Here is a 49,829-nt window from a genome sequence, read left to right as displayed (position 1 = left end):
GACGCCAAAACGCTCTGGTGGAACAATCCGGTCGTTGACGACAGTCGGTCGTGTTTCAATCCCCATCATGTCAGGTACACTAAAGCCATAGATATCGGCATCAATCAAACCAACCTTCTTCCCTGCTCGTGCAAGTGCAACTGCTAAGTTAACGGATACGGTCGATTTCCCGACGCCGCCTTTACCGGAAGCAATCGCGATGAATGTCGTACCGGATTCCGGTTTGAGGATCGATGGTGTCGTTGCCGCTTGAATCCCGTGGTCACCAAGTGCCTCAAAGCGAAGTCCAACCGTTTTGAATCCTTTTTCTTTTAGTTCCTTGACGATTTGCTGTTGGAGCACGAGTTGCTCCCCAGAACCAGATTGAGCTAAAGCGATTTTGAGACTGACATAATCACCTTTAATCCGGACGTCACGAATGCCGTTCGTATCTGCAAGCGGGCGGTCAATCGTCGGATCGACGAGCGTTCCGACTACCTCGCGAATTTCTTGTTCATTCAACATAGTGCCTTCCCCCTGAAAACGTTCGATTTAATCCTTATTAGTATAACAAAAATAAGAGAGCGCTTGCACATTTCGACACCGGAAAGGATGACTTTTCCATGTCCGCCACTCTTTTTCATCCTTTCATGGAATCGAACACCCTACTTAGAACATCCGATTCCATGTGGTTGGACCTACGACACCATCGACGTCGAGTCCTTGACGTGTTTGGTAGGCACGTACCTTTCGAACCGTCTCCGCATCAAAGCGTCGAGTGACCGTTGATTTAACTGCCCGCTGGATCCGTTCGATATCGCGTGGATTCATATTGGCGGCACCTTGATACAGCGGACGCCCTGGATATGGAACGATTGCACTCTCTTTCGTCGTCCCTTTAGAAACTGTCAGTAATTCAAAATGTGGATAGTCCTTAAAACTCGTCCAGTCTCCACCCCAAGAAAAGCCACGTCGTTTCATGGCAGTGACAATCGTCTGAAAAGCTGGATCATTTCGAAACAGTGCTTGTGTACCATCCTTGGAATATTGAAAGAGATCGACGGCAATTCCACGATTATGATTGGATTGTCCCCCGCGTGCATTCGTCACAATCGATCCCGGAGTCGTCCGTCCTTGTGCATACAAACGATTCTGCTCGGCAATGGAACGATACCCTTGCGCGACACCGACATAAATTCCTTGCGTATGCATCTCCCGGATGACTTCACGTGTTCGCCTCGCAACTTCCGGTGAAAGTCCTGAAGCATTCAACTTCCGATTCGCTCGCTCGAGTAACCAACTGATCGATAATGCCATCTATGCTCACTCCCCTTTGTTTCCTGTTCCCGAAAACAAAATCCGCTATACTTATGGAATGCAGAACGATTCTAACTGACATCAAAAGGAGTAGTATATGAAAAAACGTATTATTTGGACGCTCGGCGTCACATGCCTCTTGCATCTTAGCTTTATCCTTTACTTTATGCTCCAGCCCACCGTAGCTACCAAGACGGAGTTACCGGACAATGCCATCCTCTTGAGTGAAGAAATTTCTTTTACAGGAAAGGTTGGTCAAACGACGACACACACACCTATCGCATTCATACAATCTCTATTTCTTTGGAGCATCCCGCTGACGATCGTCATCCTCTACATTCTTCTGACAATATTGCACCGATTACGCATAACCAAATCGACCTAACTTTAACCGCTGTTCTGACACCGTGTCAGGCGAGCGGTTTTTTTATACACAAAAAAACCTCCCACCACAAGGGTGAGAGGGATTCGAAAAGAATTAACGTTTCGAGAACTGTGGTGCACGACGAGCTGCTTTAAGACCGTATTTTTTACGCTCTTTCATACGAGCATCACGAGTCAAGAAGCCTTTCGCTTTAAGTGCGCCGCGGAATTCTGGATCCGCTTGAAGAAGAGCACGTGAGATACCGTGACGGATAGCGCCTGCTTGACCAGTGAAGCCGCCGCCTTTGACCGTTACGATTACATCGTACTTGCCTTCTGTTTCTGTGATTACGAGTGGTTCTTTTGCAGTCATGATCAATGTCTCATAACCGAAGTATTCGCTGATATCGCGACCGTTAACTGTGACTTTACCGTCTCCAGCAACGAGGAAAACGCGCGCTGCCGCGTGTTTCCGGCGACCAGTGCCGTAGTAACGTACATCTGCCATCGTGTAGTTCCTCCTAAATTCGTATTAACCGCGAAGTTCGTAAACTTCTGGTTGTTGTGCTTCGTGCTTGTGTGCAGCTCCAGCGTAGACGTGGAGTTTGTTGAACATTTGACGACCGAGGCTACCTTTTGGAAGCATCCCTTTGATCGCGAGTTCAAGCATGCGCTCAGGTTTGTTAGCAAGCATATCGCGTGCAACAGTCTGCTTTAAGCCGCCTGGATGACCAGAGTGACGGTAGTAGACTTTTTTGTCGAGTTTGTTACCAGTTAAAACGATTTTCTCAACGTTGATGAGGATAACGTTATCCCCACAGTCAACGTGTGGTGTGAACGTAGGCTTGTGCTTACCACGGAGAAGTGATGACACTTCGCTCGCAAGGCGACCGAGTGTTTTACCTTCAGCGTCGATAAGGAGCCATTTGCGTTCTACATCAGTAGCTTTCGCCATGAAAGTTGTGCGCATGTAAAATACCTCCTAAGGAATTAAAAGTTCTGTTTTTGATTTTTCATTTATTCACTAGGTGAATCTATCATAATCTTAGGTGTACGGGGCTAAGATTGTGGTTTCATAATAAATGAAATGCCAATAAACATTGTATGTTTTTTAATGACCAATGTCAATTGCCTTTTTTCACTCCGGATAGAAAACTTCCCATAGATAGAGTCCATGGGGAGGTGCCGTCACGCCCGCGACGTTCCGGTCCTTTGCCAGCAACATTTTTTTAATGTCCTCTGGTGCAAAACGACCGCGTCCGACGTCGAGTAACGTCCCGACCATGATCCGAATTTGATTATAAAGAAACCCACTGCCCTGGAACCGAAAGACAAGTTCGTCACCGACCGTCATCAACTCTGCCTCGTAAATCGTCCGGACACGGTTATCCGTTTCCGTCTTCGCGACACAGAACGAACTAAAGTCATGCGTCCCGACGAGATGAGCCATCCCTTGACGGATTCGCTCGAGATCGAACGGGTACGGAATATGGACCGACAGATTCCGACGAAATGCATTTTCTTCGCGGCGGACGAAATAGCGATATTCCTTCCCTATGACGTCGTAACGTGCTTCGAAGGCCGGTTCGACTTCCTCGCAGCTCCGAACACGGATATCCGCTGGTAAGAGCGTATTGAGTGCCTTAACGACGTTCTCTGGAGGAATCGAGAGTTCTGTGTCAAAATGAATGACTTGCCCGTAAGCATGGACTCTCGCATCGGTCCGTCCCGATCCAATGATTTTAACCGGATGTTTGTGCATCCGCGCAAGCGTCGTTTCGATCACTTCTTGAATCGTCAATCCATTAGGTTGAACTTGATACCCGGCGTAGCCGGTTCCGTCATATTGAATCGTACATTTTAAACGACGCATCAGCCAATACCTCGCAATCCTACTAAACTGATCGTAATGAGGACGAGTAAAATTATTAGACCGGTATCGCGCATCGTCCACTTGGATTCACGTAAACGGGTCCGCCCCTCTCCTCCACGATATCCCCGCGCTTCCATCGCTGTCGCGAGATCCTCTGCTCGTTTAAAGGCAGAGATGAATAAGGGAATCAATAAAGGAATGATCGCCCGCACCCGTTCCTTGATTGGTCCAGCAGCCAAATCAACGCCACGTGCTTGCTGTGCCTTCATGATCTTCTCTGTCTCTTCTGCTAAGGTCGGCAGGAATCGAAGCGAGATCGATAACATAAGCGCAATCTCATGCGTTGGAACACGAACGACCTTGAACGGCTTCAATAACAATTCAATCGCATCCGTCAGTTCGATTGGCGACGTCGTCAGCGTGACGAGTGTCGTGATCGAGACCAGATAGAAGAAACGCAACGAGACGATGATCGCGAGTCGCAGTCCTTCTTCATAGATCCGTAACCAGCCAAGTTCGAAAATCACAGCACCTTCACGTGTAAAGAAGAGCTGGATGACGAACGTAAAGACGATCAGAAACAGAATGGGTCGTAGACCCTTTAGAACATACCGAAGCGGCAACTGACTACTCATGAGTGCGAGAAACGTAAAGACGAGTAAAAAAATGTTCGTTGCTGCATTGTTCGCAAGAAAGACGAGTGGAATGAAGCAAAAGGCAAAAATGATCTTTGCGAGCGCTGACGAGCGGTGTAAATACGACTGACCAGGAATATGTTGTCCAACGATCATTCGCTCACCCCTTTCGTCATCAACCAATCGATCAATTCTGTCTCCGTCCTAATTTCCGGACGCTCCAGCCCACGCTGATCCGCCACTTGCCAAGCAAGCGACAACACGTGTGGGAGATCGAGATGAAACTGCTCAAGTAACGTCTCTTCTCGGAATAAGTCGAGCGGTAGCCCGTCAAACGCCACTTGGGCGTCTTCCATGACGATGACACGTTCGGCATACTCAAGCACCTGATCCATATCGTGCGTGATTAAGAGTAACGTCAGCCCTGTCTCCGCATGAAGTCGAGCAAATAGACTCAGCATATGCTTGCGCCCTTGCGGATCGAGTCCTGCCGTCGGCTCATCGACGATCAACACGTCTGGTTGACTAGCGAGTACGCCAGCAATTGCTACACGCCTCATTTGCCCACCAGACAGGTCAAACGGCGAACGACTCCAAAAGACTTCATCGAGTCCAACAGTCCGTAACGCTTCTTTTGCTAATTGCTCAGCAGTCGCGGCGTCATGACCAAAATTCATCGGACCGAACATAACATCTTTTAAAACCGTCTCTTCGAACAATTGATATTCTGGATATTGAAAAACAAGCCCGACGCGACGTCTTAATGGCTTGAGGTCCTGTTTTTTCTTTGGTTCGACGATGATATCGTCCACTTGTACCTTCCCCGCTGTCGGCTTGAGCAGACCATTGATATGCTGCACGAGCGTCGATTTCCCGGATCCAGTATGCCCTACAAACGCAACAAGCGCCCCTGACGGAATCTCAAGATTCACATCACGTAGCGCGACTCGTTCGAACGGACTATTGAGTTGATACGTATAATTTAATTCCTGGATTAAGATTGGCATAAACGGTTCACCAATTCTCTTTCATCTAGTATCGTCTCCTCGAGTGAGAGACCTTGCGCCCGTAAGCGTTCTTGTACCCGAACAACGAATGGAACATCGAGTCCGATGTCTTCTAAGAACGATGTATGACGAAAGACTTCCTGAGGGGATCCTTCTAATACGATTTTCCCGGCATCCATTACGATGACACGACTAGCCCGTAATACTTCGTCTAATTCGTGTGTAATCGCGATGACCGCCATTGGGTGGGTCGCATGGAGTTCCTGAACGGTCGACATGACCTCTTGCCGTGCTAATGGATCAAGCATTGATGTGGCTTCATCAAGCACGAGAACATCAGGGCGCATCGCAAGCGCCGAAGCGATTGCGACACGCTGCTTCTGTCCGCCGGATAGTTGATGGGGTTCCCGATCAACAAAATCCGTAAGGCCAACGCGCGCTAGACTGTCGTCGATACGACGAACCATTTCCTCGCGTGGTACCCCCCAGTTTTCTAAGGCGAATGCCACGTCGTCGCGCACGGTCGTGCCAACGAATTGATTATCTGGATTTTGGAAGACGATTCCGATTGCTCGGCGCATCTCCCACAGTTGCTCCGGATTCGCACTTGAAAAGCGCTCAGCAACCGTAACGGTTCCTGTCTCTGGTAACAATAATCCATTAAACAATTTCGTCAGCGTTGATTTTCCAGAGCCGTTGTGACCAACGATGGCGACCCATTCACCAGAACGAAGCGTCAGAGAGACTTCTTGTAAGGCTGCTTGTTCCTGTTCCGGATACCGATAGGTGACCTGTTCCAGTTCAATCAGCTTGTTCATCGTCTCTCCTCCTTCATCAAATCAATACTTTCATTTTGTAGCAAAAGGGCAGAAGCGGGATACGCACTGCCCTTTTATGGCGAATCATTTAATGAGGATTAAACGAGTTCGATGATGACCATTTCTGCGCCGTCACCACGACGTGGTCCCATTTTCATGATACGTGTGTAACCACCTTGACGCTCAGCAAAACGTGGAGCCACATCAGCGAATAATTTTTGGATCGCGTCTTGTGCTTTGCCCTCTGCGTTTTGACCAGCAGCTTCACGGCGAACGAACGATGCAACTTGACGACGAGCGTGGAGATCACCGCGTTTACCTAAAGTGATGAGTTTCTCTACGACTGGACGAAGTTCCTTCGCTTTTTGTTCTGTAGTTTGGATACGCTCATTGATGATGAGATCAGTCGCAAGGTCACGCAAAAGTGCCTTACGTTGTGAGCTTGTACGGCCTAATTTCGAGTATGCCATGGATGGATTCCCTCCTTCGTGCAATTAATAGTATTAGTCTTCTTTGCGCAAGCCTAGTCCGAGTTCGTCGAGTTTCGCTTGAACTTCCTCGAGTGATTTACGTCCGAGGTTACGGACTTTCATCATCTCGTCTTCGCTCTTGTTCGCGAGTTCTTGAACCGTGTTGATACCAGCGCGTTTCAAACAGTTGTACGAACGAACTGAAAGATCGAGTTCTTCGATCGTCATTTCGAGTACTTTTTCTTTTTGATCTTCTTCCTTTTCGACCATGATTTCAGCATGGAGCGCTTCGTCCGTAAGACCAACAAAGATGTTTAAGTGTTCTGTCATGATTTTTGCACCGAGTGACACTGCTTCTTCAGGGCGGATTGAACCGTCCGTCCAAACATCAAGCGTCAACTTATCGAAGCTCGCATCTTGACCAACACGTGTTTTTTCAACTTGATAATTTACACGTTGAATTGGCGTGTAAATCGAGTCGATTGGGATTACACCGATTGGCATATCGTCCCGTTTGTTATCTTCAGCCTGAACATACCCACGACCACGGCGTGCTGTTAGACGCATATGAAGTGATGCACCTTCTGCAAGCGTTGCGATGTGAAGTTCTGGGTTGAGGATTTCGACGTCGCTGTCATGCGTAATGTTCGCAGCAGTGACAACACCAGCGCCTTGAATATCGATCTCAAGCGTTTTCTCTTCTTCCGAATACACTTTGAGGGCGAGTTTCTTAAGGTTCAAGATGATTTGGGTAACGTCTTCTACAACGCCATCAATCGTCGAGAACTCATGAAGAACGCCATCGATTTGGACTGCAGTGACTGCAGCACCCGGAAGTGAAGACAATAGGATACGACGCAATGAGTTACCAAGCGTTGTACCGAATCCACGCTCAAGCGGCTCAACTACGAATTTACCAAACGTAGCGTTCTCGCTTAACTCGATCGTTTCAATCTTCGGTTTTTCGATTTCGATCATCTGAACCCCTCCTTGAATATCGTCATGTTGGCCATCGCATTCAATCGCCAACCGCCTTGTGTACGTTTCTACTGCCTTGCTTGGTCAAACGATCAACAAAAGTCTACTCGAATCCCCGCTCTGCAGTACAAGACGGGTTACACGCGACGACGTTTTGGAGGGCGGCAACCGTTGTGTGGTACTGGAGTGACGTCACGGATTGCAGTGACTTCGAGACCGATCGCTTGAAGAGCACGGATAGCTGCTTCACGACCTGCACCAGGACCTTTAACGTTAACTTCTACAGTACGCATACCGTTATCCATTGCTGTTTTAGCAGCTGTTTCAGATGCCATTTGTGCAGCGAAAGGAGTCGATTTACGTGAGCCTTTGAAGCCCATGTTACCTGCAGTTGCCCAAGAGATTGCATTCCCTTGCACATCAGTGATCGTAACGATTGTGTTGTTGAATGTTGAACGGATATGCACGATACCAGACTCAATATTCTTTTTGACTTTACGTTTACTACGAACGTTCTGTTTACGTTTTGCCATTTTAGTTTACCCTCCCTTACTTCTTCTTGTTCGCTACTGTACGGCGTGGGCCTTTACGAGTACGCGAGTTGTTTTTAGTGTTTTGACCACGAACTGGAAGACCACGACGGTGACGAACACCACGGTAGCAACCGATTTCGATCAAACGTTTGATGTTGAGTGAGATTTCACGACGAAGGTCACCCTCAACTTTGATTTTGTCTAAACCATCACGAAGTTGGTTCAATTGTTCCTCAGTCAAGTCGCGAGTACGAGTATCTTCAGAGATACCAGTTTCTTTTAAGACTTTTTGAGCAGTCGTTTTACCAACACCATAGATGTAAGTGAGTGAGATGACGATGCGTTTCTCACGTGGAATATCTACACCAGCAATACGTGCCATGTGTGCACCTCCTTGTTTAATTACCCTTGTTTTTGTTTATGCTTAGGGTTTTCGCAAATAACCATTACTTTGCCTTTACGGCGGATAACTTTACATTTTTCACAGATCGGTTTAACCGAAGGTCTTACTTTCATTGTGAATACCTCCTCCTGAAAAAATCGGAGTTTTTATTTGAAACGGTATGTGATCCGTCCGCGAGTCAAGTCGTATGGTGACAACTCAACCGTTACTTTATCTCCTGGCAAGATTCGAATGAAGTGCATCCGAATTTTTCCTGAGACGTGCGCGAGGACCGTGTGGCCGTTTTCTAACTCCACCTTAAACATCGCGTTTGGAAGCGGCTCGATAACCGTACCTTCCACTTCGATTACATCTTGTTTCGCCATCAATTATACCCCTTTCTCTATAAAGTTGATTGGGAGCCCAGACGATTTGTAGCGCTAGGGGCTTTCTACAAGAGCCATTGAGAGATCATCGGTCACAAACACGAGTGGATACTGGCTTATAGAAAGGTGACACCAATAACGCGCACAGCTCACTCTGCATCGACCGTTAAGATCTCGTAGCCGTCGTCTGTGATGGCGATGGTGTGCTCAAAGTGGGCGCACATGCTACCGTCCACCGTCACTACCGTCCAATTGTCGGATAGTGTGCGAACATAGCGTTTCCCGACATTGACCATTGGCTCAATTGCCAGTGTCATGCCGGTTTTCAGGCGCGGCCCTTTCCCCGGTGGTCCATAATGTGGAATTTGCGGATCTTCATGCAAATTTTGTCCCACGCCGTGGCCCACATATTCGCGGACTACAGAAAAATTCGCTGCTTCAACATGTGACTGAATCGCATGCGAAATATCTGTCAGGTGCACGCCAGCTTTGGCGCGCTCCAATCCTTTATACAGAGATTCTTCAGTTACGTCAAGTAACCGCTTCGTCTCTTCAGAGATTGTACCTACCGGATATGTCCAGGCTGAATCTCCGTGATACCCATTGTACTCTGCTCCGATGTCAATCGAGATGATGTCACCGTCCTGAAGTACACGATCTCCCGGAATACCATGGACAAGCTCTTCGTTCACGGAAGCACAGATGCTACCCGTGAAACCATTATACCCTTTAAACGATGGTGTTGCCCCTTGACTTCGAATATAGCGTTCAGCGATCGCGTCGAGTTGCCCCGTCGTGATACCAGGACGAATGTGAGCTTGGAGCTCCTTATGCGTCCGGGCGACGATTTGTCCTGCTTTACGCATGATGTCGATTTCACGCGGCGCTTTCGTGATGATCATTACTGATCACCAAGGAGTGCCTGAACATCGGAATATACATCGTTGATTGGACGATCACCGTCCAAATTACGAAGATACCCTTTTTCTGCGTAAAAGTCAATCAAAGGTTGCGCTTGTGCGACGTTGACTTCCAAGCGACGACGTACTGTCTCCTCTTGGTCATCTTCACGTTGTACAAGTGCTGATCCGTCGATATCACAGATTCCCTCCACTTTTGGTGGGTTATAGAGAACATGATACGTTGCTCCACAAGTTGGGCAAATCCGGCGACCCGTCAAACGAGGGACAAGTTTCTCCGGATCCACACCGATGTGGATGACGTGATCAATTTGTTTGCCCAGATCTTCAAGTAATGCTTCAAGAGCATCGGCTTGTTTCACTGTGCGTGGGAAACCGTCAAGGAGAAAACCATTTGCACAGTCTTCTTTGGCGAGACGCTCACGTACGATGCCGATTGTGACTTCGTCCGGAACGAGTTCCCCTTTATCCATGTATGATTTCGCTTCTTGCCCGAGTGGCGTCGAATCTTTGATCGCCGCGCGGAACATGTCGCCTGTCGAGATGTGGGGGATCGCATAATCTTCGATAATTTTCGCAGCTTGCGTTCCTTTACCAGCACCCGGCAAACCCATCAATACTAGATTCATGTCGGTAGCCTCCACTTCTATAGCTCTATAGACACAACAGAAAGGAAAGGGATGGTCCCCTTCCTCCCGCCTTATCGGATAAAGCCTTTGTAGTGTCGTTTAACCAATTGGCTTTCAATCTGTTTCATCGTTTCTAGTCCTACACCGATGACGATCAGCAAGCTCGTTCCACCAATCTGCACCGAGTTCGGTAAGCCAGCAAACTTAATGAAGAATGTCGGCGTCACCGCGATGACAGCGAGGAAGAGTGAACCGAAGAATGTCAGACGGTATAGAATCTTCGTGATGTACTGCTCCGTTTGCTTACCAGGACGAATACCAGGAATGTATCCGCCTTGTTTTTGAAGGTTCTCTGCCATTTGTTCTGGGTTAACCTGAACGAATGTGTAGAAGTACGAGAACGCGATGATCAGTGCCACATAAATCGACATACCGATTGGACTCGTATAGTCGAAAATGTCACGGATCTTCGTTGCCGTTTCCGGACTTGCAAAGAAACTCGCAATCGTTGGTGGCGTCACCATGAACGACACCGCGAAGATGACTGGAATAACACCGGCAGCGTTCAATTTGATCGGCAAGTGTGCCGATTGACCGCCAACTGGTGTCCGGTTCACCGTACGCTTAGCGTACTGAATCGGAATCTTACGTGCAGCTTGCTGGACATAGATGACTCCGACGATGACCGCGATCATGATTAAAAGTAAAAGTACGATATAAAGCACGTTTACAAACAAAGCATCCCCTGCATTTTGGAGCTTCGTTTCGTAAATCTGGCGGAATGCATTCGGGAAGCCCGCGACGATCCCAGCGAAGATGATCATTGATATCCCGTTACCAATGCCCTTCTCCGTGATGAGTTCACCGATGAACATCAAGAATGCTGTTCCCGCTGTCAATACGAGTGCAATCATAACGTATGTCCAGGTGCCGAACTGTTCGTCGACAAGACCTGGGTAGATACGGTTAAATCCAAGCGCGATTCCAAACGCTTGGACTAAGCCGAGTACGATCGTTCCATAGCGCGTTACCGTTGCTAACTTCTTACGGCCCGCCTCTCCTTGTTTTGCCCATTCGGCAAACTTTGGAACAACGTCCATCTGTAAGAGTTGGACAACGATCGAGGCCGTGATATACGGCATGATTCCCATCGCAAAGAGTGAGAAATTCTGCAAAGCATTCCCACCGAACGAGTTCAAGAAACCAAGAATACCATTCTGGTCGATCTTGAACACTTCCGTGTTTACCATTGGCACTGGGATATGTGCTCCGATCCGGAACACGATGACCATTGCCAAGGTAAAGAGAATGCGCCGACGAATGTCAGCTACGCGCCACATATTGGAGATCGCTTGAAACATTAGATCACCTCAACCGTACCGCCGGCAGCTTCGATCGCTTGCTTCGCAGCTTCGGAGAACTTATGAGCTTTAACTGTTAGTTTCTTTTCGATCTTACCGTTAGAAAGGATCTTAACGCCGTCTTTCATGCCTTTGACTGTACGAGTCTCGACAAGAAGTTCTGGAGTGATTTCAGTTCCTTCTTCAAAACGGTTGAGTGTGTCAAGGTTAATGACCGCGAACTCTTTACGAGTTGGGTTGTTGAAGCCGCGTTTTGGTAAACGACGGTAAAGTGGGTTTTGTCCACCTTCGAAACCTGGACGAACACCACCGCCTGAACGAGCTTTTTGACCTTTGTGACCACGGCCAGAAGTCTTACCGTTACCAGAAGACATACCGCGACCTACACGGTTGCGTTCTGAACGTGAACCAGCAGCTGGTTTCAATTCATGGAGTTTCATAGTGGGGCACCTCCTCATAAAATTATATCGAACTATTACTCTTGAATTTCTTTTACTGTCACTAAGTGTGACACGTGGTTAATCATCCCACGCATAGCAGCGTTGTCAGGTACGACAACAGTCTGGTGCATCTTACGGAGACCAAGCGTACGAGTAGTAACGCGTTGGTTCTCCGGACGACCGATCATGCTGCGTGTGAGGGTAACTGCGAGTTTCGCCATCTGTTTTCCCTCCCTTTCTTAACCGCGAAGTTCTTCGACGGTTTTACCGCGGAGTTTCGCAACTTCTTCAGCACGTTTGAGTGATGTGAGACCTTGAACAGTCGCACGAACCATGTTGATTGGAGTGCTTGATCCAAGTGATTTTGAAAGAATGTCGTTGATTCCCGCTAATTCGAGAACCGCACGAACTGGACCACCAGCGATGACTCCAGTACCTTCAGAAGCAGGCTTCAAGAAGACGTGACCTGCACCGAATACACCGTTGACTTCGTGTGGAATTGTTGTGTTAACGATTGGGACGTTAACCATGTTTTTCTTAGCATCTTCGATTGCTTTACGGATCGCTTCAGGCACTTCCTGAGCTTTACCCGTACCGAAACCTACGTGACCATTCTTGTCACCAACGACGACGAGTGCAGCAAAACGGAAGCGACGGCCACCTTTTACTACTTTCGCGACGCGGTTTACGGTAACAACGCGTTCTTCGAGTTGATCCATGTTAATTTCTAACTGGCGCATGTAGAGGTTCCCTCCTTTTCTATTAGAATTTGAGACCAGCTTCACGAGCTGCTTCAGCTACAGCTTTGATACGTCCATGATAGAGATATCCTCCACGGTCGAAAACGACTGTTTCGATACCCTTTTCAAGAGCGCGCTCAGCTGCAAGCTTACCAACTGCTGTTGCAGCGTCAGTCGTGTTGCCTTTTTCAAGGTCGAGTGATGATGCAGATGCGAGTGTTGCATGTGTTGCATCGTCAATGACTTGTACGTAAATGTTCTTGTTCGAACGGAATACGTTCATACGTGGACGTGTTGCTGTCCCGATGATTGTACGACGGACACGACCATGACGTTTTTTACGCGTAGCGTTTTTATCTGCCTTTGAGATCATTTATGCCACTCCTTTCCGGTCAATTCGCATTCGCGAATTACTTACCTGTTTTACCTTCTTTACGACGAACGACTTCATCACTGTAACGAATACCTTTACCTTTGTACGGCTCAGGCTGACGGTACGAACGGATCAATGCAGCGACGTGACCAACACGTTCTTTGCTGATTCCGCGAACGATGAGTTGCGTATTCGTAGGAACTTCGACTTCGATGCCTTGTTCCGGAGTGTACTCGATTGGGTGTGAGTAACCGAGGTTGAGTACGATTTTGTTACCTTGCTTTTGTGCACGGTAACCAACACCTTGGATATCGAGTGTCTTAGCGAAACCGTTGTTTACACCTTCGACCATGTTCGCGATAAGCGCACGAGTCGTTCCGTGGATCGTACGGCTTGCTTTCTCGTCGTTCGGACGAGTGACAGTCAATTCATTACCTTCTACGTTGATCGCCATAGCTGGGCTGAACTCGCGTGTGAGTTCCCCTTTAGGACCTTTTACCGTAACCGTGTTGTTTTCAACTGTTACTGTAACGCCTGCTGGGATGACGACTGGCTTTTTACCAATACGTGACATTTAAGACACCTCCGTTCTTTTTATGCGTGTATTACCAGATGTATGCGATCACTTCGCCGCCGACTTTTTGTTGGCGAGCTTCTTTGTCAGTCATTACACCTTTAGATGTTGAAACGATAGCGATTCCGAGACCACCGAGTACTTTCGGGATTTCATCAGCTTTCGCGTAAACGCGAAGACCTGGTTTCGAGATACGTTTGAGTCCAGTGATAACGCGCTCGTTGCTTGCGCCGTATTTAAGGAATACGCGGAGCGTACCTTGTTTGCTGTCCTCGAGATATTCAACATCGCGGATGAAACCTTCACGTTTGAGGATTTCAGCGACTTCACGTTTGATTGTAGAAGCTGGCATTTCCAACTTCTCATGGCGAACCATGTTTGCATTACGAATGCGTGTAAGCATATCTGCAATCGGATCTGTCATAACCATGCGATGTACCTCCTTTCACAACTTTAATGAATTACCAGCTTGCTTTTTTAACACCAGGGATTTGACCTTTATGAGCAAGATCACGGAACTTAATACGGCTGATACCGAATTTACCAATGTAACCGTGTGGACGGCCAGTGATACTACAACGGTTGTGTAAACGAACCGCTGAAGAGTTACGTGGGAGTTTGCTCAAGCCGATGTAGTCGCCTTGTGCTTTCAATTCTGCGCGTTTTTCTGCGAAGCGCTCAACGAGTGCTTGACGTTTTACTTCACGTGCGATCATTGATTTCTTAGCCATGTTGTCGACCTCCCTTATTTTTGGAATGGCATGCCGAGTGATGTGAGAAGCTCACGTGACTCTTCATCCGTGTTAGCAGTAGTTACGATAACGATGTCCATACCACGGACTTTCGATACGCGATCGTAGTCGATCTCTGGGAAGATCAATTGTTCCTTCACGCCTAGCGTGTAGTTACCACGGCCATCGAAAGATTTTTTCGATACGCCACGGAAGTCACGTACACGTGGAAGTGACACGTTGATCAACTTGTCGAGGAATTCGTACATGCGCTCGCCACGAAGTGTAACCTTCGCACCGATTGGCATACCTTCACGAAGTTTGAAACCAGCGATTGATTTCTTAGCTTTCGTGATGAGTGGCTTCTGACCAGTGAGGAGCTGAAGCTCTTCGACTGCCATGTCAAGTGCCTTAGAGTTCGTAACAGCGTCACCAACACCCATGTTGATTACGATTTTATCGACTTTCGGCGCTTGCATTACAGAACTGTAGTTGAATTTCTCCATCATTACTTTGACGATTTCGTCTTGGTATTTAGCTTTTAAACGGTTCATCAGAAAGTGGACCTCCTTTCTTTAAATCTTCTTATTTATCTAAAGCTTCGCCCGATTTTTTAGCGATACGTACTTTCTTGCCGTCAACCACAGTGAAACCAACGCGTGTTGGGTTACCTGTCTTAGGGTCGATGAGCATAACGTTCGATACGTGAATCGGTGCTTCTTTCTCGACAATTCCGCCTTGCGGGTTGAGTTGAGAAGGTTTTGAGTGTTTTTTGATCATGTTAACGCCTTCGACGATTACGCGATCTTTTTTAGGCATAGCTGTAAGGACAACGCCTTGTTTGCCTTTGTCTTTACCAGTCATAACCTGAACTTTATCACCTTTTTTGACATGCATCGTTAGAGCACCTCCTTGTAGGAATTCTTTGGAATTAAAGTACTTCCGGTGCCAACGAGACGATCTTCATGAAGTCTTTTTCACGAAGTTCGCGTGCGACTGGTCCGAAGATACGTGTGCCACGTGGGCTTTTGTCATCTTTGATGATGACTGCTGCGTTTTCGTCAAAACGGATGTACGAACCGTCTTTACGACGAACGCCACGTTTAGTACGAACGACTACTGCGCGTACAACTTCACCTTTTTTGACAACGCCACCTGGTGTTGCTTGTTTTACTGTACAAACAATAACGTCACCGATGTTAGCAGTTTTACGACCAGAACCACCGAGGACTTTGATCGTCAAGACTTCACGAGCTCCTGAGTTGTCTGCTACTTTTAAGCGAGATTCTTGTTGAATCATACGATTGTACCTCCCTCCGGATGTTTATTCACCCGAACTAATTAGAGTTTAGATGATTACTGCTTCTTCAATGACTTCTACGAGACGGAAACGTTTGTCCTTAGATAATGGACGTGTTTCTTGAATGCGTACAACATCACCGATTTTAGCTGTGTTGTTTTCATCATGCGCTTTGTACTTTTTAGAGTAGTTTACGCGTTTGCCGTAAAGCTTGTGCTTTACTTTTGTTTCAACTGTAACTACGATCGTTTTGTCCATTTTGTCAGAAACGACGCGTCCAGTTAACACTTTGCGGTTGTTAGTGCGTTCCATTGAGTGTTCCTCCTCTCAGAATCCGAGTGAATTATGCGTTGTTGATGCCGAGTTCGCGTTCACGAAGAACGGTTTTCGCGCGTGCAATCGACTTGCGCACTTCACGGATACGAGCAGGGTTCTCAAGCTGACCAGTCGCGAGTTGGAAACGAAGGTTGAACAACTCTTCTTTCCACGAACCGACTTTACCGTTAAGCTCTTCAGTTGTTTGCTGACGGAGATCAGTTGCTTTCATTCGTATCACCACCATTTTCTTCACGTTTTACGAACTTACATTTTACTGGAAGTTTGTGTGATGCAAGACGGAGAGCTTCGCGTGCGATCTCTTCCGATACTCCTGCGATTTCGAACATTACTTTACCCGGTTTGACGACTGCTACCCAGCCCTCCGGAGCACCTTTACCTGAACCCATTCGGACTTCAAGAGGTTTTTTAGTGTATGGCTTGTGTGGGAAGATCTTGATCCACACTTTACCACCACGTTTCATATAACGAGTCATCGCGATACGCGCTGATTCGATTTGACGGCTAGTGATCCAGCTAGCTTCTTGAGCTTGGATACCGAACTCGCCGAAGTGTACTGTAGTACCACGTTTCGCTTTACCACGCATGTTGCCGCGGTGAACACGACGATATTTTACACGTTTTGGTAACAACATGTTGTGTTGCCTCCTTCCCTAGACGGATGTGGATTATTCTTCGTTTGCTGCTGCTTTTTTCGTAGGAAGCACTTCACCGTGGTGGAGCCATACTTTTACGCCAATTTTGCCGTAAGTTGTATCAGCTTCTGCAGTACCGTAATCGATGTCTGCACGGAGTGTATGAAGTGGAACTGTTCCTTCCGAATACTTCTCAGAACGAGCGATATCAGCGCCACCAAGACGACCAGAAACTTCAGTCTTGATTCCTTTGATACCAGAACGCATTGAGCGTTGGATTGATTGCTTCATAGCACGACGGAACGATACGCGACCTTCAAGTTGGCGAGCGATGTTCTCAGCGACGAGCTTAGCAACTGCATCCGGGTTTTTCACTTCAACGACGTTAACGTGAACGCGTTTGCCTTTTGCAAGGTTAGTGATGTCTTTACGAAGTGTTTCGATTTCAGAACCGCCTTTACCGATAACCATACCAGGCTTAGCAGTGTGAAGTGAGATGTTCAAGCGGTTAGCTGCGCGCTCGATTTCTACTTTAGAGACACTAGCGTCTTTAAGACGTTTTTCGATATATTCACGAACTACGTAGTCTTCATGAAGGAGATCAGCATAGTCTTTATCTGCGAACCAACGTGATTCCCAGTCTTTGATGATACCTACGCGAAGACCAGTTGGGTTAATCTTCTGACCCACGGTAATCCCTCCTTATTTTTCAGATACCACGATGTGAACGTGGCTCGTACGTTTGTTGATGCGGCTTGCGCGACCCATTGCACGTGGGCGGAAACGTTTGAGCGTTGGACCTTCGTTTACGTAAGCCTCAGTGACTACGAGGTTTTCGATGTTCATGTCGAAGTTGTGCTCAGCGTTCGCGATTGCCGATTTCAATACTTTCTCAACGATTGGCGTTGCTGCCTTGTTCGTGTAAGCAAGAATCGAAAGTGCTTCGCCGATTTGCTTCCCGCGGATTAAGTCTACTACGAGACGTGCCTTACGAGGAGCAATGCGAACCATATTAGCCGATGCTTTTGATTGCATAATGAGTACCTCCCCTCAGATTAACGTTTCGTTTTCTTATCGTTTCCAGCATGTCCTTTGTAAGAACGTGTTGGAGCGAATTCACCAAGTTTGTGACCGACCATATCTTCTGTCACGTAAACCGGTACGTGTTTACGACCATCGTAGACAGCGATCGTGTGACCGATGAACTCTGGGAAGATTGTCGAGCGGCGTGACCAAGTTTTGATGACATGTTTGTCACCAGCTTCGTTGGCTTTATCAACCTTAGCGAGCAGATGGTGATCTGCGAATGGACCTTTTTTCAAGCTGCGACCCATAGTTGTACCTCCCTTTGGCATGATTCAGGAACGGTTCCTACGAACCGTCCAGAAATCATGTAATTATTTTTTAGAACGACGGACGATATATTTATCGCTCGCTTTGTTTTTCTTACGAGTTTTGTATCCGAGTGCCGGTTTACCCCAAGGAGTAAGTGGGCCCGAACGACCGATTGGAGCACGTCCTTCACCACCACCGTGTGGGTGATCGACTGGGTTCATAACAGAACCACGAACTGTAGGACGTTTTCCGAGCCAGCGTGAACGACCAGCTTTACCGATATTGACGAGCTCGTGCTCTTCATTACCGACAGCGCCGACTGTTGCACGGCAAGTAGCAAGGATCATACGAGTTTCGCCTGATTGAAGACGAACGATCGCGTATTTACCATCTTTACCGAGAAGCTGAGCAGAAGTACCAGCTGCGCGAACGAGCTGACCACCTTTACCTGGCTTAAGTTCGATGTTGTGGATCAACGTACCGACTGGGATGTTTGAAAGTGGAAGAGCATTACCGACTTTAATGTCAGCTTCTGGTCCAGCCATGACTTGCATGTCTACTTTCAAGCCTTTCGGTGCGAGGATGTAGCGTTTTTCACCATCGATGTAGTGGATCAATGCGATGTTAGCAGAGCGGTTTGGATCGTACTCAATTGTAGCGACACGACCAGCGATGCCATCCTTGTTCCGTTTGAAGTCGATGATACGATATTTACGTTTGTGTCCGCCACCTTGGTGACGTACTGTCAAGCGACCTTGGTTGTTACGTCCGCCCTTTTTCGAAAGCTTTTCAGTTAACGATTTTTCAGGACGTGAAGCCGTAATCTCAGCAAAGTCAAGTGCAGTCATATTACGACGACCGTTAGTGGTCGGTTTAAACTTTTTAATTCCCATCGAGAGTTCCCTCCTTTTCTACAGAGTTCCGATTAACCGAGGTAATCGAGTTCTTTGCTATCTGCAGTAAGCGTGACGACCGCTTTTTTGCGGCGTGCTGTGTAACCAGCGTGACGACCTACGCGTTTTGCTTTTGGTTTTGAGATCAATGTGTTGACTTTGTCAACTTTCACTCCGAAGATCGCTTCGACTGCATCTTTGATTTGAGTCTTAGATGCCTTCACGTCTACTTCGAATGTGTACTTTTTCTCAGCCATTTGGTTTACTGAACGTTCAGTAATGACAGGACGTTTGATAATGTCGTGTGTGTGTGCCATTATGCAAGCACCTCCTCTACTCTCGCAACAGCGTCCTTCGTAATGATGACTTTGTCATGAGCGACAAGATCAAGGACGTTTACACCTGCAGCGTCAACGACTGTGACACCTGGGATGTTGCGTGTTGAAAGAACGACTGACTCGTTGTAATCAGCAGTAACGACGAGAACTTTACGTTCGATTGAAAGAGCAGCGAATACTGCGATCATGTCCTTAGTTTTAGGAGCATCGATTGTCAATCCTTCAAGAACGATGAACTCGTTGTTAGCGACTTTCGAAGAAAGTGCTGAACGAAGTGCGAGACGACGAACCTTTTTAGGAAGTTTATAAGCGTACGAACGTGGTGTTGGACCGAAGACTGTTCCACCGCCAACCCATTGTGGCGAACGGATCGAACCTTGGCGTGCACGACCAGTACCTTTTTGTTTCCATGGTTTACGGCCGCCACCGCGAACTTCCGAGCGACCTTTTGTATCATGTGTACCTTGGCGACGTGAAGCTTGTTGCATGACGATTGCATCGTATACGACTGCTTCATTTGGCTCGATTCCGAAAACGGCATCTGCGAGCTCGATGTCTCCAACTTGTGTACCTGTTTGGTTAAGCAAAGCTACTTTAGGCATTCGTTATTCCTCCTTTCCTTGCAAACGGATTAGTTGCCTTTAACCGCAGTTTTGATGACAACTTGGCTCTTACGTGCGCCTGGGATAGCACCCTTGACGAGGAGTAAGCCGCGTTCTGCATCAACTTTTACGATTTCAAGGTTTTGAACAGTGATTTGCTCTCCACCCATGCGTCCAGGGAGCAATTTCCCTTTGAATACACGGTTAGGAGCAACAGGACCCATTGAACCTGGGCGACGGTGGTAACGCGAACCGTGAGCCATTGGACCACGTGATTGGTTGTGACGCTTGATTGCACCAGCGAAACCTTTACCTTTCGACGTACCTGTTACATCAACCATTTCGCCTGCAGCGAAAGTATCTGCTTTAATCTCTTGACCGATTTCGAAATCTGCTACTGATGTACGGATTTCTTTAATGAAGCGCTTAGGTGTCGCGTTTGCTTTCGCAGCGTGACCTTTTTGCGGTTTGTTTTGACGACCTTCTTTGATATCACCAAAGCCGAGTTGAACTGCTTCGTAACCGTCAACTTCCGTTGTTTTCAATTGAAGAACAACGTTACCTTCGACTGAAACGACAGTAACAGGGACGACTTCGCCTGACTCGTTGAAGATTTGTGTCATACCGAGTTTAGTTCCTAAGATTCCTTTAGCCATGAGATACACCTCCTAATATTGAATGATTTTGATCTTCTGGCTAGTATCAACTATCTATAGAAGAAAAATTAAAGTTTGATTTCGATGTCAACGCCCGATGGAAGTTCGAGACGCATAAGCGCATCAACAGTTTTCGGTGTTGGGTTAACGATGTCGATCAAACGTTTGTGTGTACGCATTTCGAACTGCTCACGAGCATCTTTGTACTTGTGAACGGCACGAAGTACTGTGTAGACCGCTTTCTCCGTTGGGAGTGGGATCGGACCAGATACAGTAGCACCTGAACGTTTTGCTGTGTCGACAATTTTCTCAGCCGATTGATCAAGCACGCGGTGATCGTATGCTTTCAAACGGATCCGAATTTTTTCATTTGCCATGTTATTTCCCTCCTTTTCGCCTATTTTGTAAATAGACATTCTCCGCGGAAATTTCCACACTAGCCATGGCAATGCCGCCTGGTGTGTCATAACCTCCCGCTTCATCGCGTTGTGTTTGTGACCAACATATTCTATCATACTGAATCACCAGCAAGATTGCAAGCACTAATAAAATAGAATATGTATTCAAGTCTCTCACCACTCGCACAAACACTTTCCTCAGTATATAAGATGTCAGACCATGTTGCAAGACTGTTTTCAAAGAAATGAAAAAAGGTCTTCCGCCACGGGAGACGGAAGACCTTTTTGTCTTAAAAATTACTCAACGATTTCTGTAACTGATCCAGCGCCTACTGTACGGCCACCTTCACGGATTGAGAAACGAGTTTCTTTTTCAAGAGCGATTGGCGCGATGAGTTCAACAGTCAATTCGATGTTGTCCCCAGGCATTACCATTTCAGTTCCTTCTGGAAGTTGGCACATACCAGTTACGTCAGTTGTACGGAAGTAGAACTGTGGACGGTAGTTACCGAAGAATGGCGTGTGACGGCCACCCTCTTCTTTAGAGAGAACGTAAACTTGCGCTTTGAACTTTTTGTGTGGTGTGATTGTGTTTGGTTTCGCGAGAACTTGTCCACGCTCGATGTCGTCACGTGATACACCACGGAGAAGAGCACCGATGTTGTCGCCAGCTTCAGCATAGTCAAGAAGCTTACGGAACATCTCTACACCAGTACATACTGATTTTTTAGTTTCTTCGTGAAGACCAACGATTTCGATCTCGTCGTTGACTTTAAGAACTCCACGCTCAACGCGGCCAGTAGCAACTGTACCACGACCAGTGATTGAGAAGACATCCTCAACTGGCATCATGAAGTCTTTTTCAGTGTCACGAGTTGGTTCTGGGATGTACTCATCGACAGCTGACATGAGTTCCATGATTTTTTCTTCCCATTTAGCTTCGCCGTTAAGCGCGCCAAGAGCAGAACCTTGGATAACTGGGAGGTCATCACCTGGGAAGTCATACTCAGAAAGAAGCTCACGGATTTCCATTTCGACGAGCTCAAGAAGCTCTTCGTCGTCAACCATGTCAACTTTGTTCATGAATACTACGATGAAAGGAACACCTACTTGACGTGAAAGCAAGATGTGCTCACGTGTTTGTGGCATTGGACCATCAGTTGCAGAAACAACGAGGATCGCGCCGTCCATTTGTGCAGCACCAGTGATCATGTTTTTAACATAGTCAGCGTGACCTGGGCAGTCAACGTGTGCATAGTGGCGTTTTTCTGTTTCGTACTCGATGTGAGCTGTTGCGATTGTGATACCGCGCTCGCGCTCTTCTGGAGCACCATCGATTTGGTCAAACTTAGTTGCAGCTTTACCTTGTGATTTTGCAAGTACAGCTGAGATAGCTGCTGTTAAAGTTGTTTTACCGTGGTCGACGTGGCCGATTGTACCAACGTTAACGTGCGGTTTAGAACGGTCGAATTTTTCCTTACCCATTCTGAATTCCTCCTCTATGTGTCTAATAATTTTTTATAACTAGGAAGGTGAGTCGTAAGATAACGTACACCTTCCTTAGCTTACACTAATCATAAAAGCGTGACAACCTGTGAAGGATTAGCCGTTTGCTTTTTTGATGATTTCTTCTGCAACTGATTTCGGTACTTCTTCGTAGTGATCGAAGTGCATCGAGTACGTTCCGCGACCTTGTGTGCGTGAACGAAGACCAGTAGCGTATCCGAACATTTCAGAAAGTGGAATCATTGAACGGACAACTTGAGCGTTACCGCGTGCTTCCATACCTTCTACGCGACCACGGCGTGATGTAACATCACCCATGATGTCTCCCATGTATTCGTCTGGGATGACGATTTCAACTTTCATCATTGGCTCAAGGATAACAGCGCCGCTCTTATCTTTAAGTTGTTTGACTGCCATTGAAGCCGCAACTTTAAATGCCATCTCGTTTGAGTCGACATCGTGGTACGATCCGAAGACGAGTGAAGCTTTTACGTCAACGACCGGGTAACCAGCAAGGATACCGTTTTGAAGTGCTTCTTCGATTCCGTGCTCAACCGCTGGGATGTATTCACGTGGAACAACACCACCGACGATTTTGTTGTTGAACTCGAAGCCAGCGCCTTCTTCGTTCGGCTCGAATTCTACGACGACGTGACCATATTGACCACGACCACCAGATTGACGAGCGAACTTCGAATCGATCTTCGCCGCTTGGCGGATCGTTTCACGGTAAGCTACTTGTGGAGCACCAACGTTTGCTTCGACTTTGAACTCGCGACGCATACGGTCAACGATGATGTCGAGGTGAAGCTCACCCATACCTGAGATGATCGTTTGACCAGTCTCTGGGTTTGTTTCAGTGCGGAACGTTGGATCCTCTTCAGCAAGCTTAGCGAGGGCTTGACCCATTTTATCTTGGTCAGCTTTCGTTTTTGGTTCGATAGCGACCGAGATAACTGGTTCTGGGAATGTCATTGATTCGAGAACGACGTTGTCTTTCTCTGCACAAAGCGTATCTCCAGTAGTCGTATCTTTCAAACCTACAGCTGCAGCGATGTCACCCGCGTATACCATCGGGATTTCTTCACGGCTGTTTGCGTGCATTTGAAGGATACGTCCAAGACGCTCACGTTTGCCTTTTGTTGAGTTTTTAACGTACGATCCTGCCGAAGCTGTACCAGAGTACACACGGAAGAACGTCAATTTACCGACGTAAGGGTCAGTCATAACTTTGAATGCGAGTGCAGAGAATGGTGCTTCGTCCGAAGACTCACGCACGATTTCTTCATCCGTATCCATGTTGATACCTGAGATCGCTTTTACGTCGATTGGTGATGGGAGGTAATCGAGAACTGCGTCAAGCATAAGCTGAACACCTTTGTTCTTGAATGCCGAACCTACGAGTACAGGATAGAAGTCAACTGTCAGAGTTGCTTTACGGATAGCCGCTTTCAACTCGTCGATTGTGATTTCTTCACCCTCGAGGTATTTCATCATCAATTCTTCTTCGTAATCCGCAACTGCTTCGATCAATGATCCACGGAGTTCTTCAGCTTGATCAGCGAGATCAGCTGGGAAACCGTCAGTCACTTCGATGTCAGTTCCGAGATCGTTACCGTACATGTATGTTTTCTGTTCGACGAGGTCGATGATTCCTTTGAATTCATCTTCCGCACCAATTGGAATTTGGATCGCATGTGCGTTTGCTTGAAGGCGCTCGCGAAGCGTTCCGACCGAGTACAAGAAGTCTGCACCGATTTTATCCATTTTGTTAACGAAAACGATACGTGGTACGCCGTAAGTTGTAGCTTGGCGCCATACTGTCTCAGTTTGTGGCTCAACACCAGACTGAGCGTCAAGTACTGCTACCGCACCATCAAGTACGCGAAGTGAACGTTCAACTTCAACTGTGAAGTCTACGTGTCCAGGTGTATCGATGATGTTTACGCGGTTACCTTTCCATTGAGCAGTTGTTGCTGCCGATGTAATCGTGATCCCACGCTCTTGCTCTTGCTCCATCCAGTCCATTTGTGAAGCACCTTCGTGCGTTTCACCAATCTTGTGGATACGACCCGTGTAGTACAGGATACGCTCAGTCGTTGTTGTTTTACCAGCATCGATGTGAGCCATGATCCCGATGTTACGAGTGTTCTTAAGGGAGAATTCTCTTGCCATCTTTAAACATTCTCCTTTCGCATTTTAGTTTAGTGGTCGTGTGTTACCACACGTCATGACTATACCCGAAAGCCACCCCATAATTCCATTAAAAATGGCATGCATGAGGTGGTGATTTTCGGAATTACCAGCGGTAGTGAGCAAACGCTTTGTTCGCTTCCGCCATTTTGTGCATATCTTCGCGCTTCTTAACAGAAGCACCAGTGTTGTTTGCAGCGTCCATGATTTCGTTAGCAAGACGCGCATCCATTGTTTTTTCGTTACGGAGACGTGAGTAGTTCACGAGGTAACGAAGTGCGAGTGTCGTACGACGCTCTGGGCGAACTTCGACAGGAACTTGATAGTTAGCTCCACCTACACGGCGTGCTTTAACTTCAAGAACTGGCATGATGTTGTTCATCGCTTCTTCAAAAACTTCCATTGCATCGCGACCTGAACGTTCAGCGATAGTTTCGAAAGCTTTGTATAAGATTTGTTGAGCAGTACCTTTTTTACCATCTAACATAAGACGGTTGATAAGGCGGGTAACGAGTTTAGAGTTGTAGATCGGATCAGCCATTACATCACGACGTTCTGCTTGACCTTTACGTGGCATTCCGAGTCCCTCCTTTCATATAGTGAGGTGATATCTTAAGATATCTAGATTATTTTTTAACTTTAGGACGTTTAGTACCGTATTTCGAACGACCTTGCATACGGCCGTCAACACCAGCTGTATCAAGCGCACCACGAACGATGTGGTAACGTACCCCTGGTAAGTCTTTTACGCGGCCGCCGCGGATAAGAACAACACTGTGCTCTTGAAGGTTGTGGCCGATACCTGGGATGTAAGCTGTTACTTCCATTGTGTTCGTCAAACGTACACGTGCGTATTTACGAAGAGCCGAGTTCGGTTTCTTCGGAGTCATTGTACCTACACGAGTACAAACACCACGTTTTTGTGGTGAGCTGATGTCAGTACGAGCTTTAATGAAGCTGTTGTACCCTTTGTTCAGCGCTGGCGAATCTGATTTCACAACTTTTGATTGACGTCCTTTACGGACTAATTGGTTGATAGTAGGCATCTTTGAGATCCTCCCTTCCTGAATTCATGACAAATTTCAAAACCACCGAGCCGGGTGGTTCATCGAAAGTCATAATGAAGCGTTTTGCGTGGCTCAGGCATTCCATCGCCACACAAAACGCATTATCAAACTTTCTTAATGGCAACAGCGGTTGCTGCGACATCGATTCCACAAGCTTTTCCAAGCTCTTGCTTAGAAGGAACATTCACGACTGGAACGTTTGCTTGTTTCGCCGCATCGAGCAATGCTTGTTTTACGTGTTCATCTGCGTCATCCGCAATGATCACTTCCGACGCCTTGCCAGATCGCAATGCTTTGAGCGTTTGCTTTTGACCGACAAACTTCAAATCTGCGCCGACTACTTTTTTGTAAGACATGAAGATATCCTCCAAAATAACACAGCCGGTTGGCAACACTATATCATAGTAGCACCGCCATACCGACGTGTCAAGGCGTTTTATTCTACCGGAGAATCGGCTTCTACAGGTGCTTCGCCAGCTACTTCGAGATCGATCTGACGGTAACGTGACATCCCAGTACCAGCTGGAACTAACTTACCGATGATGACGTTCTCTTTCAAGCCGCGAAGGTAGTCGCTCTTCCCTTTAATCGCTGCATCCGTGAGGACACGAGTCGTTTCTTGGAACGACGCAGCCGATAGGAATGAATCTGTTTCAAGCGACGCTTTCGTGATACCGAGAAGAACTGGTTTCGCCGAAGCGAGAGCTTTCCCGTTACGGAGCGCTTCTTTACAAGCTTCCTTGAACGTGCTGATATCGACAAGCGAACCTGGTAAGAGTGAAGTCTCACCAGACTCGATGACACGTACGCGACGGATCATTTGGCGAACCATGACCTCGACGTGTTTGTCACCGATCTCAACCCCTTGCATCCGGTATACTTTTTGAACTTCTTGGAGCAAGTAGTTCTGAACGCCGGATACACCTTTAACGTTCAAGAGTTCTTTCGGATCGATCGAACCTTCCGTGAAGACTTGACCGGCTTTGACCTCGTCCCCGAGCTGAACACGTAGACGCGAACCGAATGGGATCGTGTATGTGCGTGTTTCGCTGAGTCCTTGGACCGTCAATTCACGTTTGTCGCGCGATTCCGTGAAGTCGATGACTTGACCATCGATTTCCGAGATGACCGCTTGACCTTTCGGGTTACGCGCTTCGAACAACTCTTGGATACGCGGAAGACCTTGTGTGATATCATCCCCGGCAACCCCACCTGTGTGGAAGGTACGCATTGTAAGCTGCGTTCCTGGCTCACCGATTGATTGTGCCGCAATGATACCGACAGCTTCGCCGACTTCGACGTCGTTGCCTGTTGCCAAGTTGCGTCCGTAACATTTCTTACAAACACCATGGCTTGTATTACATGTGAAGGCAGTACGGATCTCAACGTTATCGACACCAGCGTCAGTGATGACACGAGCGATGTCTTCATCGATGAGTTCGTTCGTCGAAACGAGGACTTCTCCTGTTTCTGGGTGAACGACGTTTTCGAATGCAGTACGGCCGACGAGGCGGTCGTAGAGGCTTTCGATCTCTTCCGTTCCTTCACGGAGTGCAGTGACACGGATACCACGATCCGTTCCACAATCATCTTCACGGATGATGACGTCTTGAGCGACGTCAACGAGACGACGAGTCAGGTAACCTGAGTCAGCCGTTTTCAAGGCTGTATCGGCAAGACCTTTACGCGCACCGTGTGTCGAGATGAAGTATTCCTGTACCGTTAGACCCTCACGGAACGATGATTTGATCGGGAGCTCGATGATCCGTCCACTTGGAGCGGCCATGAGTCCACGCATACCAGCGAGCTGCGTGAAGTTCGACGCGTTACCACGGGCACCGGAGTCACTCATCATGAAGATCGGGTTGAGACGGTTGAGGGATTTCATCAGACGAGACTGAATTTCATCCTTCGCATCATTCCACGATTTAACGACGCGCTCATAGCGCTCGTCTTCTGTGATGAGACCACGACGGTACGATTTCATGACGCGGTCGACATTGTCCTGCGCTTCAACAAGAATCTCTTGTTTGTCCGGAAGAACGATGATGTCCGCGATCCCTACCGTGATACCGGCACGAGTCGAGTGTTTGAATCCGAGGTTTTTCATGCGGTCGAGCATGCGGCTTGTTTCTGTCGTCTCAAACCGTTTGAAGACTTCCGCGATGACATTTCCAAGGAATCCTTTTTTGAACGGATCGATGATCGGACGGTTCTTCAGTTCTGCCGCGACATCTGTTCCTTTTTCAAGGAAGTATGTGTCTGGCGTCGCTTCTTGAAGGTTCGTCATCGTTGGTTCGTTCAAGTAAGGGAACGTCGTTGGGAGGATCTCGTTGAAGATCAACTTACCGACTGTTGTAATCAATAATTTCTCGTTTTGCTCTTCCGTGAATGTCGGGTTCTTGAGAACGCCGGCTGGAATTGCAACACGTGTATGGAAGTGCGCATAACCGTTTTGGTAAGCGATGAGCGCTTCGTTCACTGTCGAGAAGATTTTACCTTCGCCGATTGCGTTTTCGCGTTCGAGCGTGAGGTAGTAGTTACCGAGGACCATATCCTGCGATGGTGTAACAACAGGTTTACCGTCTTTCGGGTTCAAGATGTTTTGTGCAGCGAGCATGAGAAGACGTGCTTCTGCTTGTGCTTCTGCCGAAAGTGGTACGTGAACCGCCATTTGGTCACCATCGAAATCGGCGTTATATGCCGTACATACGAGTGGGTGAAGGCGAATCGCGCGTCCTTCGACGAGCGTTGGTTCGAACGCCTGGATACCGAGACGGTGAAGTGTCGGTGCACGGTTCAAGAGAACCGGATGCTCACGGATGACTTCTTCGAGGACATCCCAGATTTCAGGTTGAACGCGCTCGATTTTCCGTTTCGCACTCTTGATGTTCGGTGCGATGCCACGAGAGACGAGTTCTTTCATGACGAACGGTTTGAAGAGTTCAAGGGCCATTTCTTTTGGAAGACCACATTGATACATCTTCAAGTTTGGACCAACGACGATAACCGAACGACCAGAGTAGTCGACACGTTTACCGAGCAAGTTTTGACGGAAACGTCCTTGTTTCCCTTTCAACATGTGTGAAAGTGATTTAAGTGGACGGTTACCTGGTCCAGTGACTGGACGACCACGACGACCGTTATCGATCAAGGCATCGACTGCTTCTTGAAGCATCCGTTTTTCATTCTGAACGATGATATTCGGAGCACCAAGGTCAAGAAGACGCTTGAGACGGTTGTTACGGTTGATGACGCGGCGGTACAAGTCGTTCAAGTCAGACGTTGCGAAACGTCCGCCATCGAGTTGAACCATCGGACGAAGTTCCGGTGGGATGACTGGAAGCACTTCGAGAACCATCCATTCTGGATTGTTGCCCGAGTTACGGAAAGCATCGAGGACTTCAAGGCGTTTGATCGCACGAGTACGACGTTGTCCTTGAATCATACGAAGTTCTTCACGTAATGCAGCGACTTCTTTATCGAGTTCCACGTCGCGGAGCAATTTACGAACTGCTTCCGCACCCATTTCAGCAGTGAACGAACGACCGAACTTCTCGCGATATGCACGGTATTCTTTTTCTGAAAGGAGTTGTTTCTTCTCAAGTGTCGATTCGCCTGGATCTGTGACGACGTACGATGCGAAGTAGATGATCTCTTCTAACGCACGCGGTGACATGTCAAGGACGAGTCCCATACGGCTAGGAATTCCTTTGAAGTACCAGATGTGCGAAACCGGTGCTGCGAGCTCGATGTGACCCATGCGCTCACGACGGACTTTCGACTTCGTGACTTCAACGCCACAGCGGTCACAAATGATTCCTTTATAGCGGATCCGTTTGTATTTACCACAGTAACATTCCCAGTCTTTCGTTGGACCAAAGATACGTTCACAGAACAAACCGTCTTTCTCCGGTTTGAGTGTACGATAGTTGATCGTCTCCGGCTTTTTCACTTCCCCGAAAGACCATGAACGGATCTTTTCGGGGGAAGCGAGGCCGATTTGCATATATTCAAATCTATTAACATCTACCAAGGGGTGGACCTCCCTTTCGCTTATTCCTCTTCAGTAACAACTGGTGCGACAGGCGCTTGAACTTCTTCGAGTGCTGGAGTCGCGTTCGGGATATTGTCCTCGTCTTCGTCACGCATTTCGATCTCTTCATCATCAGCAGACATCATCTTAACGTCCATACCGAGGGATTGAAGCTCTTTAATGAGGACTCGGAACGATTCCGGTACGCCCGGTTGTGGTACATTCTCACCTTTGACGATTGCTTCGTACGCTTTGACACGACCGATCGTATCATCCGACTTGATTGTAAGGATTTCTTGGAGCGTGTAGGCTGCGCCGTATGCTTCAAGTGCCCATACTTCCATCTCACCGAAACGCTGACCACCGAACTGGGCTTTACCACCGAGCGGTTGTTGTGTAACGAGTGAGTATGGTCCTGTCGAACGTGCGTGAAGTTTATCATCGACCATGTGAGCAAGTTTAATCATATACATGACACCGACAGAGATACGGTTATCGAACGCTTCACCCGAACGACCATCATAAAGGACAGTCTTCGCGTCGCGATCCATACCTGCTTCTTCAATCGTTGCCCAAACATCTTCCTCACGCGCACCATCAAATACTGGTGATGCGACTTTAATGCCGAGTTGACGTGCTGCCATCCCAAGGTGAAGCTCGAGCAACTGCCCGATGTTCATCCGTGATGGAACCCCAAGTGGGTTCAACATGATGTCAATTGGCGTACCGTCTGGCATGTACGGCATGTCTTCTTCTGGGAGGATACGCGAGATAACACCTTTGTTACCGTGACGCCCCGCCATTTTGTCACCCTCGTGAATCTTACGCTTCTGAACGATGTAAGCACGGATCAACTGGTTGACACCAGGTGAGAGCTCGTCCCCATTATCGCGGTCGAAGATTTTGACGTCGAGGATGATTCCATCACCACCGTGTGGAACACGGAGAGATGTATCACGGACTTCACGTGCTTTTTCACCGAAGATCGCATGAAGAAGACGTTCTTCCGCTGTCAATTCCGTTACACCCTTCGGCGTAACTTTACCGACGAGGATATCGCCGTCCTTGACTTCCGCACCGACACGGATGATTCCGCGATCGTCGAGGTTTTTCAAGGCATCATCACCGACGTTCGGAATATCACGTGTGATTTCTTCCGGTCCGAGTTTCGTATCACGCGACTCACATTCGTATTCTTCGATGTGGATCGATGTGTAGACGTCGTCTTTAACAAGACGTTCACTCATGATGACAGCATCCTCATAGTTGTAACCATCCCACGTCATGAAACCGACGAGTACGTTGCGACCAAGCGCAAGTTCCCCACCGTCCATCGATGGACCATCTGCAAGGATCTCGCCTTTATCGACTGGGTCGCCTGCTTTGATGATTGGTTTTTGGTTATAACACGTTCCTTGGTTAGAACGGATGAATTTTTGAATCTTGTAACGGTCGAGTTCACCTTCGACGATGTTGCCATCGACTTCCGTCGTACGACGGACAAGGATTTCACGCGCCGTAACGCGCTCAGCGATCCCTGCGTGCTTCGCAACAACAGCGGCTCCTGAGTCTTTTGCAGACACGTACTCCATACCTGTACCGACAATCGGAGATTCCGGGTTCAGTAGTGGGACGGCCTGACGTTGCATGTTCGCTCCCATGAGGGCACGGTTCGAGTCATCGTTCTCAAGGAACGGGATACAAGCCGTTGCGGCAGATACGACCTGCTTCGGCGAAACGTCCATATAATCGACACGTGCTGGTTCGACAGACAAGTTTTGTCCACGGAAACGTGAAAGGACGTGTGAATCTTGGAACGTCTTCTCTTCCGTCAACAACATGTTTGCCTGTGCGACGACGTAGAGATCCTCTTCGTCTGCAGTCATGTAGTGGATGTCATTCGTGACGACGCCCGTTTCCGGATCGACACGACGATATGGTGCTTCGATGAAGCCGTACTCATTGACCTTCGCGTACGAAGACAACGAGTTGATCAAACCGATGTTTGGTCCCTCAGGCGTTTCGATCGGACACATACGGGAATAGTGCGAGTAGTGTACGTCACGAACTTCGAAACCAGCGCGCTCACGTGTCAAACCACCAGGTCCGAGTGCTGAAAGACGACGTTTGTGCGTCAATTCCGCAAGCGGGTTCGTTTGGTCCATGAACTGAGACAACTGCGAGCTACCGAAGAACTCTTTAATCGATGCGATAACTGGACGAATGTTGATCAATGCCTGTGGCGTGATCGCATTCTGATCCTGAATCGACATCCGTTCCTTAACGACACGTTCCATCCGCGAGAGACCGATCCGGAATTGGTTCTGGAGCAGCTCACCGACTGAACGGAGACGACGGTTACCGAGGTGGTCGATATCGTCTGTCGTACCGACTTCATGCAACAAGTTGAAGAAGTAGTTGATGGCAGCAATCATGTCAGCAGGCGTGATGTGCTTGATGTCACGATCGATGTTACCGTTACCGATGATATTGATGATGCGTTCACCTTCAGCATCGTCCGGTGCGAACACCTTGATTGACTGTAAGTTGAAAGCCTCACCCTGCGTTACGCCGCCTGTTGGCGTCGCTTCGATGTAACCAACGGATCCTTCAAGGAATGGAAGGACTTTATCGAGCATACGACGATCAAGGACCGTTCCTGCTTCCGCGATGACTTCACCTGTCTCTGGGTCAACGAGCGTTTCCGCAAGTTTCTGACCGAAAAGACGGTTCTTAAGATGAAGCTTTTTATTGATTTTATAACGACCAACGTTTGCCAAATCATAACGTTTCGGGTCAAAGAAGCGCGACACGAGTAACGCTTTTGCGTTTTCGACTGTCGGTGGCTCTCCCGGACGTAGACGCTCATAAATCTCGATGAGGGCTTTTTCCGTTGATTCCGTATTATCTTTTTCAAGTGAATTCCGGAGGTACTCATCATCACCGAGAAGATCGATGATTTCCTGATCCGTACCGAAACCAAGAGCACGTAAAAGAACCGTTACTGGAATCTTACGCGTGCGATCAATGCGAACATAAACGATGTCTTTCGCGTCTGTCTCGAGCTCGAGCCATGCACCACGGTTTGGGATGACTGTCGCGGAGAATCCACGCTTACCGTTCTTATCTAACTTATTGTTGTAATAAACACTTGGCGAACGAACAAGCTGCGAAACGATTACGCGCTCCGCTCCATTGATGATGAATGTTCCCGACTCCGTCATAAGCGGGAAGTCACCCATGAAGACTTCTTGTTCTTTCAATTCACCCGTCTCTTTATTTTGAAGACGGACTTTAACGCGTAGTGGTGCCGAATAGGTCACGTCGCGCTCTTTCGATTCATCGATCGAATACTTCGGCTCTCCGAGCGAGTAGTCGATGAATTCTAATACAAGATTCCCTGTGAAATCGGAAATCGGCGAAATGTCATGAAACATTTCACGAAGACCTTCCCGCAGGAACCACTCATACGAATTCGTTTGAATCTCGATTAAGTTTGGAAGTTCCAATACTTCGCTGATACGTGCATAGCTTCTTCTCTGACGGTGACGACCGTACTGAACAAGTTGACCAGTCAACTGATTCACCTCTCAGACCCACTTCTTCTTATAGAGAAGGACGGGTGTAATATCGAACATTGAAGCCATTTTTTGATTGATAAGCGCAAAAAAGCGACGTCTTGTCTACTCAATCATCTGTAGTCGAGAACGCCAGCTGCTTTCAAACATCTTATCCAAAAATCACTCCAATGGCATTTTATAATACTATCATAGACACAACATGAGGTCAACGACAAATCCTTCGATTTGTCAAGACCGAATTGATTTAAATATCGAGTACCCTTTATCTCGGGTAACTGTCTCACACATACCGAATACGTCTTCCATCAATTTCTTCGCTGATGGTCCACCTTGTTTCTTTTGAATGACGACCCAAAGTTCACCGCCAACGACGAGATGATCATATGCTTCCCGGAGAATACGATGAACGACCGTTTTTCCTGCCCGAATCGGTGGATTCGTCACGATCGCTGCGAATGTCGATTCGCCTACCCCATCATACCCGTCACTCACACCGGTCGTCACGGAAACACCGTTCGCGCGCGCATTGTCTGCCGCTAGTTCGAGCGCCCGTTCATTGACATCGATCAAGTGTGCCGGACGACCTGTCGACTTCGAGAGCGCGATGCCCATCGGTCCGTATCCGCAGCCGACATCTAAAATGTCTCCAGCTACAGCCGGTTCCGTGAATGCCTCAATCAAAAGACGTGAACCAAAATCGATTCCGTTCTTTGAAAAGACACCGTGATCCGATGTAAAGCGGAGCGTTTGACCACGCAAGACGTATTCCCACGTCTTCGGATCTCGCTTCGATGAAGGGTCATTCGTATAATAATGATCCGCCATGTTTCCTTCCCCTCTCATGTAAAAGATGAAAACAAAAGAAGCTCGCAATGCGAGCTTCTTTTGTTTCTACGGAAGAAGAAAATTACTTAACTTCTACAGTAGCGCCAGCTTCTTCAAGCTTAGCTTTCATTGCTTCAGCGTCTTCTTTCGAAACGCCTTCTTTAACTGGTGCTGGAGTTCCGTCTACGAGAGCTTTCGCTTCTTTAAGACCGAGGCCTGTCAATTCGCGAACTGCTTTGATGACGTTGATTTTACCAGATCCAGCGTTAGTAAGGATAACGTCGAATTCAGTTTGCTCTTCAGCTGCTGCGCCTGCGCCAGCACCTGCAACTGCTACTGGAGCTGCTGCTGATACGCCGAATTCTTCTTCGATTGTTTTTACGAGTTCGTTAAGTTCAAGAACAGTCATGCCCTTGAGGTCTTCGATAAATTGCTCTTTGTTGAAAGCCATTATGGTTTTCCTCCTTTGATTTAGCCCACGTTGGGGTGTGAAAATTGTGTTGGTTGCCTATCCCGCTAAGCAGAAATTAAGCAGATTGTTCTTCTTTTTGCTCTGCGATTGCGTTCGTTGCCACCGCGAGTCCACGGATTGGCGCTTGAAGCACGCTGAGGAGCATCGAAAGGAGACCTTCGCGTGATGGAAGTTCCGCAAGGGCTTTGACATCTTCTACTGAAGTGACTTTGCCTTCGATGATACCACCTTTAAGTTCGAGAGCCTTGTGTGTTTTAGCGAAGTCGTTCAAGATCTTAGCTGGCGCGATAACGTCTTCATTACTGAAGGCGATCGCACTAGGACCTGTGAAGACTTCCTCAAGACCTTCGAGGTTGCTTTGAACTGCCGCGCGGCGGAGGAGACCGTTTTTGTAAACTTTGAATTCAACGCCCGCTTCGCGGAGTTGTTTACGAAGTTCAGTGACTTCTTCTACTGTGAGACCACGGTAGTCGACGACAACTGTTCCTGCGCTCGCTTGGAGTTTCTCAGCGATCTCAGATACGAGATCCGCTTTGACAGCGATAACTTTTTCGTTTGCCATTTCTGTTGCACCTCCTGGTAGATGAAATGTACCGGCGCGAGGGGCTGCTCGATTTCAAATAAAAAGCCTCCGTCTGCAAAGCAGAGGAGGCGTAATCGTCAAAAAGGATACCTGAACAAACAGGCTCTCTGAGCAAGAACACCTCGGAAGGATTTATGCCCATGTGAGCACCTTCTGTCTACGGTATGTCGAAATATATCAACGTTTTATACTGTAACAGCGTTCTTAGAACGTTGTCAAGTTCGTTTTAGACGAAATTATTTCGCGAAGTCAGCTGAAGATACTTTTACACCAGGACCCATTGTAGAAGCGATCGCGATGTTCTTAAGGTATACACCTTTAGCAGTAGCAGGCTTAACTTTTACGAGAGTTTCGATAACTGTGTTGATGTTCTCAACGAGTTTCTCGTTATCGAATGATTTTTTACCGACAGGAACGTGGATGTTACCTGATTTGTCGACACGGTACTCAACTTTACCAGCTTTGATATCGTTGATTGCTTTTGTGACGTCAAATGTAACTGTACCTGTTTTCGGGTTTGGCATGAGACCTTTTGGTCCGAGAACGCGACCAAGTTTACCAACTTCACCCATCATGTCTGGTGTCGCAACGATAACATCGAAGTCGAACCATCCTTGTTGGATTTTGTTGATGTACTCAGCATCACCAGCGTAATCTGCTCCAGCAGCTTCCGCTTCTTTAAGTTTCTCACCTTTCGCGAAGACGAGGACTTTTTGTGTTTTACCAGTACCGTGTGGCAATACGACTGCTCCACGGATTTGTTGGTCTGCTTTCTTCGGATCTACTCCGAGACGAACAGCCAATTCGATAGTCTCATCGAATTTCGCAGTTGCAGATTTTTTAGTCAAATCTACAGCTTCTGCGAGTTCGTATGAAACCGTACGATCGATAAGCTTAGCAGCTTCTTTGTACTTCTTACCCATTTTAGGTTCCTCCTTTGTGGTTGTGCGGAAAATCCTCCCACATAATGAAAGGGTAGCAGGCTTCAAGAAACTATCCGCCTGCGACCCTCATCGTTGTTCATGGTAATCAAAAAGACATTAGTCTTCGATTACGATACCCATAGAACGTGCAGTACCTTCAACCATCAACATTGCTGTTTCAACAGATGATGCGTTAAGGTCTGGCATTTTTGTTTCAGCGATTTCACGAACTTTGTCACGTTTGACTGTCGCTACTTTCTTACGGTTCGGTTCACCTGAACCACTCTCAATTCCAGCTGCTTTCTTCAAGAGAACTGCTGCTGGTGGAGTCTTAGTGATGAATGTGAATGAACGATCTTCAAAAACCGTGATGACTACAGGGATAATCAAGCCGGCTTGGTCTTGTGTACGAGCGTTGAACTCTTTACAGAAGCCCATGATGTTCACACCTGCTTGACCGAGTGCCGGTCCAACTGGTGGAGCTGGGTTTGCTTTGCCCGCAGGAATTTGAAGTTTTACGAGTTTCATAACCTTCTTCGCCACGAGACACACCTCCTTAATTCTTTAATGTGGTTTAATTGGACGTTGCGCGTCCTCCCACTCATTCTATTCGACGAGTTATTTATCGAAATAAGCACAACATCAAACACGAAAAATTGTATCATTAAAATAAAACATTCGCAATAGGAAACTTAATCGATTTTATCGACCTGTGCGAAATCAAGCTCGACCTTCGTTTCGCGACCGAACATATCAACCGATACTTTCATTTTCTCAGCATCTGTATCAAGCTCTTCGATCGTACCTTCGAGATTCTCGAAAGCTCCTTCTTTGATGCGGACGATTTGTCCGAGTGAGAAGTCGTAACGGCTCTTCAGATCGACGAGACCCATTGATCCAAGGATGTTTTCTGCTTCTTCCGGAAGGAGTGGTGTCGGTTTTGAACCGCCGCCGACTGATCCGAGGAAGCCCGTGACGTTCGGAGTATTCCGGACGACATACCAAGAATCATCCGTCATGACCATCTCAACGAGGACATACCCCGGGAAGATCTTGACTTCACGTTCCTTGATTTTCGTTTCTCCCTTTTTGTTCGTTACTTCTTCTTGTACCGTTTCAATTGGAACGAGTACACGGAAGATTTTTTCGTCCATGTTCATGGATTCAATCCGACGTTCAAGGTTTGCCTTGACGTTGTTTTCAAATCCGGAATACGTTTGGACGACAAACCATTGTTTCTCCATGGTAGGCCACCTCTTCTTTTTACTTAATCAACCAGCTCATCAATGCGCTAAGCCCTGAATCGACGCCGAAGATGAAGACACCCATGAAGATCACCATACCGATGACCGTCAATGTGTATTTCGTCAGCTCTTTCCGTTTTGGCCAGCTCGTCTTTTTCAATTCATTCCATACGTCACGCAAAAATTTCATCGTACTTTCCCTCCAGGATGTAATAAATCGGGACAGATGAAGCCTTATTTCGCTTCTTTATGAATCGTATGCGCGTTACAACGACGGCAGAATTTCTTCAATTCCAAGCGGACAGTGACGTCCTCTTTTTTCATCGTCGTATAGTCGCGGGCACCGCAATTATCACAAGCAAGGCCTACTTTCTTCGCCATCTCAAAGTCCTCCTTCTTTGCCACTCTTCTCTTCCGTTGTGTTACGTTCCTTCCGAAAAAGAGCGTAAAAAAAAACGCCTATGAGCGGCGTCTCGCTAGTAAGGCGCTATTTATACAGTAGCATAGGAAGGGATCACGGTCAATCTACCTCTCTGTTAGACCGTCATCTTTCGTGCTTCGAGGTAACGCTCAAGCTTCCGCTTGACGCGTTGCAGCGCATTGTCGATCGACTTGACGTGGCGATCGAGATCGTCAGAGATTTCCTGATACGTTCGTCCGTCAAGATAGAGCGCAAGTACTTTCCGTTCGAGGTCACTTAAAATCTCATCCATCTTTGATTCGATGTCTGCGTATTCTTCCCGGTTGATGATCAAGATTTGCGGATCAGAAGGTGCAGTCGACGTGATGATATCGAGCAACGTCCGCTCCGATTCATCGTCATAGATTGGTTTATCGAGCGAGATGTACGAGTTCAACGGGATATGTTTCTGACGTGTCGCCGTCTTGATCGCGGTGATCATCTGTCGCGTGATGCATAATTCGGCAAATCCTTTAAACGAGGCGAGCTTATCCGTTCGGTAATCGCGTACAGCCTTATAGAGACCAATCATTCCTTCTTGGATGATGTCTTCCCGGTCTGCCCCAATCAAAAAGTAAGAACGGGCTTTAGCACGTACGAAATTTCGATACCGCTCGATCAGAAATTCGAGCGCATCGCTGTTATCGAACTCTTTCGCTTGTTCTACAAGCGCTTCATCGGTCATGCACTCAAACTGGTCGAACGAAACCAAACTCATCCTGTATCCCTCCAAGCATCATTGACGAATAGTTCAATTGTTTTTAATTATACAATAATTACCTGTCGTACGACAATGAAAATTGGCATGACCTCTTTTGTTGTATCTAAAATGTATCTTTTCTCAAAAAAACACCGTTCTTCCGAAGTAGGAAAAACGGTGGTCCGCTCATGCGAATGGTTCATATCATATATCTGAATTCTTTCGTCGACGAATTGCTTCGAGACGGGCAATGACGTCTTCCGGTAAATCAATCTTCGAGCGCGGTTGTGCCGTCGTCTTCGCAGACGTCGTCTGTTGTTTGATGATTGCAACAGCTGCTTTCCACTCACGCCTTAGTTCTTGTGCGGATATGCGAAGCGCACCGAGTGTAAAGATGACCCACTGCTCCGTATAGTCATTCGTCGCTACCGTCAGCTTGACCCGAATGTCTTGTAGCCAATCAGCAGCCGCCTTTTCAATCCATTCATCCGCGGTTTCGTTCTCCCGTGTATAGACGATGTCAATCCCACTTTTTTGCATCCGGGATTCACGCCCTGGTTGAAGGTAGGCATCAAAGACGATTGTGACACTGAGACCGGTGACGGCTTGGTACTCTGCCATCGCGTGAATCAATCGTTCCCGTGCTAGTTCAAAATCTTGCTCCCGCAACGTCCGAAATTCTGGCCATGCGCCAATGATATTATAGCCATCTACGATGAGGCGATCATACTTCATCGCGAATACGGCTTTCTAGTCCGGTAGACTTCATATAGTAATAACGAAGCAGCAACCGATGCGTTGAGTGACGTGACATGCCCGGCCATCGGGAGGTGGACGAGGAAGTCACATTTCTCACGGACGAGCCGGCTCATTCCTTTTCCTTCACTTCCAATAACGATTCCAAGCGGCATCGTACCGTCGAGTGTCCGGTAGTCATCACTTTCGCGCGCATCCGTTCCGACGAACCAGATGCCTTGTTTCTTTAAATCTTCCATCGTTCGCGCCAGGTTCGTCACACGAACGACTGGGATATGTTCGATTGCACCTGTTGATGCCTTCGCGACGACTTGTGTCAATCCGACCGAACGACGTTTCGGAATGATGATGCCGTGTGCTCCGACAGCATCTGCCGTCCGCAGGATCGATCCAAGGTTATGCGGATCCTCCAGTTCATCGAGCATAATCAAGAGCGGTGTTTCATCCTTTTGACGTGCGAGCTCAAAGATATCCTCCAGCTCGGCGTACTCATACGCAGCAACCGCTGCGACGACACCTTGATGGTTTTCCGTTCCGGCTAAACCAGTTAACCGCGAACGAGGTACAAGCTGGATTTGAATGCCTGCTTCTTGCGCCATCGCATGGATGACGGCGAGTGGTCCTTTTTGTTGCCCTTCCTGTAAGAACAACTTGTTCATTTCGCGCCCACTCCGTAATGCCTCAAGGACAGGGTTACGACCTGACAAGAAATCTTGCCCTTCTTCGAGCGGTTCGATTACGACCGGTTGTCCCTTAACGGGAGCAACCTTCTTTTTCTCTTGCGCTGGACGTTGCGCTTTTGGCTTCGGCTTAGCGCCAGTAGCCTTAGGACTCGTCTGTTTTTTCGGCTTCGAGTAATTCGAACGCTTGTCCGATGAGTTCTTCAAGACGATCTCCTCCTTCTGAAAGATAAATATAACCAAGTAATGCTTCAAATGCTGTCGCGTAACGATACGTATGAACGTCGGTGCTTTTCGGGACAGAACCAGATTTTGCATTTTTCCCACGGCGGACGACCGCTGCTTCTTCTTCTGTCAATGCATCCGTGTTCAACCAGTGTGTCACGACTGTCGCTTGTGCTTGCGCTCGAACGTACCGGACGGCTGCTTTGTGTAGTTCGCCCGGTTTCACATATCCTTGTTCAAGCAATCGCTCCCGCACACGAATTTCATAGACGACGTCGCCCATGTACGCTAACGCGAGTGCGTTGAGTTGTTTGTAGTTCTTCATCCGCGCTTCCACCGCATCCCTTGTGCTGTATCTTCAAGTAGGATACCTTGATCACGCAATTGATCGCGAATCGCGTCCGCTCGCGCGAAGTCCCGATTTTGACGTGCTGTGTTCCGCTCTTCAATCAACTGTTCGACTTCCTCATCGAGTAGACCTTTGTCGACTGTTAATGTGACACCGAGAACACCTGATAATTCCGAGAACAGTGCGAGGAACTGTTCGAGGACTTGTTTTGACACATGTGCTTCTCCGAGATATAAGTTCGCTTCTTTCGACAAATCAAACAAATCTGTCACTGCGTTCGCTGTATTAAAATCATCATCCATCGATGTAATGAAGTGTTCTTTGATTGCCGCTAAACGATTCAACCACTTCTCGTCACCTGTTCCAAGATCAGCCGTCATTTCAAGGCGATGTTCGATATTTGCAACCGATTCGCGAATCCGTGCGAGACCGTTTGCCGCTTGATCAATCAATTCACGACTGTAGTTGATTGGGTGACGATACTGAACCGATAACATGAAGAAACGTAAGACCATCGGATCGACCGCTTGAATCGCTTCATGGACTGTCAGGAAGTTACCGAGTGACTTCGACATCTTCTCGTTTTCAATGTTCAAGAAACCATTATGCATCCAGTAGTTCGCGAACTTCTGTGAGTTGCATGCTTCGGACTGAGCAATCTCATTCTCGTGGTGTGGGAATTTCAAGTCTTGTCCACCGGCATGGATATCGATCGTCTCACCGAGGTATTTCTTTGCCATTGCCGAGCACTCGATGTGCCAGCCTGGTCGTCCTTCGCCCCATGGGCTCGTCCATGCCGGTTCGCCTGGTTTTGCTGCTTTCCAGAGCACGAAATCAAGCGGGTCTTCTTTTTTCTCTCCCACTTCGATCCGCGCACCTGCACGTAATTCATCGATTGACTGTTGGCTTAATTGTCCGTAGTCATCGAAGCTACGTGTCCGGAAGTAGACATCTCCGCTTGATGCATAGGCATTGCCTTTTGCAACGAGCACTTCGATGAAGGCGATGATATCGTCCATCGTTTCCGTAACGAGTGGATGAATATCCGCTTTTTGGACATTCAAAGCTCCCGTATCCGCGTGATATGCCTCGATGAAACGTTTCGTTAACGCATGGTAGTCTTCTCCGAGCTCGTTTGCCGTCCGAATGATCTTATCATCGACATCAGTAAAGTTCGAGACGTATTTGACTTCATATCCGCGGTACGTAAAGTAGCGACGAACCGTATCGAAGACGATCGCTGGACGCGCATTTCCGATATGGATGTAGTTATAAACGGTCGGGCCACAGACATACATCTTGACCTTTCCTTCTTCTAATGGCTTAAATGGTTCCTTTTTTCCGGTCATGCTGTTGTACAGTTGAATCATGACGTCGTCCTCCTTTGATCCGTTCGATTTCTTGTTTTAATACTTCCAGTTCCATTTCGATTCGCTCTTGGCACTCGCTGACGGGATCCGGGAAACGATGATCGAGTGGTGCTTCGACCTTCATGCCGTCCTGGATGACGACGCGTCCCGGAATACCGACGACCGTCGCATTCGGAGGAACAGGTTTTAGGACGACGGAACTCGCTCCAATTTTAGAGTATGCCCCGATCGTAATGTCTCCGAGGACACGAGCACCTGCTGAAACAAGAACTCCGTCTTCAATCGTCGGATGACGCTTTCCTGTTTCTTTCCCCGTTCCGCCGAGTGTCACGCCTTGAAACAACGTGACATCATCTCCGATGATCGTTGTCTCACCAATGACGACACCCATCCCGTGATCGATAAAGAATCGGCGTCCGATTGTCGCTCCCGGATGAATCTCGATGCCTGTCAAAAAGCGACTGAATTGCGAAATCAGTCGACCGAGTAAGCGAAACTTCGCTTTCCAAAGCCAATGGGCAAGACGATGCATCCAAATCGCATGTAAGCCCGGGTATGTCAAAATGACTTCTAACGTGCTACGGGCAGCTGGGTCTTGCTCAAACACATTGCGGATATCTTCTCGCATCCGTGTCATATTTGTTCTCCTCTCCATAAGAAAAAGCGCCTCCATGCATTGCTGCACAGAGACGCTAACGAAGCGCGGTCCCACTCTGTTTGGACGATCTACTCGTCCCTCTCGACGTCCGTTAACGCCGGAGATACGTCTGCGCCTACTCTCACTGATTTCGGGCAGCACTCAGAGGGGCATTTCATGATTCGCTTCTTCAAGCCCTCGCACCATTCGAGCTTGTCTCTGGAGAAGAAGACGCATCGTTACTTTCCTCGTCTACGCTTTCGTTATTCTGCTTCAAGCCGTGCAAGCACACGGTCTTTTCCTAGTAATTGAATCGTGTTCGGGAGTTCTGGACCATGCGTCTGTCCTGTCGTCGCGACACGAATTGGCATGAACAAGTTTTTCCCTTTTTGACCAGTTGCTTTTTGCGTCGCTTTGATCGATGCTTTAATCGCTTCTGGTGTCCACTCTTCTAAAGCACGTAACTGGTTCGCGAATTCTGCAAGTACAGTCGGAACCGTCTCGCCACTCAAGACAGTGTTTGCCTCTTCATCATACACCACTTCATCTTCAAAGAACATCTCTGAAAGCTTGACGATTTCCGCACCATGTGTCATCTGTTCGCGGTATAACGCAACGAGATCACGTGCCCAAGCGAGCTCTTCTTCTGAAGGTGACGCTTCGACGCGACCTGCTTCTTGTAGGAACGGAAGACTTGCTTCGAATACTTCTTCGAACGATTGATGTTTCATGTACTGGCTGTTGATCCAAGCTAGTTTGTTTTGGTCGAAGACAGCTGGACTCTTCGAAAGACGATCCGCGTCAAAGATCTTGATGAGCTCTTCTTTCGTGAAGATCTCTTGTTCGCCGACTGGTGACCAGCCGAGAAGCGTGATGAAGTTAAGCAATGCTTCCGGTAGATAACCGAGCTCTTTATATTGCTCGATATACTGAATGATCGAGTGATCGCGTTTTGAGAGTTTTTTGTGTGATTCGTTGACGATCAATGTCATGTGACCGAACGTCGGATATTCCCAACCGAACGCGTCATAGATCATCATCTGTTTCGGTGTGTTCGAAATATGATCGTCACCACGAAGAACATGGCTGATTGCCATCAAGTGATCGTCGATGACAACAGCAAAGTTATACGTCGGAATGCCGTCTTTTTTGACGATGACCCAGTCACCGAAATCTTTTGACTCGAATGAGACGTCGTCTTTGACGATATCATTCCATGTATACGTGACATCTTCTGGTACACGAATCCGAATCGATGGCGTGCGACCTTCTGCGCGGAACGCTTCTTCTTGTTCTGCTGTCAGGTTACGATGTGCACCTGAATAACGTGGTGCTTCTCCGCGTGCAATTTGTGCTTCGCGTTCTGCTTCAAGCTCTTCCGATGTCATGTAGCAACGGTAAGCGAGTCCTTTTTCAAGTAACTCATCCGTATACTTTTGATAGATATCGAGACGCTCCATTTGTGAATATGGACCGTACTCGCCACCGCGACCTGGACCTTCGTCCCAGTCGACACCGAGCCACTCGAGATTCTTCATTTGACTCTCTACACCGCCTGCGATGTTCCGCTTTTGGTCCGTATCCTCGATTCGTAATACCATCTTACCGCCTAAATGGCGTGCAAACAGATAGTTAAATAGTGCAGTCCGGGCATTCCCGATATGCAAGTGTCCTGTTGGACTTGGGGCATAACGTACTCGTACTTCTGCCATTGCCAATCACTCCTTCGACTAAAATTCGCTTATCTAGTATACCTTATTCTTCGATTCGTTTCAGTAGAATCACTGCTTGACAAGCGATTCCCTCTTCTCGTCCCGTAAAACCTAACCATTCCGTCGTCGTTGCCTTGACATTGATCTGTTCAATGTCCGCTTCGAGTAATTCCGCGATCCGCGCACGCATCGTGTCGATGTATGGACGAAGCTTCGGTGCCTGGGCGATGACTGTAGCATCTAGGTTGCCGAGCTCATACCCTTGTTGTTTAACGAGCGCATAGACATGCTGCAGTAATTTTGCTGAATCCGCATCCTTGAATTCTGGATCCGTATCCGGAAAATGTTTTCCGATATCGCCTGCTGCGATTGCACCGAGTGCTGCATCGGCAATCGTATGTAACAAGACGTCAGCATCCGAATGACCAAGTAATCCTTTCGTATGCGGAATCTCGATACCGCCTAAAATCAACTTCCGATCCTCTGCAAAGGCATGTACATCAAAACCTTGTCCAATTCGAATCATGATCATTTCCCTCGTTTCATTAGAATCGCTTCACCGAACCATAAGTCGTCCGGTGTCGTCATCTTAATATTTTCATAGTGACCGTGGACGATCGTTACTTTTCCTCCGTCCCATTCTATCAAACTTGCATCATCGGTTCCTAGATATTTTGTTGCCGCCTTTTCATGAACCGTACGAATCGTCGCAAGATCAAACGCTTGTGGTGTCTGGGCTGCCATCAGTTGCTCACGTGGGACCGTTTCACTGATGTGGTTCGCTTCGATCCGTTTGACTGTATCTTTAATCGGTACAGCGAGAATCGCTGCTTGATCCAAAGTCGCCGCTTGTACGACAGCATGAATTGCATCCTGCGAAATGAACGGTCGGGCGCCATCATGGATCAAAACGATCCCTTCCCCTTCAAGTGCCTCAAGACCACGGAGAACACTTTCTTGTCTCTCCGCTCCACCCGCGACAAGTTTAATCGATGTCGTATACGACGCGGTAATGCTTGTAAACCAGTCCTGCTCTAGTGGATTAATCGCAAGGACGATCTCCGTACACGCCGGATCTGCCTCGAAGACATCTAGTGTCCAAGCAATGATTGGACGGTCTCTTAGTTCGAGCATCAATTTATTACGATCAGCTCCCATCCGCTTACCAGCACCGGCAGCGGGGATGACGACACGATACGTGACTGTAGACATCACTTTCCCTCTTTTCTTCCAAACTGATCATCGTACTGCACTTCGTCACACCGAAAACGGACTCGATCGTGAAATCGAATCCGTTACGGGGTCTATCCGAATGCCTCTCGATGTCTCTCTAGGCATAGTGTCTCATTTTTCTTGTGGTTTCGCAAAAATCATTCGTCCTGCTGACGTCTGCAAGACGCTCGTAACAACAACACCAATCGTTTTTGAAATCAAGTGTTTGCCACCTTCGACGACGACCATTGTTCCGTCTTCGAGATACGCGATGCCTTGCTTCTGTTCTTTCCCTTCCTTTATCACAAGGACGGTCATCTCTTCACCTGGAATGACGACTTGTTTGACGGCATTCGCCAGATCATTGATGTTAAGAACAGGAACATGTCGGACTTCACAGACTTTGTTCAAGTTATAGTCGTTCGTGACGACGATCCCTTTGACGAGTTCCGCCAGTTTAATCAGTTTGATGTCGACTTCCGGTACATCCTCGAAATCTCCATCATAAATTTCGACCTCAACACCGGGAATCTCTTGTAACTCTTTTAAGACATCGAGTCCACGACGTCCACGATTTCGTTTCAACGTGTCCGAAGAATCTGCGATGTACTGCAACTCCCCAATGACGAATTGCGGAACGATCAGCTTTCCTTCGACGAAGCCGGTTTTCGTGATATCCGTGATCCGACCGTCGATGATGACACTCGTATCGAGAACCTTACTGTTTGATTTAGCTGGGACGATCACTTCTGGTGTCGCCTTTTTCTCACTTTGGTTGCTACGTAAGAAGATTTTTGTCAATTCATGACGTTTACGATAGCCGACCGTAAAGCCGAGATATCCGAATAACGCGGTCACGAAAATCGTTAAGACATTACTTAAGACAGGGATACCTACCAAATCAATCAATGTACTGACGAGGAATGCCAGTACCAACCCAATCAAAAGACCAAATGTTCCAAAAAAGAGATCTGCTACTGGGGCTTTGACGAGTCGTTCTTCTAAAAATCGGAGAAGTCGAATTACCGAATCCGTAATGAATAATCCAATTAATAAGAATATGAGTGCACCAATCGTTCCAGTTACGTATTCGCTCATCAACCATGCTGGGAATGTCGTATTCGTTGCCGTTTCAATTAATTGGAAGAATCGAGGTAGCAACAAAATCCCGAGGGCAAGTCCGAGTAATGCAAAAAATACCCGAATGACGATTTTCAATCTTCTCACCTCCTTTGCTTATTTTAAGTTCATTGTAACATGTACTGATTTGAACTACCTACGCCGGAAGGAGGGGAAACTGTTTACATATCCATTACAGCTCCCCCACTTTTTGCGTCATTCCAGCTTAAAACGGGATTGTTTCACGTAACGCTTCGTCGACACTCTCGACACCAACGACTGTAATACCGTCTGGATACGTCCAACCACCTAAGTTATTTTTCGGAATAATGGCCCGTGTGAAACCAAGTTTAGCGGCTTCAGCTACGCGTTGTTCAATCCGCGAAACACGGCGAACTTCACCTGTCAATCCGACCTCACCAATCACGACATCGGTCGGACGTGTTGGCTTATCACGGAAACTTGAAGCAATTGCGACACAGACTGCTAAATCAATCGCTGGTTCATCGAGCTTTACACCACCCGCTGCTTTAAGGTAAGCATCTTGTGTCTGTAAAAGAAGACCCGATCGTTTCTCAAGGACAGCCATTAATAAAGCAACCTTATTTTGATCAATTCCGGTCGCCATCCGTCTTGGATTCCCAAATGATGTCGGCGAAATCAACGCCTGCAGTTCGACAAGGACGGTCCGTGTCCCTTCCATCGACGCAACGATCGTCGAACCGGATACACCGGATGTCCGCTCCTCGAGGAAAATTTCTGATGGGTTGAGGACCTCTTCGAGCCCCGACTCCCGCATCTCAAAAATCCCGATCTCATTCGTCGAACCAAATCGGTTCTTAACGGCACGCAAAATCCGAAACGTGTGATGACGTTCGCCTTCAAAGTACAATACAGCATCGACCATGTGTTCAAGCAAACGAGGGCCGGCAATTGAACCTTGTTTTGTGACGTGACCAACGATGAAGATCGCGATACCACGACTCTTTGCAATTTTCATGAGCATTGCCGTACATTCGCGTACCTGTGTTACGCTTCCTGGCGCTGACTGGATTTCATCAATATAGACGGTTTGAATCGAGTCGATGATTAAAAAACGTGGCTGTTCTTCATCAACGACGCGCTCAATCATATTCATGTCCGTCTCACTGAGGACAAATAAATCTTGCGTCGGTAAACCGAGTCGTTCCGCGCGCAGTTTTGTTTGTTTGAGCGATTCTTCCCCTGAGATGTAAAGCACTTTTTCGCCGCGTTGGGCAAGACGAGCACTCGTCTGTAGTAAAATCGTTGATTTCCCGATCCCCGGGTCTCCTCCAACGAGAACCATCGAACCGGGAACGATACCTCCACCAAGGACACGGTCGAATTCACCACTTCCGGTAAAGACGCGACTCTCTTCTTGCGAGACGATGTTCGCGAGACGTTCTGGTTTTAATTGCTTTGTCGTCGTATGAACGAAAGCGGCACCGCGTCGTCCTTTTTTCTCTTCGACGACTTCTTCGACCATCGTATTCCATTCCCCACATCCGGAACACCGTCCCATCCATTTCGGTGATTCGGTTCCACAGCTTTGACAGACAAACTTTGTTTTTAACTTAGCCAATCGATTCATCCTTTCTGTTTCAAAAAAAGGACCAGCTTCGCTCAGAAAGTGCGAAAGCTGGCCCTGTGCTCAGTGCTTATTCCGTTGCGGCAGAACTTACGTGATTCCGACGAACAATAAATTCGTTCTCTTCGACATCAAGCGCAACATGTTCTCCTTTTTGGATATCGCCTGCGAGCAATGCTTCTGACAACCGGTCTTCCGCTTCCCGTTGAAGGGCACGACGGATTGGACGTGCACCGTACTCTGGATCGTATCCGATATCGGCGATCTTCGAAAGGGCAGCTGGTGTCAATTCGAAATGAATTTCCTGCTCAGCCAAACGTTTTTCAAGGGTTTTCGCCATCAACTTCACGATCTCTTCGATGTGTTGTTTCTCGAGTGAATGGAAGACGATCGTTTCATCAATCCGGTTCAAGAACTCTGGACGGAACGCCCGTTTGAGTTCTTCCATGACTTTATCTTTCATGTCTTTGTATTCGCGATCCGTATCTTCCGAAACAGCGAATCCGACATATTTATTACGTTTAAGGGCACTTGCACCGACGTTCGATGTCATGACGATGATCGTATTTCGGAAATCGACCGTCCGACCTTTCGAGTCCGTCAAGCGTCCATCATCAAGTACTTGTAAGAGAATGTTGAAGACTTCTGGGTGCGCCTTCTCGATTTCATCAAGTAAGATGACCGAGTATGGTTTCCGGCGAACTTTTTCTGTCAGTTGACCGCCTTCTTCGTAACCGACATACCCTGGAGGTGAACCGACGAGACGACTCGTTGCATGTTTCTCCATATACTCTGACATGTCGATCCGGATGATCGCATCCTCATCTCCGAACATTGCTTCCGCAACTGCACGTGCGAGCTCTGTTTTACCAACCCCTGTAGGGCCGAGGAAGATGAACGAACCAATCGGACGTTTTGGATCTTTGAGTCCAGCACGTGCGCGACGGATCGCTTTTGAGATCGATTTAACGGCTTCATTTTGACCGATGACACGATCGTGAAGGATTTCTTCGAGGCGAAGAAGACGATCCGTCTCTTCTTCCGCGATCTTCGTGACCGGTACACCTGTCCAGTTAGCAACGACTTGGGCGATATCATCTTTTGTGACTTCAAGTTTTTCGTTGCCCTGTTTATTCTGCCATTCCTCTTTCAAACGCTCAAGCTCATCACGTAATTTTTGCTCCGTATCACGAAGGCTTGCTGCTTTTTCGAACTCTTGACTCTGGACAGCTTCGTCCTTGTCTTTACGGATACCTTCAAGTTTTGCTTCGACTTCTTTTAAGTTCGGTGGCGCTGTATACGAGCGTAAACGAACTTTTGATGCCGCTTCATCGATCAAATCGATCGCTTTATCCGGAAGGAACCGATCCGAAATGTATCGATCTGACAATGTAACGGCTTCTTGGATTGCTTCGTCTGTGATCGTTACACGGTGGTGAGCCTCATAACGATCGCGGAGACCGAATAGGATTTGTGTTGCTTCATCTGTCGTTGGCTCTGCGACTTGGATCGGTTGGAAACGACGTTCGAGTGCCGCATCTTTTTCGATGTACTTCCGGTACTCATCA

65 protein-coding genes and 2 other annotated features (2 of these 67 cut by a window edge) are annotated in these 49,829 nt (G+C 47.7%); all 65 genes read right to left on the bottom strand.

All coding sequences use genetic code 11. From position 1 onward, the window contains the following. On the bottom strand, positions 1-504 hold the start of the coding sequence (locus K6T22_RS00860; RefSeq protein WP_023466657.1) for an Mrp/NBP35 family ATP-binding protein. 528 nt of this gene lie to the left of the window's left edge; the window shows 504 of its 1,032 coding nt (coding positions 1-504); the start codon lies at positions 502-504; its stop codon lies beyond the left edge, outside the window. Positions 505-648: 144 nt separating this feature from the next. Next, positions 649-1,296, bottom strand: coding sequence for a M15 family metallopeptidase (locus K6T22_RS00855; RefSeq protein WP_238238406.1), 648 nt, complete (start codon positions 1,294-1,296; stop codon positions 649-651). A 478-nt stretch (positions 1,297-1,774) separates the two neighbouring features. Further along, positions 1,775-2,167 (bottom strand): 30S ribosomal protein S9, encoded by a 393-nt coding sequence (gene rpsI, locus K6T22_RS00850; protein ID WP_023466655.1) that lies wholly within the window; start codon positions 2,165-2,167, stop codon positions 1,775-1,777. A 24-nt stretch (positions 2,168-2,191) separates the two neighbouring features. Then, entirely contained in the window at positions 2,192-2,629 is a 438-nt protein-coding gene (gene rplM, locus K6T22_RS00845; RefSeq protein WP_023466654.1) for a 50S ribosomal protein L13, read from the bottom strand. A 168-nt stretch (positions 2,630-2,797) separates the two neighbouring features. Next, positions 2,798-3,532: a tRNA pseudouridine(38-40) synthase TruA gene (gene truA, locus K6T22_RS00840; RefSeq protein ID WP_238238405.1), complete on the bottom strand. Its 735-nt coding sequence runs from the start codon at positions 3,530-3,532 to the stop codon at positions 2,798-2,800. Then, positions 3,532-4,323 carry an energy-coupling factor transporter transmembrane component T family protein gene (locus tag K6T22_RS00835; RefSeq protein WP_238238404.1) on the bottom strand — a complete coding sequence of 264 codons (792 nt, stop codon included), beginning with the start codon at positions 4,321-4,323 and terminating at the stop codon, positions 3,532-3,534. Before K6T22_RS00835 ends, truA begins: the two co-directional genes overlap by 1 nt. Beyond that, positions 4,320-5,174 (bottom strand): energy-coupling factor transporter ATPase, encoded by an 855-nt coding sequence (locus K6T22_RS00830; protein ID WP_238238402.1) that lies wholly within the window; start codon positions 5,172-5,174, stop codon positions 4,320-4,322. The genes K6T22_RS00835 and K6T22_RS00830 overlap by 4 nt, the downstream gene beginning before the upstream one ends. Beyond that, on the bottom strand, positions 5,162-5,992 hold the full coding sequence (locus K6T22_RS00825; RefSeq protein ID WP_238238401.1) for an energy-coupling factor ABC transporter ATP-binding protein: 831 nt from the start codon (positions 5,990-5,992) through the stop codon (positions 5,162-5,164). Before K6T22_RS00825 ends, K6T22_RS00830 begins: the two co-directional genes overlap by 13 nt. Positions 5,993-6,090: 98 nt before the next feature. Next, entirely contained in the window at positions 6,091-6,462 is a 372-nt protein-coding gene (gene rplQ, locus K6T22_RS00820; protein ID WP_023466649.1) for a 50S ribosomal protein L17, read from the bottom strand. Positions 6,463-6,495: 33 nt separating this feature from the next. Beyond that, positions 6,496-7,440, bottom strand: coding sequence for a DNA-directed RNA polymerase subunit alpha (locus K6T22_RS00815; protein WP_023466648.1), 945 nt, complete (start codon positions 7,438-7,440; stop codon positions 6,496-6,498). 137 nt (positions 7,441-7,577) lie between these two features. After that, on the bottom strand, positions 7,578-7,973 hold the full coding sequence (gene rpsK, locus K6T22_RS00810) for a 30S ribosomal protein S11 (protein WP_053451737.1): 396 nt from the start codon (positions 7,971-7,973) through the stop codon (positions 7,578-7,580). Positions 7,974-7,989: 16 nt separating this feature from the next. Beyond that, positions 7,990-8,355 carry a 30S ribosomal protein S13 gene (gene rpsM, locus K6T22_RS00805; RefSeq protein ID WP_023466646.1) on the bottom strand — a complete coding sequence of 122 codons (366 nt, stop codon included), beginning with the start codon at positions 8,353-8,355 and terminating at the stop codon, positions 7,990-7,992. Between the two features lie 20 nt (positions 8,356-8,375). After that, the gene (rpmJ, locus tag K6T22_RS00800) at positions 8,376-8,489 is read right to left on the bottom strand and encodes a 50S ribosomal protein L36 (RefSeq protein WP_003156543.1); all 114 of its coding nucleotides are present in this window, start codon (positions 8,487-8,489) and stop codon (positions 8,376-8,378) included. Between the two features lie 33 nt (positions 8,490-8,522). Then, a complete protein-coding gene (infA, locus tag K6T22_RS00795) occupies positions 8,523-8,741 on the bottom strand; it encodes a translation initiation factor IF-1 (RefSeq protein WP_012369032.1) in 219 nt (72 codons plus the stop codon). Between the two features lie 149 nt (positions 8,742-8,890). Then, positions 8,891-9,643 (bottom strand): type I methionyl aminopeptidase, encoded by a 753-nt coding sequence (map, locus tag K6T22_RS00790; RefSeq protein ID WP_023466644.1) that lies wholly within the window; start codon positions 9,641-9,643, stop codon positions 8,891-8,893. Next, positions 9,643-10,290: an adenylate kinase gene (locus K6T22_RS00785; protein ID WP_023466643.1), complete on the bottom strand. Its 648-nt coding sequence runs from the start codon at positions 10,288-10,290 to the stop codon at positions 9,643-9,645. Before K6T22_RS00785 ends, map begins: the two co-directional genes overlap by 1 nt. A 71-nt stretch (positions 10,291-10,361) precedes the next feature. Next, the gene (gene secY / locus K6T22_RS00780; protein ID WP_238238400.1) at positions 10,362-11,651 is read right to left on the bottom strand and encodes a preprotein translocase subunit SecY; all 1,290 of its coding nucleotides are present in this window, start codon (positions 11,649-11,651) and stop codon (positions 10,362-10,364) included. Then, positions 11,651-12,091 carry a 50S ribosomal protein L15 gene (rplO, locus tag K6T22_RS00775; protein ID WP_047390602.1) on the bottom strand — a complete coding sequence of 147 codons (441 nt, stop codon included), beginning with the start codon at positions 12,089-12,091 and terminating at the stop codon, positions 11,651-11,653. Before rplO ends, secY begins: the two co-directional genes overlap by 1 nt. A gap of 35 nt (positions 12,092-12,126) precedes the next feature. Further along, positions 12,127-12,312, bottom strand: a complete 186-nt coding sequence (rpmD, locus tag K6T22_RS00770) for a 50S ribosomal protein L30 (protein ID WP_023466640.1) — start codon at positions 12,310-12,312, stop codon at positions 12,127-12,129. Between the two features lie 18 nt (positions 12,313-12,330). Beyond that, entirely contained in the window at positions 12,331-12,831 is a 501-nt protein-coding gene (gene rpsE / locus K6T22_RS00765; RefSeq protein WP_050677141.1) for a 30S ribosomal protein S5, read from the bottom strand. Positions 12,832-12,853: 22 nt separating this feature from the next. Beyond that, complete coding sequence (rplR, locus tag K6T22_RS00760) at positions 12,854-13,204, bottom strand: 50S ribosomal protein L18 (protein ID WP_029343092.1); 351 nt, start codon at positions 13,202-13,204, stop codon at positions 12,854-12,856. Positions 13,205-13,241: 37 nt separating this feature from the next. After that, a complete protein-coding gene (gene rplF / locus K6T22_RS00755; protein ID WP_029343091.1) occupies positions 13,242-13,778 on the bottom strand; it encodes a 50S ribosomal protein L6 in 537 nt (178 codons plus the stop codon). A gap of 31 nt (positions 13,779-13,809) precedes the next feature. Continuing rightward, positions 13,810-14,208, bottom strand: a complete 399-nt coding sequence (rpsH, locus tag K6T22_RS00750) for a 30S ribosomal protein S8 (RefSeq protein WP_012369023.1) — start codon at positions 14,206-14,208, stop codon at positions 13,810-13,812. A 31-nt stretch (positions 14,209-14,239) separates the two neighbouring features. Further along, a complete protein-coding gene (gene rpsN / locus K6T22_RS00745) occupies positions 14,240-14,509 on the bottom strand; it encodes a 30S ribosomal protein S14 (protein WP_035413163.1) in 270 nt (89 codons plus the stop codon). 14 nt (positions 14,510-14,523) lie between these two features. Then, positions 14,524-15,063, bottom strand: a complete 540-nt coding sequence (gene rplE, locus K6T22_RS00740) for a 50S ribosomal protein L5 (RefSeq protein ID WP_053451739.1) — start codon at positions 15,061-15,063, stop codon at positions 14,524-14,526. A gap of 31 nt (positions 15,064-15,094) precedes the next feature. Next, a complete protein-coding gene (gene rplX, locus K6T22_RS00735; protein WP_012369020.1) occupies positions 15,095-15,406 on the bottom strand; it encodes a 50S ribosomal protein L24 in 312 nt (103 codons plus the stop codon). Positions 15,407-15,440: 34 nt separating this feature from the next. Next, entirely contained in the window at positions 15,441-15,809 is a 369-nt protein-coding gene (gene rplN, locus K6T22_RS00730; protein ID WP_012369019.1) for a 50S ribosomal protein L14, read from the bottom strand. A 48-nt stretch (positions 15,810-15,857) separates the two neighbouring features. Then, positions 15,858-16,121: a 30S ribosomal protein S17 gene (rpsQ, locus tag K6T22_RS00725; RefSeq protein WP_023466634.1), complete on the bottom strand. Its 264-nt coding sequence runs from the start codon at positions 16,119-16,121 to the stop codon at positions 15,858-15,860. 31 nt (positions 16,122-16,152) lie between these two features. Then, positions 16,153-16,356 (bottom strand): 50S ribosomal protein L29, encoded by a 204-nt coding sequence (gene rpmC, locus K6T22_RS00720; protein WP_012369017.1) that lies wholly within the window; start codon positions 16,354-16,356, stop codon positions 16,153-16,155. After that, entirely contained in the window at positions 16,343-16,780 is a 438-nt protein-coding gene (rplP, locus tag K6T22_RS00715) for a 50S ribosomal protein L16 (protein WP_012369016.1), read from the bottom strand. The genes rpmC and rplP overlap by 14 nt, the downstream gene beginning before the upstream one ends. 33 nt (positions 16,781-16,813) lie before the next feature. Further along, entirely contained in the window at positions 16,814-17,470 is a 657-nt protein-coding gene (gene rpsC, locus K6T22_RS00710; protein ID WP_023466633.1) for a 30S ribosomal protein S3, read from the bottom strand. Positions 17,471-17,482: 12 nt separating this feature from the next. Continuing rightward, a complete protein-coding gene (gene rplV, locus K6T22_RS00705; RefSeq protein ID WP_012369014.1) occupies positions 17,483-17,815 on the bottom strand; it encodes a 50S ribosomal protein L22 in 333 nt (110 codons plus the stop codon). Between the two features lie 20 nt (positions 17,816-17,835). Next, a complete protein-coding gene (gene rpsS, locus K6T22_RS00700) occupies positions 17,836-18,114 on the bottom strand; it encodes a 30S ribosomal protein S19 (RefSeq protein ID WP_012369013.1) in 279 nt (92 codons plus the stop codon). Between the two features lie 63 nt (positions 18,115-18,177). Then, positions 18,178-19,008, bottom strand: coding sequence for a 50S ribosomal protein L2 (gene rplB, locus K6T22_RS00695; protein WP_023466632.1), 831 nt, complete (start codon positions 19,006-19,008; stop codon positions 18,178-18,180). A 32-nt stretch (positions 19,009-19,040) separates the two neighbouring features. Next, a complete protein-coding gene (gene rplW / locus K6T22_RS00690; RefSeq protein ID WP_023466631.1) occupies positions 19,041-19,325 on the bottom strand; it encodes a 50S ribosomal protein L23 in 285 nt (94 codons plus the stop codon). After that, positions 19,325-19,948, bottom strand: coding sequence for a 50S ribosomal protein L4 (gene rplD / locus K6T22_RS00685; RefSeq protein ID WP_023466630.1), 624 nt, complete (start codon positions 19,946-19,948; stop codon positions 19,325-19,327). The genes rplW and rplD overlap by 1 nt, the downstream gene beginning before the upstream one ends. Before the next feature lie 29 nt (positions 19,949-19,977). Next, positions 19,978-20,604 (bottom strand): 50S ribosomal protein L3, encoded by a 627-nt coding sequence (gene rplC / locus K6T22_RS00680; protein ID WP_023466629.1) that lies wholly within the window; start codon positions 20,602-20,604, stop codon positions 19,978-19,980. A gap of 68 nt (positions 20,605-20,672) precedes the next feature. Continuing rightward, the gene (gene rpsJ / locus K6T22_RS00675; RefSeq protein ID WP_029343090.1) at positions 20,673-20,981 is read right to left on the bottom strand and encodes a 30S ribosomal protein S10; all 309 of its coding nucleotides are present in this window, start codon (positions 20,979-20,981) and stop codon (positions 20,673-20,675) included. A 318-nt stretch (positions 20,982-21,299) separates the two neighbouring features. Continuing rightward, positions 21,300-22,487 carry an elongation factor Tu gene (tuf, locus tag K6T22_RS00670; protein ID WP_238238399.1) on the bottom strand — a complete coding sequence of 396 codons (1,188 nt, stop codon included), beginning with the start codon at positions 22,485-22,487 and terminating at the stop codon, positions 21,300-21,302. A 117-nt stretch (positions 22,488-22,604) separates the two neighbouring features. Then, positions 22,605-24,683, bottom strand: coding sequence for an elongation factor G (fusA, locus tag K6T22_RS00665; protein WP_238238398.1), 2,079 nt, complete (start codon positions 24,681-24,683; stop codon positions 22,605-22,607). A 124-nt stretch (positions 24,684-24,807) separates the two neighbouring features. Continuing rightward, entirely contained in the window at positions 24,808-25,278 is a 471-nt protein-coding gene (gene rpsG / locus K6T22_RS00660; RefSeq protein WP_023466623.1) for a 30S ribosomal protein S7, read from the bottom strand. Between the two features lie 49 nt (positions 25,279-25,327). Continuing rightward, the gene (gene rpsL, locus K6T22_RS00655) at positions 25,328-25,747 is read right to left on the bottom strand and encodes a 30S ribosomal protein S12 (RefSeq protein ID WP_023466621.1); all 420 of its coding nucleotides are present in this window, start codon (positions 25,745-25,747) and stop codon (positions 25,328-25,330) included. A gap of 125 nt (positions 25,748-25,872) precedes the next feature. Beyond that, on the bottom strand, positions 25,873-26,124 hold the full coding sequence (locus K6T22_RS00650) for a ribosomal L7Ae/L30e/S12e/Gadd45 family protein (RefSeq protein WP_023466620.1): 252 nt from the start codon (positions 26,122-26,124) through the stop codon (positions 25,873-25,875). A gap of 80 nt (positions 26,125-26,204) precedes the next feature. Continuing rightward, on the bottom strand, positions 26,205-29,804 hold the full coding sequence (rpoC, locus tag K6T22_RS00645) for a DNA-directed RNA polymerase subunit beta' (RefSeq protein ID WP_238238397.1): 3,600 nt from the start codon (positions 29,802-29,804) through the stop codon (positions 26,205-26,207). Between the two features lie 20 nt (positions 29,805-29,824). Then, on the bottom strand, positions 29,825-33,382 hold the full coding sequence (gene rpoB / locus K6T22_RS00640; RefSeq protein ID WP_053451758.1) for a DNA-directed RNA polymerase subunit beta: 3,558 nt from the start codon (positions 33,380-33,382) through the stop codon (positions 29,825-29,827). 231 nt (positions 33,383-33,613) lie between these two features. Then, positions 33,614-34,210, bottom strand: a complete 597-nt coding sequence (locus tag K6T22_RS00635; RefSeq protein ID WP_023466614.1) for a class I SAM-dependent methyltransferase — start codon at positions 34,208-34,210, stop codon at positions 33,614-33,616. 82 nt (positions 34,211-34,292) lie between these two features. Further along, positions 34,293-34,661: a 50S ribosomal protein L7/L12 gene (rplL, locus tag K6T22_RS00630; RefSeq protein WP_023466613.1), complete on the bottom strand. Its 369-nt coding sequence runs from the start codon at positions 34,659-34,661 to the stop codon at positions 34,293-34,295. A gap of 76 nt (positions 34,662-34,737) precedes the next feature. Then, positions 34,738-35,244 carry a 50S ribosomal protein L10 gene (gene rplJ / locus K6T22_RS00625; protein ID WP_053451745.1) on the bottom strand — a complete coding sequence of 169 codons (507 nt, stop codon included), beginning with the start codon at positions 35,242-35,244 and terminating at the stop codon, positions 34,738-34,740. A 50-nt stretch (positions 35,245-35,294) separates the two neighbouring features. Beyond that, positions 35,295-35,446, bottom strand: a sequence feature (ribosomal protein L10 leader region). A gap of 55 nt (positions 35,447-35,501) precedes the next feature. After that, positions 35,502-36,188, bottom strand: coding sequence for a 50S ribosomal protein L1 (rplA, locus tag K6T22_RS00620; RefSeq protein WP_023466610.1), 687 nt, complete (start codon positions 36,186-36,188; stop codon positions 35,502-35,504). A 117-nt stretch (positions 36,189-36,305) separates the two neighbouring features. Further along, a complete protein-coding gene (rplK, locus tag K6T22_RS00615) occupies positions 36,306-36,731 on the bottom strand; it encodes a 50S ribosomal protein L11 (RefSeq protein WP_023466609.1) in 426 nt (141 codons plus the stop codon). A 149-nt stretch (positions 36,732-36,880) separates the two neighbouring features. Further along, a complete protein-coding gene (gene nusG / locus K6T22_RS00610; protein ID WP_023466607.1) occupies positions 36,881-37,432 on the bottom strand; it encodes a transcription termination/antitermination protein NusG in 552 nt (183 codons plus the stop codon). A 19-nt stretch (positions 37,433-37,451) separates the two neighbouring features. Then, positions 37,452-37,622 carry a preprotein translocase subunit SecE gene (gene secE / locus K6T22_RS00605; RefSeq protein ID WP_023466605.1) on the bottom strand — a complete coding sequence of 57 codons (171 nt, stop codon included), beginning with the start codon at positions 37,620-37,622 and terminating at the stop codon, positions 37,452-37,454. Positions 37,623-37,666: 44 nt separating this feature from the next. Then, positions 37,667-37,813: a 50S ribosomal protein L33 gene (gene rpmG / locus K6T22_RS00600; protein WP_023466603.1), complete on the bottom strand. Its 147-nt coding sequence runs from the start codon at positions 37,811-37,813 to the stop codon at positions 37,667-37,669. 155 nt (positions 37,814-37,968) lie between these two features. After that, the gene (gene sigH / locus K6T22_RS00595) at positions 37,969-38,610 is read right to left on the bottom strand and encodes an RNA polymerase sporulation sigma factor SigH (RefSeq protein ID WP_029343084.1); all 642 of its coding nucleotides are present in this window, start codon (positions 38,608-38,610) and stop codon (positions 37,969-37,971) included. Positions 38,611-38,796: 186 nt separating this feature from the next. Beyond that, positions 38,797-39,327, bottom strand: a complete 531-nt coding sequence (locus K6T22_RS00590) for an NYN domain-containing protein (RefSeq protein WP_238238396.1) — start codon at positions 39,325-39,327, stop codon at positions 38,797-38,799. Beyond that, positions 39,324-40,007, bottom strand: coding sequence for a 23S rRNA (guanosine(2251)-2'-O)-methyltransferase RlmB (rlmB, locus tag K6T22_RS00585; protein WP_410503217.1), 684 nt, complete (start codon positions 40,005-40,007; stop codon positions 39,324-39,326). The genes K6T22_RS00590 and rlmB overlap by 4 nt, the downstream gene beginning before the upstream one ends. Before the next feature lie 166 nt (positions 40,008-40,173). Further along, entirely contained in the window at positions 40,174-40,578 is a 405-nt protein-coding gene (locus K6T22_RS00580; RefSeq protein ID WP_023466600.1) for a Mini-ribonuclease 3, read from the bottom strand. Beyond that, positions 40,575-41,972 carry a cysteine--tRNA ligase gene (gene cysS, locus K6T22_RS00575; protein ID WP_238238395.1) on the bottom strand — a complete coding sequence of 466 codons (1,398 nt, stop codon included), beginning with the start codon at positions 41,970-41,972 and terminating at the stop codon, positions 40,575-40,577. The genes K6T22_RS00580 and cysS overlap by 4 nt, the downstream gene beginning before the upstream one ends. After that, positions 41,926-42,627, bottom strand: coding sequence for a serine O-acetyltransferase (gene cysE / locus K6T22_RS00570; protein ID WP_283205694.1), 702 nt, complete (start codon positions 42,625-42,627; stop codon positions 41,926-41,928). Before cysE ends, cysS begins: the two co-directional genes overlap by 47 nt. A gap of 27 nt (positions 42,628-42,654) precedes the next feature. Beyond that, positions 42,655-42,873 (bottom strand) — a binding site (T-box leader). Further along, on the bottom strand, positions 42,873-44,321 hold the full coding sequence (gene gltX / locus K6T22_RS00565) for a glutamate--tRNA ligase (protein ID WP_238238393.1): 1,449 nt from the start codon (positions 44,319-44,321) through the stop codon (positions 42,873-42,875). It overlaps the preceding feature by 1 nt. Before the next feature lie 43 nt (positions 44,322-44,364). Continuing rightward, positions 44,365-44,847, bottom strand: a complete 483-nt coding sequence (ispF, locus tag K6T22_RS00560) for a 2-C-methyl-D-erythritol 2,4-cyclodiphosphate synthase (RefSeq protein ID WP_029343079.1) — start codon at positions 44,845-44,847, stop codon at positions 44,365-44,367. A 2-nt stretch (positions 44,848-44,849) separates the two neighbouring features. After that, on the bottom strand, positions 44,850-45,533 hold the full coding sequence (ispD, locus tag K6T22_RS00555; RefSeq protein ID WP_238238391.1) for a 2-C-methyl-D-erythritol 4-phosphate cytidylyltransferase: 684 nt from the start codon (positions 45,531-45,533) through the stop codon (positions 44,850-44,852). A gap of 132 nt (positions 45,534-45,665) precedes the next feature. Further along, positions 45,666-46,751: a PIN/TRAM domain-containing protein gene (locus K6T22_RS00550; protein WP_238238390.1), complete on the bottom strand. Its 1,086-nt coding sequence runs from the start codon at positions 46,749-46,751 to the stop codon at positions 45,666-45,668. A gap of 127 nt (positions 46,752-46,878) precedes the next feature. Then, a complete protein-coding gene (gene radA / locus K6T22_RS00545; RefSeq protein ID WP_029343076.1) occupies positions 46,879-48,255 on the bottom strand; it encodes a DNA repair protein RadA in 1,377 nt (458 codons plus the stop codon). Positions 48,256-48,331: 76 nt separating this feature from the next. Further along, on the bottom strand, positions 48,332-49,829 hold the 3' portion of the coding sequence (gene clpC / locus K6T22_RS00540) for an ATP-dependent protease ATP-binding subunit ClpC (RefSeq protein WP_035413120.1). It continues 950 nt past the right edge of the window; the window shows 1,498 of its 2,448 coding nt (coding positions 951-2,448); its start codon lies beyond the right edge, outside the window; the stop codon is at positions 48,332-48,334.

Source organism: Exiguobacterium acetylicum, from assembly GCF_022170825.1.
GTDB lineage: Bacteria > Bacillota > Bacilli > Exiguobacteriales > Exiguobacteriaceae > Exiguobacterium_A > Exiguobacterium_A acetylicum_B.
Note: the sequence above shows the minus strand (reverse complement) of the source record. Positions and strands in the feature narration are given on the sequence as shown.

Excerpts from the sequence above, each read along its gene's own strand:
- K6T22_RS00855 (WP_238238406.1), bottom strand. The coding sequence starts at position 1,296 with ATGGCATTATCGATCAGTTGGTTACTCGAGCGAGCGAATCGGAAGTTG.
- rpsI (WP_023466655.1), bottom strand. The coding sequence starts at position 2,167 with ATGGCAGATGTACGTTACTACGGCACTGGTCGCCGGAAACACGCGGCA.
- rplM (WP_023466654.1), bottom strand. The coding sequence starts at position 2,629 with ATGCGCACAACTTTCATGGCGAAAGCTACTGATGTAGAACGCAAATGG.
- truA (WP_238238405.1), bottom strand. The coding sequence starts at position 3,532 with ATGCGTCGTTTAAAATGTACGATTCAATATGACGGAACCGGCTACGCC.
- K6T22_RS00835 (WP_238238404.1), bottom strand. The coding sequence starts at position 4,323 with ATGATCGTTGGACAACATATTCCTGGTCAGTCGTATTTACACCGCTCG.
- K6T22_RS00830 (WP_238238402.1), bottom strand. The coding sequence starts at position 5,174 with ATGCCAATCTTAATCCAGGAATTAAATTATACGTATCAACTCAATAGT.
- K6T22_RS00825 (WP_238238401.1), bottom strand. The coding sequence starts at position 5,992 with ATGAACAAGCTGATTGAACTGGAACAGGTCACCTATCGGTATCCGGAA.
- rplQ (WP_023466649.1), bottom strand. The coding sequence starts at position 6,462 with ATGGCATACTCGAAATTAGGCCGTACAAGCTCACAACGTAAGGCACTT.
- K6T22_RS00815 (WP_023466648.1), bottom strand. The coding sequence starts at position 7,440 with ATGATCGAAATCGAAAAACCGAAGATTGAAACGATCGAGTTAAGCGAG.
- rpsK (WP_053451737.1), bottom strand. The coding sequence starts at position 7,973 with ATGGCAAAACGTAAACAGAACGTTCGTAGTAAACGTAAAGTCAAAAAG.
- rpsM (WP_023466646.1), bottom strand. The coding sequence starts at position 8,355 with ATGGCACGTATTGCTGGTGTAGATATTCCACGTGAGAAACGCATCGTC.
- rpmJ (WP_003156543.1), bottom strand. The coding sequence starts at position 8,489 with ATGAAAGTAAGACCTTCGGTTAAACCGATCTGTGAAAAATGTAAAGTT.
- infA (WP_012369032.1), bottom strand. The coding sequence starts at position 8,741 with ATGGCGAAACAAGATGTAATCGAAGTGGAAGGTACGGTTATCGAGCCG.
- map (WP_023466644.1), bottom strand. The coding sequence starts at position 9,643 with ATGATCATCACGAAAGCGCCGCGTGAAATCGACATCATGCGTAAAGCA.
- K6T22_RS00785 (WP_023466643.1), bottom strand. The coding sequence starts at position 10,290 with ATGAATCTAGTATTGATGGGTTTGCCGGGTGCTGGTAAAGGAACGCAA.
- secY (WP_238238400.1), bottom strand. The coding sequence starts at position 11,651 with ATGTTTCAAGCGATCTCCAATATGTGGCGCGTAGCTGACATTCGTCGG.
- rplO (WP_047390602.1), bottom strand. The coding sequence starts at position 12,091 with ATGAAACTCCATGAATTGAAACCAGCTGCTGGTTCACGTTCAGAACGC.
- rpmD (WP_023466640.1), bottom strand. The coding sequence starts at position 12,312 with ATGGCGAAACTCGCAGTTACCCTCACACGCAGCATGATCGGTCGTCCG.
- rpsE (WP_050677141.1), bottom strand. The coding sequence starts at position 12,831 with ATGCGCCAGTTAGAAATTAACATGGATCAACTCGAAGAACGCGTTGTT.
- rplR (WP_029343092.1), bottom strand. The coding sequence starts at position 13,204 with ATGATCTCAAAGGCAGATAAAAACGCTACGCGTAAAAAACGTCATGGT.
- rplF (WP_029343091.1), bottom strand. The coding sequence starts at position 13,778 with ATGTCACGTATTGGTAAAAAGCCAGTCGTCATCCCAGCAGGCGTTACA.
- rpsH (WP_012369023.1), bottom strand. The coding sequence starts at position 14,208 with ATGGTTATGACAGATCCGATTGCAGATATGCTTACACGCATTCGTAAT.
- rpsN (WP_035413163.1), bottom strand. The coding sequence starts at position 14,509 with ATGGCTAAGAAATCAATGATCGCACGTGAAGTAAAACGTCAAGCACTC.
- rplE (WP_053451739.1), bottom strand. The coding sequence starts at position 15,063 with ATGAACCGTTTAAAAGCTAAATACCAAGACGAAATCGTCAAAGTAATG.
- rplX (WP_012369020.1), bottom strand. The coding sequence starts at position 15,406 with ATGCATGTCAAAAAAGGTGATAAAGTTCAGGTTATGACTGGTAAAGAC.
- rplN (WP_012369019.1), bottom strand. The coding sequence starts at position 15,809 with ATGATTCAACAAGAATCTCGCTTAAAAGTAGCAGACAACTCAGGAGCT.
- rpsQ (WP_023466634.1), bottom strand. The coding sequence starts at position 16,121 with ATGGAACGCACTAACAACCGCAAAGTGTTAACTGGACGCGTCGTTTCT.
- rpmC (WP_012369017.1), bottom strand. The coding sequence starts at position 16,356 with ATGAAAGCAACTGATCTCCGTCAGCAAACAACTGAAGAGCTTAACGGT.
- rplP (WP_012369016.1), bottom strand. The coding sequence starts at position 16,780 with ATGTTGTTACCAAAACGTGTAAAATATCGTCGTGTTCACCGCGGCAAC.
- rplV (WP_012369014.1), bottom strand. The coding sequence starts at position 17,815 with ATGCAATCAAAAGCATCGGCTAATATGGTTCGCATTGCTCCTCGTAAG.
- rpsS (WP_012369013.1), bottom strand. The coding sequence starts at position 18,114 with ATGGGTCGCAGCTTGAAAAAAGGTCCATTCGCAGATCACCATCTGCTC.
- rplB (WP_023466632.1), bottom strand. The coding sequence starts at position 19,008 with ATGGGAATTAAAAAGTTTAAACCGACCACTAACGGTCGTCGTAATATG.
- rplW (WP_023466631.1), bottom strand. The coding sequence starts at position 19,325 with ATGGCACACACACACGACATTATCAAACGTCCTGTCATTACTGAACGT.
- rplD (WP_023466630.1), bottom strand. The coding sequence starts at position 19,948 with ATGCCTAAAGTAGCTTTGCTTAACCAAACAGGTACACAAGTTGGAGAC.
- rplC (WP_023466629.1), bottom strand. The coding sequence starts at position 20,604 with ATGGCTAAAGGAATCTTAGGAACTAAACTCGGTATGACACAAATCTTC.
- rpsJ (WP_029343090.1), bottom strand. The coding sequence starts at position 20,981 with ATGGCAAATGAAAAAATTCGGATCCGTTTGAAAGCATACGATCACCGC.
- tuf (WP_238238399.1), bottom strand. The coding sequence starts at position 22,487 with ATGGGTAAGGAAAAATTCGACCGTTCTAAACCGCACGTTAACGTTGGT.
- fusA (WP_238238398.1), bottom strand. The coding sequence starts at position 24,683 with ATGGCAAGAGAATTCTCCCTTAAGAACACTCGTAACATCGGGATCATG.
- rpsG (WP_023466623.1), bottom strand. The coding sequence starts at position 25,278 with ATGCCACGTAAAGGTCAAGCAGAACGTCGTGATGTAATGGCTGATCCG.
- rpsL (WP_023466621.1), bottom strand. The coding sequence starts at position 25,747 with ATGCCTACTATCAACCAATTAGTCCGTAAAGGACGTCAATCAAAAGTT.
- K6T22_RS00650 (WP_023466620.1), bottom strand. The coding sequence starts at position 26,124 with ATGTCTTACAAAAAAGTAGTCGGCGCAGATTTGAAGTTTGTCGGTCAA.
- K6T22_RS00635 (WP_023466614.1), bottom strand. The coding sequence starts at position 34,210 with ATGGCGGATCATTATTATACGAATGACCCTTCATCGAAGCGAGATCCG.
- rplL (WP_023466613.1), bottom strand. The coding sequence starts at position 34,661 with ATGGCTTTCAACAAAGAGCAATTTATCGAAGACCTCAAGGGCATGACT.
- rplJ (WP_053451745.1), bottom strand. The coding sequence starts at position 35,244 with ATGGCAAACGAAAAAGTTATCGCTGTCAAAGCGGATCTCGTATCTGAG.
- rplA (WP_023466610.1), bottom strand. The coding sequence starts at position 36,188 with ATGGGTAAGAAGTACAAAGAAGCTGCTAAGCTTATCGATCGTACGGTT.
- nusG (WP_023466607.1), bottom strand. The coding sequence starts at position 37,432 with ATGGAGAAACAATGGTTTGTCGTCCAAACGTATTCCGGATTTGAAAAC.
- secE (WP_023466605.1), bottom strand. The coding sequence starts at position 37,622 with ATGAAATTTTTGCGTGACGTATGGAATGAATTGAAAAAGACGAGCTGG.
- rpmG (WP_023466603.1), bottom strand. The coding sequence starts at position 37,813 with ATGGCGAAGAAAGTAGGCCTTGCTTGTGATAATTGCGGTGCCCGCGAC.
- sigH (WP_029343084.1), bottom strand. The coding sequence starts at position 38,610 with ATGAGTTTGGTTTCGTTCGACCAGTTTGAGTGCATGACCGATGAAGCG.
- K6T22_RS00590 (WP_238238396.1), bottom strand. The coding sequence starts at position 39,327 with ATGAAGTATGATCGCCTCATCGTAGATGGCTATAATATCATTGGCGCA.
- rlmB (WP_410503217.1), bottom strand. The coding sequence starts at position 40,007 with ATGAACAAGTTGTTCTTACAGGAAGGGCAACAAAAAGGACCACTCGCC.
- K6T22_RS00580 (WP_023466600.1), bottom strand. The coding sequence starts at position 40,578 with ATGAAGAACTACAAACAACTCAACGCACTCGCGTTAGCGTACATGGGC.
- cysS (WP_238238395.1), bottom strand. The coding sequence starts at position 41,972 with ATGATTCAACTGTACAACAGCATGACCGGAAAAAAGGAACCATTTAAG.
- cysE (WP_283205694.1), bottom strand. The coding sequence starts at position 42,627 with ATGGAGAGGAGAACAAATATGACACGGATGCGAGAAGATATCCGCAAT.
- gltX (WP_238238393.1), bottom strand. The coding sequence starts at position 44,321 with ATGGCAGAAGTACGAGTACGTTATGCCCCAAGTCCAACAGGACACTTG.
- ispF (WP_029343079.1), bottom strand. The coding sequence starts at position 44,847 with ATGATTCGAATTGGACAAGGTTTTGATGTACATGCCTTTGCAGAGGAT.
- ispD (WP_238238391.1), bottom strand. The coding sequence starts at position 45,533 with ATGTCTACAGTCACGTATCGTGTCGTCATCCCCGCTGCCGGTGCTGGT.